Genomic DNA, 47191 nt, shown 5'->3' with positions numbered 1-47191 from the left:
CCCCCCCCCCCCCCCCCCCCCCCCCCCCCCCCCCCCCCCCCCCCCCCCCCCCCCCCCCCCCCCCCCCCCCCCCCGCCGGATCGATCGGCTGCTCTGTGCCGTTGACCTTGCGTTGTGGGATCTGAAAGGCAAGGCCGCCGGCCCGGCGGCTGCTGAGTGGCTACCGCTCGAAGTTCCTCGCCATTGGGTCGACCATGTGCGGTGACGATCTGGAAAACGGTCTGGCCACGCCCGCAGATTACGCCCTCTATGCCGACTGGCTGGTCAACGAGCGCGGCTACAAGGCGGTAAAACTGCACGGCTGGATGCCGCCGGTGCCGGGCGCGCCGGATGTGCGCAAGGACTATGCCGCTTGCGCCGCGGTGCGCGAGGCCGTGGGCCCCGACATGCCGCTGATGCTGGACCCGCATCACTTCTATTCGCGCACCGAATCCATGTGGCTGGCCGACAAGCTGGCCGAATTGGACTTCGCCTGGATCGAAGAGTGCATGGAGGAAGCTTCGATGTCCTCCTACCAGTGGCTGACCAAGGGCTCGAAACTGAATATCCTCGGCCTGGAATCCATGACCGGCGAGCACTGGACCCGCGCCGAATGGGTCCGGAACGGAGCCTGGGACCTGGTGCGCACCGGGGTCTGGGACGTCGTCGGCATCACCCCGTCGATGAAAATCTCCAACATGGCCGAAAGCTTCCACATGTCCTGCGAAGTCCATGGCCACGGCGCCGGCAATCTTGAAGTGTCGTTGGCGATTTCCAACAGGACCTGCGCCGAACGCGGCCTGCTGCGCCCCTTCCTGGATTACGAAAAGCCCAAGGAATACCAGAACCGGATCGACGACGAGATGGACAAGGACAGCTATGTTCACGCTCTCGATACGCTGGGCCTGCTGCCGCAACTGGAGGGTCTGATCCAGTATCTGAAAGTTCCCACCGTCGGGATCGAGGGCAACGCCCGGGTTGAGGCCGCGACCGAACTTTCGCTGGCTACCAACATGTATGTGATCCAGGCCTCGCATCTGCCGCCGAACTTGGCGCAGGATGCCTTCCGCGTGGTGCTGTCGGATCACCATTACTGGGGCGGCCTGAAAGCCAGCCGCGATCTGGCCCGGATCTGCGTGATCTGGGGCGTCGGCCTGTCGATGCATTCCAACTCGCACCTCGGCATCAGCTTGGCCGCCGCCACCCCGAACCTGACCTATGACTGCGCCACGCATTATCCCTGGCAGGTCGACGAGGTGATCAAAGGCGGACGCCTGCGGTTCGAACGTGGATCGCTGGCCGTGCCAGACGGGCCGGGCCTGGGCGTCACGCTGGACCGGGCGGCCCTGGCGCGTCTGTACCAAGCCTGGCTGGACACCGGCATCCGCAAACGCGATGACATTTTCGAAATGAAGAAACAACAGCCCGACTGGGAATTCGGACGCCCGAAATTCTGATGGCCTGCGCCGCAGCAGGGGACGCTCAATGTGCAAGCACCAGAGGCCGGGGAATGACGCCCCGGCCTTAACCTTCCGGCGGCCGTGTCTTCCTCAGGGGCATGTCGTCGTGCAGCGGCACGGTCTGCCGTTCGATCATCCGGTGCACGACGGGCTTGGGGCCGCGATGCAGGGCGCGCAGGCGGTCGGCCACCTCGGCATCGGCTTGGGTACGGCGTTCGTTGTGGCGCACGTACTCGCCCCAGGTGGGCACATGGTAGCTTTCACTCCAGTGATGGGGTTTTTCCAGATCGCGCAACATGGACCAGTTCTGGGCGCCGTCGCGGATGCGGATGCGGCGGCGGCGGCTCATCATCGTCAGGAACTCGGGCACATCGGCCTGGTCGATGATGTAGTCCACCATGACCATCACCGGCCCGCTGCGATAGTTCAGATCCAGTTGCAGGGCCGGTTCGCGAAAGCGGTTCAGCGGATCCAGGTTCAGCCCTTCGATGTTGGGCAGCGGCAGGCGGATGCCAACCAGCGCGCTGCACAACAACAGCACGGCGGCGGTGGTCAGCGCGCCGGACGGACCGGCCCGTTCGGCCACCTCGCCCCACAGCCAGCTTCCCCCTGCCATGCCGCCAAAAGCCCCGGTCTGGTACAGCGCCAGCGCCCGGCCCACGACCCAACGCGGGGTCGACAGCTGGATCGTCACATTGAACATCGACATGGCCAGCACCCAGCAGGCCCCGGCCAGCAGAAGCGCGGCCCCGCTGAGCAGGACCAGCGGGCTGAGACCAAGCACAAGACAACTGAGGCCGAAACCGGTGAAGGCCCCACGCGCCAGAAGCTCGTTGCGGAAGATCTCGCGCAGGCGCTTGTTCATCAGCGCACCGCCCACGGCGCCGATCCCGAAACAGCCCAGCATCACGCCGTAAAGAAACGCCGTGCCCTGCAACGTCTCGCGCACCACCACCGGCAACAGCGCCAGCAGGGCGACACCGGACAGGCCGAACAGAAACCCGCGCAGGATGACGCGCAGCAGGTTCGGCGACATCCCCACATAGCGCAGCCCGGCCAGAAAGGCGGTGCCCATCGGTTCCCGCGGGAGGCGGGTGTCGCGCACCGGGGACCGCCAGCGGCGAAGCGCCAGGATGATCGCGATATAGCTCAAGGCATTGACGGCAAAGGCCGCCGCCACCCCGGCCAGCGCGATGATCGCCCCGCCCGCCGCCGGTCCGACACTGCGCATCAGGTTGAAGCCCATGCTGTTCAGCGACACCGCCGAGGGCAATTCCTCGCGGCTGACGATATCGCCCATCGAGGCCTGCCACGACGGGTTGTGCAGCGCCGTGCCGCAGCCGATCAGGAAGGTGAAGGACAACAACAGCCACGGTGTGAGCATCCCCTGATAGGCCATCACCGTCAGCACGATCGACACCACGAACATGAAGCCTTGGGCGATCAGCATCACGCGGCGGCGGTCGAAATTGTCGGCAAACACCCCCGCCAGCAGCGAAAACACCATGATCGGCAGCGTGACCGAGGCCTGCACCAGCGCCACCATGCTCTCCGACGAGGTCAGCGAGGTCATCATCCACGCCGCCCCGACCGCTTGCACCAGCCCGCCGAAGTTCGACGCCAGCGCTGCGATCCAGAGCATCCGGAACGTCTGGTTGGAGAACAGTTGCAATGGCGATGACCGGTCCGCCATGACGCCCCTCCCCCTCGATACCGCGAAACCACGCAGGCGCCTTGCGCCGGTCAAAGCCACCGTCGTTGCGGGCGGGCTTTGGCGCGATGCTAGGGGTCCAGACCGGGAAAGACCAGTGGGCGGCGCATCTTCGGCGCTGACGGAAACGGCGGCCCGCCCGGAAAGGGCGGCCCGGTCCGCGTGTCAAAGTTCATTGGGGAGATTCTGGCGCACCTATCGACCGGCGCGCCCGTCGTTCCACGTTGCGATCACTCTGCTGGTTCTACGGCAAAGAAGGCTTTCGAATACCACTCGGCGGCGGCGCGGATGTCGTCGTCGCTCAACTCGGCGGCCACGGCGGACATGATGTCGTGCTGCCGCTTGCCGACGCGAAACGCCTTCAGTTGGGTGTCGATGTACATCACCGTTTCGCCGGCCAGGTTGGGCGCGTCTTCGATCTGCGCCAGTCCGTTGACTCCGTGACAGCCGACACAGGCTTCGGGCGCGCCCCCGGCATCGACCCCCTGCATCAGACCGGCACTGGCGGTGTGCCCGGCGTACCAGGCAGACACATCGGCAATCGACTGATCGTCCAGCCCCGAGGCCACCACCGACATCATCTCGTGATAGCGTTCGCCATCGCGAAAGGCGGTCAGCTGGCGCACCAGATATTCCTGGGACTCGCCGCCGATATTGGGCGCGATGGGCAGCTTGGCCACCCCGTCGATGCCGTGACAGGTCTTGCACTGACGCGCCACGGTCCGTCCGTTTTCCCGGTCGCCCGCGGTCTCGGCCAGGGCGACCTGGGCGGAGAAAACTCCGCCCAGGATCAAGAGTGTTGCGGTCTTCATTCGGACCCCTCGTAGGAGATGCGATACAGCGCACCGGCCAGGTCGTCCGACACCAGCAGCGAGCCGTCGCGCAGCATGGCCACATCCACCGGACGTCCGAGGTATTCCTCGTTCTCGTCGATCCAGCCTTCGGCGAAGGGTTGGATGGTGGCGTTGCCCTCGTCATCGATGAAGGTCACCATGACCCGCGCGCCGACCGGCGTGGTGCGGTTCCACGACCCGTGCTGCGCCGAGAAGATGGCGTTCTTGTACTTCTCGGGGAACATCTTGCCGGTGTAGAACATCATGCCCAGATCCGCGGCATGGGCCACGGTCTCGACGGCGGGATGCACAATCCCCTCGGGCGGCTCGACATCGGCATATTCATTGGTGCGCACGGTGCCACCGCCATACCAGGGCGCGCCAAAGTTCTGACCCGCTTCGGTCTGACGGTTGATCTCGCCCGGCGGGATGTCGTCGCCCATGCCGTCCACCTGGTTGTCGGTGAACCACAGTTCTCCGGTTTCCGGGTGGAAGTCATGCCCGACCGAATTGCGGATGCCGTAGGTGTAGACCTCGCGCTCGGACCCATCCAGGTTCATGCGGATCATGCCGCCGATGCCGTGCTTGGCATAGGTCTCCAGCTTCTCGGCCGGGGCCACGTTGAACGGCTGCCCCAGCGAGATGTAGATCTTGTTGTCGGGACCGATCTTGCAGACGCGCGCGGTGTGGTTGTAGCTTTCTTCCTCGACCGGGATCAGGTCGCCCTTGGCCACCAGGTTGAAGGCCGCCACGTCGGGGCTTTCATAGAAATACTCGGCCGCGGGGAACAGCAGCACGCGGTTCTGTTCGGCGATGTACAGGAAGCCGTCCTTCGACATGCACGGACCGTTGGGGATCGAGAAGGTCAGCGACGGGGCGAAATCCTTGACCTCGTCGGCGACGCGATCCTTGTTGCGGTCGGTCACCGACCAGACCTTGTCCTTGCGGGTGCCAACGAAGGTCACGATGCCCTGCGAGCCCACGGCGATGTGGCGCGCATCCGGCACCACGGCATAAAGCTCGATCTTGAAGCCATCGGGAAGCACGATGTTTTCAAGGGTCTTCTTGATGCCGTCCGCGAAGGGGCCGGTCTGATCGATGAAAGTGAACTCGGTGGTTCCGGTGGTCTTGAAGCCCGAAAGCTTTTCAAGATTGTCGGGCACCTCGGCGCCTTGCGCATAAGCCCCGCCGGCAAGCAGCGTGGTGGTGGCGAGAGTGGTGAGAAGTGTTTTCACGGTTTTCCTCCTGTTGACGTGAAGTCTTGGTCGAGACCGGCAACCGCAGGGCAGCCGGGATCGGGCGCCCGAAACGATGCTCGGGCGGTCGTGGGAATGGGTCAGGGGTCGAAAGCGTCAGCCGGGCGGTGGTCCGGTGATGCGGAAGGCAGGATCGCGGCGGGTCATTTCGCCGTGCCCGCGTGTTTGTAGACGGTGTTGCGCGACACGCCGAGACGGCGGGCCGCAAGGCTGACGTTGCCGTCGCATTCGCGCATGGTCTTGCGGATGCGGCGGCAGTTCGCTTCGCGGGTGGAATGGCCCTGGCAGGCCTCGCAGACCGGATCTTGTCCAGCCAGCCAGGGCAGCAATTCGCGTACGCGGTCGGCCCCGATCAGGCCATTGCTCTTGCGTCGGGAGAGTTGGAACAGCAACCGGCGCAAGGAATAGAAGGTCAGATGATCGCCCAACTGGCGCACTACCGGCAGGGCGTCATCGGCAAGCCGTGCGTCGGGGGCGAACTCAGACAGGATGGTTTGCGACACCGCGCCCAGATCCATGCGCTCGCTCAGCGGCGGAACACAGAAGCTGTGGCCCCAGAAATCGTCGAAAGCCACGGCGCTGCGGTCGTGCTGGCAGGCATCAGTGCCCGAACAGCGTTCGATCACCAGAAGGGTCCAGCTGCCGGGCGCCTGTTTGTCGCGCGAGACCTGATCCAGCTGGCACAGAAGCCGCTTGGTCACCGGCAGGGCCCGGTCGCCCAGAGCCTCGATCCCGTCCAGGATCAGGGTCACATTGCCCCGCGTTTCCAGCAGCGGCCCGAACGCCGGGCCATCGCCCCCCACGACCTGCCCGCGCAGCGAGAAATCCAGGTGGCTTTCCTTGGCGATGGCGCAATCGATCTCGATGCAGCGGTCCTTGCCGCGCAGATGCGCATGGACGGTCCGCGCGGTCTCGCTGAGCCCGTTGCCCGACCTTCCGCAAATCCGCACCGGCAGCCCGGCCTCGGCGGCTTCGGCGCACAGTTCGATCTGTTTCTTCATGTAATCATCGCCCGTGCCCCGCTTCGCGGCGGGTCCCGGGGCGTCCGACCGGTCGATCTGAAGCGCGGGCAGGCCCAACGTCAGTTGCGGCCCCGGTGCGCGCAAGCCCATGACGGGACCGCGCGTCAGCCGGATCCGGACAAAGACGCTGGAGCCGCGCCGATCCCGCAACTGCGCGTTATCACCGGATTGGATGCTGTCCAGAGTCCGGGCGTAGCCATCCTGAAAGACATCACTGAAATGAGGAGATCTGAGACCCGCAATATCGGGAAGAAGGTCGCGCGCCACCGCGGTGGCACCGGTCATACGCCCGTCACGATCGAAGGCCAGCAGGCCGGCGCTTTGGGTGGTCAGGTATTCCTCGCGCGGGTGGCAATACAGGATCAACTCGTTCCGGTGGTCTTCCACGAACAGTCGGTTCGTGATGTTCAGTGCCGCCAGCCCCACCAGTGTCGCCGTATGCCGCTCGCGATCCCCTATCGGAGAGGTGACATCCAGCACCCCCGCCAGGCTGCCATCGCTGCGGAACACCGGCGCGGCGATACAGGAAATGGCGGCGTTGGCGGCAAAGAAATGCTCTGGCCCCAACACGCTCAGGCGCCTGGCGTGCTTGGCCACCAGACCGAGCGCATTGGTGCCGCGCAGATCCTCGTTCCAGACCGAGCCGGGAATGATGCTGCGCGCCATGGGGGTGCCTTCGGCCTGGGTGTCGGTCAGCACGTCCAGCACCACGCCATCGGTGTCGCCGAAGGCGATCAGATAGTCATGACCGGCGATCTGGCTGGCCAGAAGCTCCATCTCGGGCCGGGCCAGCATCAGCGGCCGCTCGGAGCGTTGCTTGTGCAGCAGGAAATTTTCGAAGGTCAGCACGCAGTCGGTCGAGTCCGCGCACGGGTCGAGGCCCTGCTCAAGGCACCGCCGCCAGCTTGACGAGATCTCGGGCTGCAGCACGGAGTCCAGCACCACGCCCTGTTCGTCCAGCAATGGCCGTGCGCGATGCAGTCCTTGTGTCATGCAGAAATCTCCTCCTCTGCATGCAGATACTTGGACAATTCCTTAGTGCGCAACAATCACCTGACAACTGTTCATTTTTGAGCACAGGCGCGCCGGATTGGCCGACATCCGGCAAAGACATCCGCCGTCACCCGGCAATGGCCGGGGTCAAACGGGCGTCAGTGTCCGAATCCTCCCCCGACCGCCGGTTCGCGGCTCACAACACCGGACCGATGGTGGCAATGGCGTTGTTCCAGATCCGCATGTGCACCGGCCAGGCGCGGACCTTCTCCAGATGCACGGTTTCGGACTGGGCCACATAGCTGGCCTGACGGTCGCACACGGCCTGCGTGACCTCCGGATCCTGCAGCAGGATGTTGTTTTCATAGTTCAGATCGAAGCTGCGCAGATCCAGGTTCGACGACCCGATTAGCGTCACCAGCCCATCCATCGTCAGGGTCTTGGCGTGCAACAGCCCGCCCTCGTATTCGAAGATCCTGCAGCCCGCCGTCAAAAGCTTGCGATAGTAGCTGCGGCTGGCGGCGGCGACGATCCAGCTGTCATTGCGCCGGGGGAAGATCAGCGTCACCTTCACCCCGCGATGGGCGGCAGCGCATATCGCTTCCAGCACCGTGGCGTCGGGCACGAAATAGGGCGTGGACAGGGTCAGGCTGTCCTGGGCGCAGGCGATCAGGCTGGAAAACAACTGCGGGGTCGCGCCCCGGCGCTCGGTCGGGCCATCGCCGATGACCTGGGCCGGAAAGCCCTCCTGCCCGACGTTGGCTTTCAGCGGGAAACTGTCCAGCGCTTCGCCGGTGGTGGCAATCCAGTCGCTGAGAAACAGCAGTTCGTTCTGGGTCACGATCGGGCCTTCGAACCGCAGCATGATATCCACCCAGGGGGCGTATTTTGCCTTCACCAGAAACTCGGGATCGGCCGAGTTTCGGCTGCCGCAATAGGTGATCCGGCCATCGATCACGGTGATCTTGCGATGGTTGCGCAGATCGACCCGGCTGGTCAGCAGGGTGCGCGGGAGATTGTTCAGCGGCAGGGCCACGGCCATCTGGACGCCGGCCTCTTTCATGCGAGACCAAAGCTGCGACTTGATCATCGCGCGCGAGCCCAGTCCGTCAGCCATCGCCCGGCAGGTCACACCCCGGCCCGCGGCGCGGATCAGTGCTTCGGCGACCTCGGTGCCGGTCTTGTCGGTCAGCCAGATGTAATAGAGCACATGCACCTGCTCGGTCGCGGCGTCGATATCGGCGATCAGGCTGGCATTGGTGGCCGCCGCATCGGCCATCAGCGTGGCGCGATTGCCAGCGACCGGCTGGAAGCCGTTGATCGAGGCCGCGTAGCGGAACGCCGGGTGGTACAGCGGATCGATCAGGTCGTCGGCTGCTTCGGACGTTCCCATATAGGCCGCAGCCCGGGCCCGGATCTGGTCGAAGATTCGCTTGTGACGCTTGTCGGCCTCATGGCCGATGTCGATCTCGCCGAACAGGAAATAGATGATGCTGCCGAAATAGGGCACCAGGATCAGCACCACGAACCATGCAAGACGCGCCGGCGGGAACAGGTCGTCGCGCAGCAGAATCCGAACGGTAAAAGCGACAACAATGCAGAAGTGAAATATCAGCAGGATCGAAACCATGGGTGCTCCTTGCGGCCCGGGCGATACGGACCAAGACGATGCTCCACCTGTGGCGAAGACTCAGGCAATCGGCAACCCCGCACCATGGTCAATTGACCACCCGGCGGGCGATGGCCGCACCATCGGTGACCGCGGTCGAGGGATAGAGGATGACGAGATCCCCGGCCTCCAGCCCGGCCAGAACCTCGGCCTGAACACCGTTGTTACGGCCAATCTCGACAGGGGTCACGCGGGCGGTACCGTCCTGCGCCCGGAACACCGCCCAGTCGCCGCCACTGCGAAACAGCGCGCTTGCCGGCACGCGCAAGGCATCTTCCTGTTTCCAGACCACGATCCGCGCCACCACGCGATAGCCGTGCCCAAGCGCCTTGCGCTCGTCGGCCGGGCCGGACAATTCGACGGTCACCGGGACGCGCTGTTCCTCGACCCCCAATGCAGAAAACTTGGTGATGGCCAGAGGATCGATCCGGGAGACCGTGCCGTGCAGCGCGGTGGGGCCGCCCCAGTCCTCGATGATGACCTGATTGCCGACTTCGACCTGCACCGCGTCCGACGAGATCAGTTCCACCACCACTTCCAGCGCGCCCTCGATGTCGCCGATCTCCATGATTGGCGCGCCGGCCGGCAAGGTGGTTTCGCTTTGCTGCATGATGCGCAGGATGCGCCCATCTGTAGGGGCATAGAGCGGAATGTCGTCGCTGCGCGGATTGCCGATGGCCGTGGCCAGCCCCGGATCGTCAAACCCGATCAGCTGCGCCCGCGAATTGGCCAGATTGGCCTCCCGCATCGAGATCGCAGCCTCGGCGGTTTCGACCTGGGCTTCGGACACGCGGTACCCCTGCCGGGCGCGGTCCAGCGCCGCCGGGCTGGTGAACTGCCGGTCGGCCAGGGTTTCGGCGCGTTCCAGCTCGGCCTGGGCCAGATCGCGATTGGCCAGCGCGGCGTTCAGATCGGCGCGGGCGACCCGCAGGGCCGCCTCGGCAGCCTGCACCGCCGCCAGCGCCTGTTCGCGTGTGCGCACGTCCAGGGCCGCCGGGTTGGTGGGCAGCATATGCGCCACCACGGTTTCGCCCCGGATCACCGGGTCGCCGGGATCTACCTCCACCCGCTGCAACCGCCCGGCCACCGGCGTCGAGACGATATAGGCTTCGGCGACACGGGTGCGGCCCTCTTCGTCGATGGTCACCATCATCGGCCCGCGCGTCACCGCGTCGAGATCAACCATCACCGGTCGGGGCCAGAAGGCCGCCGCCAGCGCCCCGGCGATCAGCAGGCCGGTGATCAGCGTCAGCACCCACCGCGATCTCTTTCTTGCCCTCGCCATTGTCTACTCCCGTGTTTTCAGCGCCTGGATCAGATCGGCCCGGTCCAGATCGCGTTTCACCAGCCCGCCCGAGACCACGGCGGCCAGCAGCACCACGATCATCGCCTGACCATAGCTGGCGGGATCGAAGACCGCAGGAATCTGGTACAGATCATTGGAAAAGCCCCGTGCGATCCCGAAGGACAGGAAATATCCCATCACCGCCCCCAACGGCAGGGCCATCACGGTCACGACCGCCAGTTCGCCCAGCAGCACGAAAGCCGCCTCGCCCCGCGTGAAGCCAATCACCCGCAACGAGGCCAGATCGCGCGCACGCTCGGCCAGAGCAATGCGGGCGGCATTGTAGACGATGCCGAAGGTGATGACGAAGGCGATGGAGCCCATGACATAGCGGATGCTGCCCGCGCCGGTGTTCATCTGCGCCATCAGCGCGTCGCGGGCCTGCGACTTCAGGCTGACCCCGACCACGGTGGGCATGTCCTTCAGCGCGGCATAGATCGCGGTCTCGTGGGTCTCGTCGATGGCCAGATAGGCACCCGACACGCGGCCGGGTTCGCCAAGCGCCCGGTTCAGCGCATCCATGTTCATATAGGCCGGCGCGCCCAGCAGAGTCTCGGCCACGCCCGACACCGGCAGGTCCAGCAGCGGCTGGCGGCCCTCACGCACCTCGACCCGCAGGGTATCGCCGGGCACGATGTCCAGCACATCGGCCAGCGCACGGGACAGCACCACGCCATGGTCGGGCGGCTCGATCGGGGCCTGAGCCTTGTCCAGCGCGCGGTACAACTCGGTCGTGTCCGGCAGACCGGTCAGCCCACCGCGATAGGTGGTCAGCCCGTTGCGCAGTACAGCGCCGACATGGCGCAGCGGCTCCACTCGGTCGACACCGGGCAGGCGCGCCAGTTCCAGCAGCGTCTTGTCGCTGATCGGATGGGTGAATGTGACCGTCACATCGCTGCGGTCGGTGACCGAGAACGTCAGGTCGATGGTGCGATTGAACCCGGCCATGATGGTGATCATGGACACCGACAGCGCCATGCCCGCGGCGATGCCCAGCGTCGCGCCGGCCATGCGTCCAAACTGCCGGGTGATCCGGCGCAGCACCATGCGCGACGGCTGGTCCAGAATACGCCCCAACGCCCGACCTACCTGCCCGGCCCTGCTGAAATCCGGCGGCGCCGGGGGGCGCATCGCCTCGGCCGGGGTCAGGGCAAAGACCCGCCGCAGCACCATCAGCCCGCCGCCCGAGGCCGCAAGGATGCTGATCGCCACCCCGGTGACGAAGGCTGCCGGATCCAGTTGGAAGACAAGGAAGGGAAACTTGTAGTAAGCCGAATAGACCCCGATCATCGCGCGCCCCGCACCGATGCCCAACAGGCATCCGGCCAGCGCCCCGCCCGAGGCGATGGCAAGGATCAGCTTGAAATAGTGCAGCCCGACCTCGCCGTTGCCATAACCAAAGGCCTTCATCAGGCCGATCTGACCCCGTTCGGCCTGCACGATCCGGCTGACCACGATGTACAGCAGGAAGGCCGCCACCGCGAGAAAAATGGGCGGCACCGTGGTCGAGGAGGCCTCAAGCCCCGCGATCTCCTCGGTCACAAAGCGGTTCGAGGTCTGGTCGGCCAGCGGATAGGCGCCCAGCCCGCCATAGGGGTTCAACAGCCGGTCGGCGGCGGCAATCACCGCGTCCTTACTGGCCCCGCGCGCCAGCCCCAGAAGCGCCTCGTTGAAGGCGCCGTCCATGTCATAGGCCGCGGCCAGCCCGCGCCGCCCCATCCAGATCACGCCGAAGCGCGCGTCATCGGGCACCAGTTCCCCCGGTGCGGTGGTGTACAGAAATTCGGGGCTTTGCGCCAAACCGACGATGTCGAAACTGCGCCGCGCGCCGTTCATGGTGGCGCGCAGGTGATCGCCCGGGCGCAGGTCATGGGCCGCAGCGAAGCTTTGCAGCAGCACGATCTCGTCGGGCCGTCCCGGTGCCGGCAGCCGGCCATCGGTCAGATAGACATCGTTCAGCGCCGGCCGGCGATGTTCGGGCAGCGACACTGCCTGCGCCTGCACCGGCAGCACCCCGCCCGGCAGGTCGATCAGCGCCCGGCCCTGCACCCGGGTCTGCACCGCCGACACACCAGGGATCTCGGCCAGCCGGGCGCCCAGGTGTTCCGGCGCGCGGCTGACCGGCGCAAAGACATCGGCCAGCCGGTAACGTTCATAGTACGCGTTACGGGTTTCGGTCAGCGAGGCCGTCAGCCCGGTCATCATCACCAGCATCATCACGCCCATGGCAATCACCGCGCCGATCGCCGTCGCTTGCCCCTTGATGCGCCACAGGTCGCGCAGCAGCTTGTGATCCAGCGGGCTCACCAGACGATCTCAGACGGCGCCAGCTTGGCGGTGTTGCGCACCACCTCGCGAATGCTGCCGTCGGAAAAATGGATGACCCGGTCGGCCATGGCCGCGGTGCTGGCGTTATGCGTCACCATTAGCACCGTGGAGCCAAGCCGCGCGTTCACGTCGTGCAACACCTGCAACACCGCGCGGCCGGTTTCGCTGTCCAGCGCGCCGGTCGGCTCGTCACAGAACAGAACCTCGGGCTGTTTGGCGATGGCGCGGGCGATGGCCACGCGCTGCTGCTCACCCCCCGACAGTTGCGCCGGGAAATGATCGCTGCGCTTGTCCAGCCCGACCAGCCGCAGCGCCTCGTCCGGGTCCATCGGATCGGCGGCGATTTCGGTCACAAGCTCGACGTTTTCATGGGCCGTCAGGCTGGGCATCAGGTTGTAGAACTGGAACACGAAACCGACATGTTCACGGCGATAGCGGGTCAGCGCCGCATCGCTCATCTCGGACAGGTTCTGGTCACGGAAATACGCAGTTCCGTCTGTGGCCCGGTCCAGCCCGCCGATGATGTTCAGCAGCGTGGATTTTCCCGACCCCGACGGTCCCAGCAGCACCACGATCTCGCCCTGCGGAATTTCCAGATCGACCCCGCGCAGGGCATGCACCGCCGCGCGGCCTTCTCCATAGACCTTGGTCAGGCCGTGGGTCGCAAAGGCCAGCCCGGTCATGTCAGACGCCGTGGCCCAATGAGGAGCCCCCGACCCTCGATGGCCCGTTGTCGATCTCTGTCCGGTGCATCTGATCCCTTCCACAGGTGTCGCGCCAAGGTAAGCAGCAATTTCAGCGAAATACTAGGCGGCGACCGGAAGCGGATTAACTTGAGACTAATTCGCAATTGCATTGCCAGTTGCGAACGGCTTGCATATAGTGCGGCCATCACCCCCAACAAGAGGTTGCCCCCGTGAACCGTTTGCGTCTGATGTCCAAGGCTTTGGTGCTGTGTTGTCTGGCCGTGCCGCTGCAGGCCGATGACAAGTTCAAGGCGGTGACAACCTTCACCGTGCTGGCCGATATGGCCCAGAACGTCGCCGGGGATGCCGCCGAGGTGGTGTCGATCACCAAACCCGGCGCCGAGATTCATGGCTACGCCCCGACCCCGCGCGACATCGTGCGGGCGCAGGATGCCGACCTGATCCTGTGGAACGGGCTGAACCTGGAACTGTGGTTCGAGCAATTCCTGTCGAACCTCGGCGATGTGCCCTCGGCCACGCTGACCGATGGCATTGACCCGATCCCGATCGCCGAGGGCTCCTATGCCGGCAAGTCCAATCCCCATGCCTGGATGGGCGTCGACAACGCGCTGATATACATCGACAATATCGCGGCAGCCTTTGCGACCCACGACCCCGGCAACGCCGACACCTATGCCGCCAATGCGGAACGTTACAAGGCACAGATTACTGAAACGCTGGCGCCGCTGCGCGCCCGCGTCGCCGAGATCCCCGAGGACAAGCGCTGGCTGGTGACCTGCGAAGGCGCGTTCAGCTATCTGGCGCGGGACTTTGGCCTGAACGAGCTCTATCTCTGGCCCATGAACGCCGATCAGACAGGAACGCCGCAACAGGTGCGCAAGGTCATCGACGGGGTGCGCGACAACGCGATCCCGGCGGTGTTCTGCGAAAGCACCGTCTCGGATGCGCCCGCCAAGCAGGTGGCGCGGGAAACCGGCGCGGCCTATGGCGGGGTGCTGTATGTGGACAGCCTGTCGAAAGCCGATGGCCCGGTGCCGACCTATCTGGACCTGCTGCGCGTCACCTCTCAAACCGTGGTGAACGGGCTGACCGGGGGCGGCACATGAGCCTTGCGGAAACGCTCGCCCAGACGGAACCCGCACTGTCCAGCGGCATCTGCGCCCGCGACGTGACGGTGACCTATCGCAATGGCCACACCGCCCTGCGCAATGCCAGTTTCGAGATCCCCACCGGCACCATCGCCGCGCTTGTGGGCATCAACGGCGCGGGCAAATCCACCCTGTTCAAGGCGCTGATGGGCTTCGTGCCCGCCGCCGCCGGCACCATCGAGGTGCTGGGCATGAGCGTCCGGCAGGCGCTGCGCCGCAACCTTGTCGCCTATGTGCCGCAGGCCGAGGAGGTCGACTGGTCCTTCCCGGTGCTGGTCGAGGACGTGGTGATGATGGGCCGCTATGGCCACATGGGGTTTCTGCGGCGTCCGTCGAAGGCCGACCACGCGGCAGTGGATGCCGCCCTGGGCCGGGTCAACATGCGCGAATTCCGCCAGCGCCAGATCGGCGAGCTGTCGGGCGGCCAGCGCAAGCGCGTCTTCCTGGCCCGCGCGCTGGCGCAACAGGGGCAGGTGATCCTGCTGGACGAACCTTTCACCGGCGTCGATGTGAAGACCGAGGATCAGATCATCGCCCTGCTGCGCGAATTGCGCGCAGAAGGCCGGGTGATGCTGGTCTCGACCCACAACCTTGGCTCGGTGCCCGAGTTCTGCGACCGCACCATCCTCGTGAAGGGCACCGTGCTGGGCTATGGCCGCACCGAGGATGTGTTCACCCGCGAAAAGCTGGAACTGGCCTTTGGCGGCGTGCTGCGCCACTTCACGCTGGAGGGCGCCGACCTGCACGACGACGACGATCCGCGCCGCCTGAACGTCATCACCGACGATGAGCGCCCGCTGGTCTTCTATGACGACGACGACGGAGCCGGTCCGCGATGAGCCTGCTGTGGGAGCCCTTCAGCTATGGTTACATGACCAATGCCATGTGGGTCTCGGCGCTGGTGGGCGGGGTCTGCGCCTTCCTGTCGGCCTATCTGATGCTGAAGGGCTGGTCGCTGATCGGAGACGCGCTGAGCCATTCCATCGTGCCCGGCGTCGCGGGCGCCTATATGCTGGGCCTGCCCTTCGCCCTTGGGGCTTTCCTGTCGGGCGGGCTGGCGGCCGGGGCGATGCTGTTTCTGAACCAGCGCTCGGGCCTGAAAGAGGACGCGGTGATCGGGCTGATCTTCACCTCGTTCTTCGGGCTGGGGCTGTTCATGGTCTCGCTCTCGCCGATGTCGGTCAGCATCCAGACCATCACGCTGGGCAATATCCTGGCCATCACCCCCGGGGACACGCTGCAACTGGTTCTGATTGCCGGGGTTTCGCTGACCGTGCTGCTGGCCAAGTGGAAAGACCTGATGGTGGTGTTCTTCGATGAAAGCCACGCGCGGTCGATCGGGCTGCGGCCGGGGCTGCTGAAGGTGGTGTTTTTCACCCTGTTGTCGGCCTGCACTGTGGCGGCAATGCAGACGGTGGGCGCGTTTCTGGTCATCGCGCTGGTGGTCACGCCGGGCGCCACCGCCTATCTGCTGACTGACCGCTTTCCGCGGCTGATTGTATTGTCGGTGGCCATCGGGGCCTCCACCAGCTTTCTGGGCGCCTATGCCAGCTATTTTCTGGACGGCGCCACCGGCGGCATCATCGTGGTGCTGCAAACCCTGATCTTCCTGATCACGTTCTTCGTTGCGCCCAAGCACGGCATGCTGGCCGCGCGCCGCAAGGCCGCCGCCGCGCTGAAGCCGACCCCGGCCCCGCCGGCCGCCGCGCAACGGGTGGAGCCTGCGGAATGATCGACACCCTGCTGCAACCCTTCCAGTTTCCCTTCATGCAGAACGCGTTCTGGATCGCTGCGATCATCTCGATCCCGACGGCGCTGCTGTCCAATTTCCTGGTGCTCAAGGGCTGGTCACTGATGGGCGATGCGGTCAGCCACGCGGTGCTGCCGGGGGTGGTGCTGGCCTATGTCGCCGGCATTCCCCTGATCATCGGCGCCTTTGTCGCTGGCATGATCTGCGCCCTGCTGACCGGGTTTCTGGACACCAACAGCCGGATCAAGCAGGACACGGTGATGGGGGTGGTGTTCTCGGGCATGTTCGGGCTGGGGTTGATCCTGTTCACCAGCATCGAGACCGACCAGCACCTTGACCATATCCTGTTTGGCAACATGCTTGGGGTCGGCGCGCAGGATCTGTGGACCGCCGGGCTGATCTCGGCGTTTGTGGCGCTGATCCTGCTGGGCAAATGGAAGGATCTGCTGTTGCATGCCTTCGATCCGGCACAGGCGCAGGCCAGCGGTTTGCCGGTGAAATGGCTGCATTACGGGTTGCTGTCAATCCTGTCGCTGACCATCGTCGCGACCCTGTCCTCGGTGGGGATCATTCTGGCGATTGCGCTGCTGATCTCACCCGGTGCCATCGCCTTCCTGCTCACCAAGCGGTTCGGGCATATGCTGTGGATCTCGGTCGTGGTGACCCTGATCGCGGCCCTTGGTGGCACCTATGTGTCGTTCTTCCTCGACAGCGCACCGGCGCCGACCATCGTGCTGGGGCTGACGGTGATGTTCCTGCTGGCCTTTGCCCGCAGGCTGGTGCTGACGCACCTGTCGGAACAGCGGGTCTGAAGGCTCTCCGCGCCCGGCCGCAATGGCCGGGCGCGGAGATGGATCAGGCAGCGGCGGCCGCCCGCATGCCACGCACGTTCATGACCAGAAGCCCGATCACCGCCACGGCCCCGGCCATCTGGATCATCGTGGCACCCGGCCAGACGCAGGCCACGCCCGCCACCAAGAGCAGTCCGCGCACCACGGGGCCGACCTTCGCCTCCATGCAGCCCTGCATCCCGGCGGCCAGCGCATAGATGCCCAGCACCGCAAAGCCGAACACCCACAGTGCCGCCCCCCAATCCCCCGACAGAAGCGGGGTATAGGCGAACAGAACCGGCACGATGTAAAGCCCCTTGGCCAGTTTCCAGCTGGCCACGCCCGTGGCCATGGCCGGCGCCTTGGCAATCGCCGCCGCCGTGAAGGCGGCCAGCGCCACCGGCGGCGTGACGTTGCTGTCCTGACTGAGCCAGAAGATGATCATATGTGCCGACAGCAAGGCCGCCAGCGTCACCTCGGGCGGGACGGTCAGATCGCGCAGCGGACCGGCCACTTCCAGCGGCAGGTTGCCGACCAGTTCGCGGGCCGCCTCAAGCGACATCGGGGCGGCAAATTCGGCCATCCGCTCAGGCGCGGCCAGCATCAACACGGCTTGCGCCGCGGGATCCAGCGCCCCTTGCACCAGCGCGTCGATGACGGCCCGGTCGGCGATCATTCCGGCCAAGGCCGGGGCCGACAGGGTGGCCAGCACGATATAGGCCGCCGTCACCGGCAGCCCCATGCCCAGGATCAGGCTGGCCAGCGCCACCAGAAGGATCGCCACCAGAATGTGACCTCCGGCCCATTCGGCGATCATCAGGCTGAAGGTATTGCCGACACCCGCCGTGGCGATGACGTTGACCACAAGGCCCACGGAACACAGCAGCACCGCCGTCATCACCATGTTGCGCGTGCCCAGGGCCAGCGCCTCGATGATGGCGACGGGGCCCATGCGGTTCTGGGTGAACCAGCTGGACACGATTACCGCGACGATGCCGAAGACCGCCGCGTAGGTGGGGGTGAAGCCGCTGACCAGCATTCCGATCAGCAGGGCGATGGGAAAGACAAAGCTGGCGCCGCCCTTGCGGAAGGCCGATCCCAGAGTCTCGCCGTCCGAGGGGATCGGCGGCAGGTTGGTGCGCCGCGCTTCGATCCGCACGAAGAAGGCGACCGACAGGAAATACAGCAGCGCCGGAAGGGCGGCGACCGCCACGATCTTCTCGTAGGGGATCTGGGTGAAGCTTGCCATCACGAAGGCCCCCGCCCCCATGATCGGCGGCATCAGCTGCCCGCCGGTCGAGGCCGCGGCTTCGACCCCGCCCGCGAAGGTGGATTTGAAGCCCGCCCGTTGCATCAGCGGGATGGTAATGACCCCGGTCGAGGCGGTGTTGGCCACGGCCGAGCCCGAGATGGTGCCGGTCAGCCCGCTGGCGATCACCGCCACGATGCCGGGTCCGCCCACCCAGCGGCCCGCCACTGCGCGCGCCAGGGCAATCACGAAATCGCCCGCGCCTGAACGCAACAGGAAGGCCCCGAAGATGATGAAGAGAAAGACATAAGTTGACGAGATTCGTGCGATGGACCCGAACATCGCGTCGTCGCCATAGATCGAGCGGAAGATCACGGTCTCCCAGCTCAGCCCCGAGAAGCTGAACACGCCGCCGACCCAACTGCCCCAGACCGTCACATAGGTGATGGACAGGATGATCAGCGAGGGAATGATCCAGCCGGTCAACCGACGGGTCAGTTCGATCGCCCCAAGGATACAGATGCAAGCTGCGGCCCAGTCCACCGGCGCCAGCTTGACGCCCCGCGCGTAGATGGCGTTTTCCGCAAAGCTCAGGTGCACCGCGGCAATGGCCACGACGGCCCCGAACACCGCGTCGATGGCCTGGCCTGTCGGCGTGCGCCGGCTGCCCTTGGTCATCGGGGTCAGCAGCGCGGCAAGGAAGGCAAAGCAGGCGAAATGCCAGGCGTTCCGCTCAAGCTCCGACACGACGGGGAATACCGCGAGGTAAAGATGCGCCACCGCTACGGTGGCGCAAAAGGCGGTCAGCACATGCTGACCCAGGGTTTTCAAGTCCATCTTACTTGGCGATCAGGCGCTCGGGGATCTCGACCCCGGCTTCCTGATAGTACCGCGCGGCACCGGGGTGCAGCGGCAGCGGCAGACCCGAGATCGCCTTTTCGAGGGCCATCGCCTTGGTCGCCGGATGGATCGCCTGCAGGAACGCGAGGTTCTCGTAGATCGCCTTGGTGATCAGGTAGATGTTTTCTTCCGGAACATCGGCGTTGGTCGCCAGAAAGTTGGGCTGCGCGATGGTGGTCACATCCTCGGCCTGACCCGGATAGGTGCCGGCGGGGATCAGGTATTCGGTCCACAACTCACGCCCGGCATCGGCAGCGGCGCGTTGTTCGGGGGTGAAGTTCAGCAGCGTGACCTTGTCACCCGCCGAGGCCAGCAGCTTGCTGACCGCGCCCACCGGCACACCGGCGGGGGTGCTGATGCCCGAAACCTGGCCGTTCTGCAGTGCTTCGGCCGAGGGGCCATAGCCCGCATGAACCAGTTCGTAATCGGTGTAGATGTCCACCCCGAGCCCGGCCATCAGCGCCGCGTTGGACCCGATGGTGCCCGAGTTCTGGGTGCCAAGCGCCATCGAGTCGCCCTTCAGCGCCACCATATCGGCGACGGTTCCGGTCTCGGCCTTGTCGCTGGCCAGCACGAAGTGTTCCACGTTCTGCCACAGCATGGTGACGGAGCGCAGGTTTTCCTGCACGCCCGAGCTTTCCAGCGGACCGGTACCGGTGGCGGCATAATGGCCGTAGAGACCCTGAAGAATGCCGAACTGGGCCTCGTTTTCGCGCAGCAGGCGCACGTTCTCGCCCGAGCCGGCCGAGTTGATGGCCGACATGCCGATCCCTTCGGTCGGCTGCAGCTTTACCTTCACCAGCGTCGCCAGTGCCACGCCGACCGGATAATAGGTGCCGCCGGTCGAGGCGGTGGCAAGGATGTAGCTGCCTTCTTCGGCCTGCGCCACTGGAGCGGACAGACCGGTGGAAACGGCCAGAGTCAGCGCGGCCGCGGTCGCGCGTGTGAACATGTTCATTCAAGAATCTCCCGGTTGTTCAGCGGGCCGATCCCCGTCGGCCCTTGAGCGAAGACTACGGCGGGCAGGCGGGCAGGCCAACCCCCGAAGGCACTGGACGGTTCAATACGCGCGCCGTGTGTCCAGCAAACTCAGCGGTGTGCGCAAAAGAATGGCGAGGTCCAGCCAGAGCGACCAGTTCTCGATATAGAACAGGTCATGGGCAAACCGGTGGCGCAGGCTTTCGGGGTCATCGACCTCGCCGCGCCAGCCGTGGATCTGCGCCCAGCCGGTGATCCCCGGCGGCAGCCGGTGGCGCGCGGAATAGCCCTGCACGATCTGGGCAAAGCGTTCTTGCCGGCTGGAGCGGGCATCCACCGCATGCGGGCGCGGCCCGACCAGCGACAGCGATCCCTCCAGCACGTTGAACAGTTGCGGCAGCTCATCCAGCGAGGTCTTGCGCAGGATCCGGCCCACGCGCGTCACCCGCGGGTCGCCGCGGGTGACGATCCGGCTGCCACGCGCATCGCATTGATCGGCATACATGGTGCGGAATTTCCAGACCCGGATCAGGCTGTCGTTGAAGCCATGCCGCTGTTGCCGGAAGAAGATCGGGCCGCGACTGTCCAGTCGGATCGCCACCGCCACGGCCAGCATCACCGGCGCAAGGCACACCAGCATCGACGCCCCGAGGGTCAGGTCGAACACGCGCTTGGCCAGACGCCGCTCGGCCCGGAAGGTCGCTGGCAGCAGCGCGGTGCCATCGGGGGCATCGGCGAAGCTGAAATCCTGACTGAAGGCGCTCAGATGCACGGGCACCGGCAGCACCCGGAATTTTTCCAGCAATTGCGCGATCCGTTCTTCCGCCGTGGGCGGCAGGCACAGGATGATCAGGTCAATCTCGGCCATCCGGCAGAACTGCACCAGATCGTCGAAACTGCCGATCTTGGGCACATCCAGAACCACGTCCGGCGCGCGTTTGCCGGTCCGGTCATCGAAAATCCCGCAAATGCGCACTTCGTTGCCGGTTTTCTCGGACAGGCCGCGCACCAGCCGCTCGGCCTCGGGGCCGCCTCCCGCCAGCACCGCACGCCGCGCCGTCAGCCCGCTGGCCACGGCCCAGTCGGCCGCCAGAGACAGACAATACCGAAGCGGCACCAGCACCACCCCAAAAGCGGTCAGCCCGGCCCAGAACACCCCGCCGGGCAGGATATGGCCCAGCCCCGCCACACCCATCGCCACCAAGGCGAGCAGGTATCCCGGCAGGGTACGCGGCAGGCTGCGCCGCGCGTTGACCATCACCCGCAGGGCAAAGCCGCCAAAAGCCGCCGTCAGACCGAGTGCCAGCATCGCCATGCCGATCCCGGCCAGACCGGCCATGCCGGGATGGAACTGCGTCCCCGGGGTGGCAGCGTATTGCACGAACCAGAAGGTGACCGACAGCACCAGCCCTTCGACCCCGGCAGCAATGGCGGCCAGACGGATCGGCGCCAGCGAGGGACGGGCCAGCCCCCTGGCGACCTGCGCGGCAGCGGCACCAAGACCTTCAGAGGGCGGGGGAGCAATGGACAACTCAGGACGCGACATGACAGTTTCCCAGACGACACGGATGGCGCGCAGCCTAGGGGGCAGAGGTTAAACCTTTCTCAGCGCCGGTCGCGGCGGCGCAAACGCGGGCCGGAGAGTCCAATATCCCCGGCCCGACGCACTATTTGTCCAGCGACACCCAGGCCGCGTTGCGTTTGGAACTTTCGACGCAGGCAGCCACGAATTGCACGCCCTTCAACCCGTCCTGAATGGTGGGATAGGTCACCGCCGGATCGGGCCTGTCCCCGTCGCGATGGGCGATGATCGCCTCGGCGGCCTCGCTGTAGATATTCGCGAACCCTTCCAGGTAGCCTTCGGGGTGACCAGGCGGCACGCGGCTCATGCGACCGGCGGCCGCCCCGGCCCCGGCACCGTTGCGGGTGATCAGGCGCTTGGGTTCGCCGAAGGGGGTGAACCACAGGTTGTTGGGATTCTCCTGCTCCCATTCCAGGCCGCCCTTCTCGCCATAGACCCGCAGCTTCAGCGCGTTCTCGTTGCCCGGCGCCACCTGGGAACACCACAGCATCCCGCGCGCGCCGCCCGCATAGCGCAGCATCACATGAGCGTTGTCATCCACCTGTCGCCCCGGCACGAAGGCCTGGATGTCGGCGGCAAGGCTTTCGGCGGTCAGCCCGGTGACGAAACTGGCCAGGTTGAAGGCATGGGTGCCGATGTCACCGGTCGAGCCCCCGGCCCCGGTGCGCGACGGGTCGGTGCGCCATTCGGCCTGCTTGAAGGTCTCGTCCTGCGTCAGCCAGTCCTGCGCGTACTCCACCTGCACCACACGCAGCGCCCCCAGCTCGCCCGCATCGACCATCTCTTTCGCCTGCCGCACCATCGGATAGCCGGTGTAATTGTGGGTCAGGATGAACAGCGCGTCCGAGGCCTCGGCCGCCTTCACCAGCTTCTTGGCATCGGCCAGGGTCGAGGTCAGCGGCTTGTCGCAGATCACATGGATGCCGCGCTTCAGAAACTCGCGCGCGGCGGCATAGTGCACGTGGTTCGGGGTGACGATGGACACCGCCTCGATCCCGTTCTTCAGCCGCGCCTCGCGGATCGCCATCTGCTTGAAGTCGTCGTAGATGCGCGGCAGGCCAAGCGCCTCGCCGCTGGCCTGCGCCTTCTCGGGGGTGGCGGACAATGCGCCGGCCACCAGTTCGAACTTGTCGTCGATGCGCGACGCGATGCGATGCACCCCGCCGATAAAAGCATCATTGCCACCGCCGACCATGCCCAGACGGATCCGGCGGCCAATGTTTTCGTTGCGTCCCGTAACCATCAGTCGATCCCCAGCATCTTGCGGTTGGCCGCTTCGTCGGTGCCGCCGTCGGCGAAATCGTCAAAGGCTTTTTCGGTGACCCGGATGATGTGGTCGGTGACGAACTGCGCGCCCTCCCGCGCGCCATCCTCGGGATGCTTCAGCGCGCATTCCCATTCGACCACGGCCCAGCCGTCGAAATCATTGGCTGCCATCTTGGCGAAGATCGCCGCGAAATCCACCTGCCCGTCGCCCAGGCTGCGGAAGCGCCCGGCGCGGTCCACCCAGCTTTGGTAGCCCGAATAGACGCCCTGCCGCCCGGTCGGATTGAACTCGGCATCCTTGACGTGGAACATGCGAATGCGGTCGCGGTAGATGTCGATGTTGTCGAGGTAATCGAGGCACTGAAGCACATAGTGCGAGGGGTCGTACAGCATGCAGGCGCGCGCGTGATTGCCGGTGCGTTCCAGGAACATCTCGTAGGTCACGCCGTCGTGCAGATCCTCGCCCGGATGGATTTCATAGCAGACATCGACGCCGCACTCCTCGGCGTGATCCAGGATCGGGCGCCAGCGCCGGGCCAACTCGTCAAACGCGGTTTCGACCAACCCAGCGGGGCGCTGCGGCCACGGATAGATATAGGGCCAGGCCAGCGCACCCGAGAACGTCGCATGCGCCCCGATCCCCATGTGGCGCGAGGCGGTCAGCGCCTTCTTCACCTGATTCACCGCCCATTCCTGACGGGCGGCGGGGTTGCCCCTAACCTCGGGGGCCGCAAACCCGTCGAAAGCCGTGTCATAGGCCGGGTGCACGGCCACAAGCTGCCCCTGCAAATGGGTCGACAGTTCGGTCACCTCGATGCCGTTCGCCGCCGCCTGCCCCTTGAATTCGTCGCAGTAGTCCTTGCTGGCGGCGGCCTTGTCCAGATCGAACAGGCGGCCATCCCAACTGGGCACCTGCACCCCTTTGTAGCCGCAGTCCGCAGCCCATTTCGTGATCGCGTCCCACGAGTTGAACGGCGCCTCGTCTCCGGCGAATTGCGCCAGAAACAGGGCCGGGCCCTTGATGGTCTTCATGATGTCTCCTCCCCAATGCTCCGCCCTTCAGGGCGGTGTGTTTTCCTTCAGATGAATGTCGATGCGGATACGCTCCTGCGCGGCGTTGAACGGCACGTCATCGGCGGTGGCCCGCAACAGACGCACGGCCGAGCGTACCAGATGGCCTGCGTCCTGCGAAATCAGCGCGTCGAACAGGCCGCGATGCAAGGCGGCGCGCGACATGGGCGTCAATTCATGGGCGATCACCACCACGTCGCCGCCCAGATCGTTCTCGGACAGGAAGCGGATCAGCCCGGCGTTGCCCGCCGCCGAGGAATAGATGCCGCACAGGTCCGGATAGCTGGCAAAGACCTGTGGCAGCAGCGCCCCGATCAGGTCGGGATCGTCGCGCCCCTCGACCGAGGCGACCACATCCAGATGCGGAAAGTCCCGCGCCATCACCAGATCGAAGCCCTGACGCCGTTCCAGATGGTCGCGCGCCAGCCGCGAGCCGGTGATCACCAGCACCTTGCCCGTCCTCCGTGCGAACCGGCCCATCAACTGCGCCGCCGTCCGCCCGGCGGCGACATTGTCGATGCCGACAAAATGATCCCGGTCCGAGCTGGGCAGGTCCGACACCAGCGTCACCACGGCGATGCCCTTGGCCCGCGCCCGCCGCACCGCGTCGCGCACCGCCGGGGTTTCCGGCCCGAAGACCGCCACCCCGTCGGTCGAGGGACGCTCCAGCCGGTCAAGAATGCGCACGATGTCCTGCGGCTCGAAAGGGGCGGCCTGCCGGACCGAGATCCGGGTCCGTTCGTTGACCAGCTTGCCGGCCTGTTCGGTGATCTGGCTGCGCAGGGCCTGCACGAATTCATTGCGGTTGTCGGGCAGGACGAACAGCAGGTCATAAACCCGCTTGCGCGCCAGATTGGCCGCCGCCGTGTCGCGCACATAGCCCAGTTCGGTGATGGCGTTCTGCACCTTTTCGATGGTCACGCGCCGCACGCCCGGACGTTCGTTCAGAACCCGGTCCACGGTGGCCAGGCTGACCCCGGCCACACGCGCGATGTCGTTGACCGTGGGTTTCTGGGCGGTATGGACGTCCGGTTTCGTCACCCCGAACTCAGCTGCCCATTTCCGCGGCCAGCCCTTCGAACAGCAGCGCGACGGCCTCGGCCCCGGGATCGTTGTGCCCCTTCAGGTTCTCCTCGGGCACATAGGCCGCGCGACCCGCCTTGGCACGGTGGATCGCGGCGGTGCTGTCGGCCCCGGCCCGCGCCGCAGCGGCGGCGGCGGCGATGCCCTGTGGCAAGGCCTCCAGCGCCGGCGCCAGCGCATCGACCATGGTGCGGTCGCCGACCTGTGCGCCGCCCACCTGCGACACCCGCGTCAACCCATCAACCAGCGCCCGCGGCACCGGCGCGCCCTTGGCGCAGGCATCCCCGGCGGCGTTGAAATAGATCGCCAGGATCACCCCGGAGGAGCCGCCCATGGTCTGGCTCAACGCGTTGCCAAGCGCCGGGAACAGTTGCGTCAGATCGGCCAGCGGCATCCCCCCCAATCCCTGCTTCAGCGCCCGCGCCGCCGTCGCCAGGGTCGAACCGGTGTCGCCATCGCCGGATTTCGCGTCCAGCTCGTTCAGCTTGCCCTCGGCCCCGACCAGCAGATCGCAGACCCGTTCGATGATCGCCTGGGTGCGCGGATTGTCCGACGGGATCGGCTTGATCGGGGTCAGACCGTCGGGCAGCGGGGTGACCCGGATCGGCACCAGTTCGGCCATCCCCGGCCAGGCCGGCAGGCTGACCGGGGCGGCCAGCGCCTGCAGTTCGGCTTCGGTCGCATCCAGCACCGAGACCGAGAACCCGTGCATGTCGAGCGAGGTCATCAGCGGCGCCGGGCCGATCAGATGGCCCACCGCGCCGCTTTCGGTCAGCGCATGGGTCAACACCGACATTTCCAGCGGCGTGGTCGAGCCCAGATTGTTGACCAGCGCCACCTTGTTGGCGCCGCCCAGTCGCGGGCGCAGCTTGTCGATCACCGTGTCCATGGCGTGCATGGCGGTGGAGAATTCCACCTGCTCGACCCCCGGCTCGCCGTGGATGCCCAGCCCCAGTTCGGCCTTGCCCGGCGCGATCCGGTCTTCCTTGGGCGAGCCGGGCACCGTGCAGGTGTCCAGGCTCATGCCGATGCTGGCCACCCGGCCGATCACGTCGCGCGCGGCGGCTGCGACAGGGGCCAGATCGGCCCCGGCTTCGGCCATCGCCCCGGCGATCTTGTGCACGAACAGCGTGCCCGCCACGCCGCGCGGTTGCGGCAGATCCGGCAGCGCCACGTCATCATCGACCACGACCATCTCGACCTTGCGGCCAAGCGCCCGTGCCCGTTCCGCCGCCAACCCGAAATTCAGCCGGTCGCCGGTGTAGTTCTTGACGATCAGCAAACAGCCCGCCGCCCCCGTCACCGCTAGAATGCCCGCCAGTACCGCGTCCACCGAGGGCGAGGCAAAAACCTCGCCACAGACCGCCGCCGTCAGCATCCCCTTGCCCACAAACCCCGCATGGGCCGGTTCATGGCCCGAGCCACCGCCCGAGATCAGCGCCACCTTGGTGCGATCCCAGTCAGACCGGTACACCACCTTGATGTGCGGATAGCCATCCAGCCGCGACAACGCCCCGCCGGAGCCTGCCAGCAGGCCGTCGATGGCCTCGGTCACCAGATTTTCCTTGGCGTTCAGAAACTGTGCCATGTCTGTCCTCCCTCAGAAGATGCGGGCGCCATCGGCGCTGAAATACAGCGGCGCCTGCGGGCTGATCTTGATCGTGGTGTCGGCGGTATAGTCCTCATGCGCGTCGATCACCGTGGTGATCGCATGGCCGCGCAGCTCCAGATGCAGCCGGGTCTGGTCGCCCAGATGCTCGGACCGGATCACGCGGGCCTCGACGCCCTCGCTGCCCTCGCGGATGTTCTCCGGGCGCAGCCCGATCAGCGGCCCCTTGTGGCTTCCGGCAAACAGATCCGACGGCAGAACGTTGATCCGGGGCGAACCCAGACGGCTGGCCACATAGATGCTGGCGGGATTTTCATAGACCTCGCGCGGGGTGCCGTACTGCACCAGACGGCCCTCCTCCAGCACCCCGATATGGGTGGCCATGGTCATCGCCTCGATCTGGTCATGGGTCACATAGAGCAGGGTCGACCCCAGATCCGCATGGATGCGCTTCAGCTCCACCCGCAGGTCGGCGCGCAGCTTGGCATCCAGCGAGCTCAATGGCTCGTCCATCAGGTAGATCGACGGGTCGCGCACCAGCGCCCGGCCGATGGACACGCGCTGCATCTCGCCGCCCGACAGTTCGGTCGCCTTGTTGTCCAGCTTGTGCGGGATCTGCAGCACCTCGGCGATGCGCCGCACCTTTTCGGTCACCTCCGCCTCGGGCGTCTTCAGGATGGGCGAGCGCAGCGGGAACGCCAGATTGTCCCGCACCGTCATATGCGGGTAAAGCGAATACTGCTGGAACACCATCGCCACGTCGCGCTGCGCCGGGGTCTCGGTCCCGACATTGCGCCCGCCGATGGTGATCTGCCCCTTGTCGAGCTTTTCCAGCCCCGAAATCAGCCGCAGCGTGGTGGTCTTGCCCGCCCCTGTCGGCCCCAGCAACACCACGAAGGCGCCGTCGGCAATGGTCATGGTGATGTCGCTGACCGCCTGCGTCTTGCCGAACGCCTTGGAGATCCCTTCCAGCGTGACCTCAGCCATGGGACAGCACTCCTTCATTCAGGGACGAGCGCAACGCCCGCCCGCTGCCGCGATCGAACAGGGTGACGGCTTCGGATTTGAACTCCAGCCCAACATGGGTGTCGGGCTGCACGTTCGTCGCCGCACTGATCCGCGCCTTGATTTCGCCGTTGGCGGTTTCCAGCGTCAGGATCTGGGTGGTGCCCAGATATTCGGTGGCCAGCACGCGGGCGCGGTAATCGCTGGCGTCGGAGAGCCGCACATGTTCGGGGCGCACCCCGAAGACCAGATCACCCTCGGCCCCCTCGCGCAGCGCCGGCACCTGGGTGTCATGGCCGTTCAGCACCACATGGGTCGCCCCCGGCCCGACCTGGCCCTTGAAGTCGAGGAAGTTCATCGACGGCGAGCCGATGAAATTGGCCACGAACATGGTGGCGGGTTTGTCGTAGATCTCCTGCGGGGTGCCGAATTGCTCCACCACCGCGTTGTTCATGACCACGATCTTGTCGCCCATCTGCATCGCTTCAAGCTGATCGTGGGTGACATAGACCGTGGTCGCCCCCATGCGGTCGTGCAGGGCGCGCAATTCCTCGGCCATATGTTCGCGGAACTCGGCGTCCAGCGCGCCCAGCGGCTCATCCATCATGAACGCCTTGGGCTCGCGCACGATGGCCCGCCCCAGCGCCACGCGCTGACGGTCGCCGCCCGACAGCCCGCCCACCGGCTTGTCAAGGATATCCTCGATGCCGAGGATCTTGGACACTTCGGCCACCTTCTCGCGCACCTTGGCGCGCGACATGCCCTGCGAGACCAGCGGATAGCTCATGTTCTTGCGCACGTTCATATGCGGGTACAGGGCGAACATCTGAAACACGAAGGCGATGTCACGCTCGGACGGAGGCCGCTGGCTGATCTCCTCGCCGTCGAGGAAGATCTCGCCGGATGTGGGCAGCTCCAGCCCCGCGATCATGCGCAACGTCGTGGTCTTGCCGCAGCCCGACGGCCCCAGCAGCATGAAGAACTCACCGTCCTCGATGGTGAAGGAACTCTCCCGCACGGCGGTGAAATCGCCGAAATTCTTCTGGAGGTTCCGGATGACGATCTGGGCCATGGGTTACTCCGGGAAGTGGCTGACGACGATGAACATCACCGTGCCCACCAGCGTGACGATGAAGGAATAGGTGAAGGCCCACAGCACGAAGGGTTGCATCAACATGAAGACCCCCAGGGCAATCAGGATGGTGGCCAACATTTCCCAGGGACCGCGGCGCAGGCGCATCAGGCCGGTAAAGAACTGGATCATTTGCGAACCGCTCCGAAGGTGATCCCACGCAGCAGATGCTTGCGCAGCAGGATGGTGAAAATCATGACCGGCAGCAGGAAGATGGTCGCGCCAGCCGCCACCGCGGGCCAGTCCAGCCCGCCAATGCCGATGATTGTGGGGATGAAGGGGGGTGCTGTCTGCGCCGTGGCCGAGGTCAGCAGCACCGCGAAGGCATATTCGTTCCACGCGAAGATCAGGCAGAAGATCGCGGTCGAGGCGATGCCGGTGGCCGCCTGCGGCAGCACCACCTTGTAGAAGGCCTGGAACCGCGTGTAGCCGTCGATCAGCGCCGCTTCTTCGTATTCGCGCGGGATCTCGTCGATGAAGCCCTTCAGCAGCCAGACCGCCAGAGAGATGTTCACCGCCGTATAAAGCAGGATCATCCCCAGATGCGTGTCCGACAGCCCCAGCTTGCGATACATCAGGAAGATCGGGATCGCGACGGCGATGGGGGGCATCATCCTTGTACTGAGGATGAAGAACAGCAGATCGTCGGCCAGGGGGATCTTGAACCGACTGAAGGCATAGGCCGCCAGCGTGCCCAGGAAAATCGACAGGAAGGTCGAGCCGAAGCCGATGATGACCGAGTTCAGGAAGCGTTCGCCGAATTTCGACGGCCCGACGATGACCATGTCGTACTTGCGCACGATGTCGTCGGCCCAGTTCTGCGGCGGGTTCTCGGCCAGGAATTCCTGCGTCTGCCGGGTGCGGGTGGTGAACAGGTTCACATAGCCTTCCAGCGTCGGCTCGAAAATCGCCTTGGGCGGATAGCTGATCGAATCCGCCGGAGATTTGAACCCGGTCATCAGGATCCAGACCAGCGGCAGCATGGTGATCAGCGCGTAGGTGATGACCAGTGTGCCTGCCAGCCATTTCGACCGGTTCGACGGTGTGGTGACGGAAAAGCTGCTCATGACGAGGACACTTTCGATGCAGGAAGGCCGGGGCGGAACGCGGGGTTGGGGACGGACATGCTCACCGCTCCTTCACCTTGTTCAGCGCCTTGACATAGATCGAGGCCAGCCCGAACACGGTCACGAACAGGATGATCGCATAGGCCGAGGCATAGCCGGTGCGCCACTTCTCGAAGGCCTCGCGTTTCAGGTTGATCGAGGTCAGTTCCGTGGTGGAGCCGGGACCGCCGCCGGTCAGCTGCACCACAAGATCGAACATCTTGAAGTTCTCGATGCCCCGGAACAGCACCGCCAGCATCAGGAAAGGCAGCACCATGGGAATGGTGATGGTAAAGAACTGGCGCAGCTTGCTGGCCCGGTCGATCTCGGCGGCTTCATAGATATAGTCGGGGATCGACCGCAGCCCGGCCAGACAGATCAGCATCACGAAGGGCGTCCACATCCAGGTGTCGACGATGACGATGGACCAGGGCGCCAGATTGACCTGCCCCAGCATCTGGAAGCTGGACGGATCCTTGCCCGAGAAGAAGGCCACGATGTAATTGAACAGGCCGATCTGCGGCTGGTACAGGAATTTCCAGAAGTTCCCGACCACCGCCGGCGACAGCATCATCGGCAGCACGATGATCGTGGTCCACAGATCGTTGCCCTTGAATTTCTTGTTGATCAGCCACGCCAGCGTGAAGCCGATCAGCACCTGGAAGAAGATCGTCCAGAACAGGAAATGCGCCGTGGCCTGCATGTTCAGCCAGATGTCATTGTCGGTCAGGATACGCTCGTAGTTGCGCAGCCCGATGTTCTTGACCTCGCGCCCGATGCGGTTCGCCTTGAAATCGGTAAAGCTCAGCTGGATGGTCCAGATCAGCGGAAAGATGTTGATCGCCAGCAGCAGGAAAATCGTCGGCGCCACGAAGATCCAGGCGATGGCCCGGTCGGACAGACCCTTGATTTTGCGCGCAACTTTCGGGGGCGTTGCCGTGGCAACGCGGTCTATGGTCCGCTCGGACATGGGAAAACTTCCGATTTTTTATGAGGTTCGGCGCAAAGGGCCGAAGGTCGTGTCGGAAGCAGGCCGAAGCCTGCTTCCGGGGTCTGGTGTCAGAGCTTGCCTTCGTCCTCGAAGACCTCGGTCCAGTCTTCGATCAGCAGGTCAAGCGCCTCTTGCGCGGTGCCCTGATCGGCCACCACATAGTCGTGGATACGCTTCTGCATCGCCAGCAGCAGTTCGGCATAGGCCGGCTCCTGCCAGAAGTCCTGCACCGCGCCCATGGCTTCCAGGAAGTCGCCGGCAAACGGCTGGCTGTCCACGAAGCCCGGATCGTTCAGCACCGAGTTGTGCGCCGAATAGCCGCCCAGTTCCCACCACTTGGCCTGAACCTCGGGCTGCGCGAACCACTGGATGTATTCCAGCGCCGCATCCTGCTTGTCGGAATAGGACACCACCGAGATGCCCTGCCCGCCCAGCGTCGAGCCGGCCTGGTTCTGCGGCGGGTTGACGAAGAAGTCGATCTTGTCGCCGCCGGTGTTGGGATCGGCGTAGAGGCCGGGGAAGAAGGCGAACCAGTTCATCGCCATGGCGACCTGGCCCGATTTGAAGGCGTCCAGGCTCTCGCCCATGTACGAGTTGGTATAGCCCGGCGGCGTCGCGGTCTCGTAGAACTCCTTGTAGAATTCCAGTGCCTCGACAGCCTCGGGCGAGTTGACCGCCCCTTCCATGTCATAGGATCCCGGCGTGTTCTCGTATTTGAAGCCCCAGGGATACAGCGCCCCGGTGACGCCCATGGTGATCCCTTCCGAGCCGCGCTCGGTGAAGATCGCCGCGCCATAGACCTTCTTGCCGTCGATCTCGCGGCCCTGGAAGAATTGCGCGATCTCCAGCAGTTCCTTCTGGGACTGCGGCTCGCCCAACTCGCGGCCGGTAGCCTCCAGGAATGCGGCGCGGATGTCTTCGCGCGCGAACCAGTCCTTGCGATAGAACCAGCCGTTGGCATCGCCCATGGCGGGCAGTGCGTAATAGTTCGGCGTGCCCTTGGGCCAGGTCGAATAGGCGTAAACGGTGGCCGGCGCGAAATCGTCCATCGAAATGCCGTTGGCATCAAAGAAGTCGTTCAGCTTGACGTAGTGCCCGTTCTCGGCCCCGCCGCCGATCCACTGGCTGTCACCGATCAGAAGATCGCACAGCTTGCCACCCGAGTTAAGCTCGTTCAGCATCCGGTCCGCGAAATTCGGCCAGGGGACGAATTCGAAATTCATCGTGTGGCCGGACTCGGCCTCGAATTCCTTGGACAGTTCCACCAGCGCGTTGGCCGGATCCCAAGCGGCCCAGCACAAGGTCAGATCATCCGCTTGTGCAAGCGACGTGATCGAGGATGTGCACAGCGCAATCGCGCTGGCCGAAACCAGTTTCTTGTAAGACATCCATTCCTCCCCATTTTTATCTCGCCGGCGACCGTGGATGGCGAATCGCTGGATAGGTTCACGGTACGAGAGCCTGATCCAATCCGTAAAGAAAAATTTGAGGTTCGTACCTCAAAAAACAAACTTCCGTTGTTTTCATTGTATTTTTCATGCTTTCGGGCTGCCCGTGCAAAGCGCCGGCCCGGCCCCGCCTGGCTCCCGCGACCTGCGCGTTGCCGCTCCACAGGCGGGGTGAATCGCCCGGCCTTCCTCCCGAATCGAATCCCTCCCGGTCGTCGAAAATGCACACCAAGGCTGACTTGACCCGGATCAAGGACAGCGCTCTAGCAGCTACTAGGAATTCCCCATCTCTAGATACGAAGTTATTGCCATGCGTCTTTCCATTGTTCTTTGCGCCCTGTTTCTCGCCCCTCTTGCCAATGCCGACACCCCGGTGCCCATCACGAGGGCGGCGCTTGGCGAATTGCTGTTCTTCGATGAGAACCTGTCCCTGAAGCGCACCCAGTCCTGTTCCACCTGTCACGATCCGGACCACGGGTTTGCCGATCCGCGCGGCATGGCCTCGACCGGCGATGATGGCGTGTCGCTGGGCGACCGCAACGCGCCCACGGTGACCTATGCCGCACTGCGCCCTGGCTTTCACCGCAACGACGCGGGCGATTGGGTCGGCGGCCAATTCTGGGACGGCCGCGCCCCGGAACTGGAAGATCAGGCCGGCGGCCCGCCCCTGAACTCGGCCGAGATGGGCATGCCCGACACCGCCGCCGTGCTGACCCGCCTGCTGGAAAACCCGGTCTACACGCAGGCTTTCCCAGTCCTCTTCGGCCCCGGCACCCTGGACGATCCCGACACCGGCTATGCCGCCATGACGCAAGCCATCGCCGCCTTCGAACGCACGCCCGAAATCTCGCCCTTCGACAGCAAGTACGACCGCTTCCTGCGCGGCGAGGCGGACCTGACCGACATGGAGGAACTGGGCCGCGTCCTGTTCTTCTCGCCGCAATTCACCAATTGCGACCAGTGCCACAAGATCGGCCTCAGCGCAGCGGACCGGCAAGAGGTGTTCACCAACCACGAATACTTCAACATCGGCGTGCCGACGAACCTGGCCCTGCGTGCGATGAACGGTGTCGATCCGGCCAAGCTGGACATCGGGCTGGCCGGAAACCCGCTGGTCGCCGAGCCGCAGGCGATGGGCAAATACAAGGTGCCGACCCTGCGCAACGTGGCCGTCACCGGCCCCTATATGCACAACGGCATCTTCGACGATCTGCGCACCGTCGTTCTGTTCTACAACAGCTACAACACCATTTCGGACGCCCGAAAGATCAACCCCGAAACCGGCAAACCCTTCGGTCCGCCACCAGTGCCCGACACCCTGGCGCTGGAGAAGCTGACCCACGGCCCGGCCCTGAAGGACATGCGCATCGATGCGCTGGTCGCCTTCCTGAAGACCCTGACCGACGCGCGCTACGAACACCTGCTCGCGGATTAATCCGCGGGCAATGGCGGATCGCCCCACCCCGTGGCGGCGAATTCGCATGTATTGACGCTGCCTGTCATGATTAACTGTTTTGGCTCGACACCGGGCCAGTGCATTAAATCGTGAAAAGGGCCCCCCATGGTCGTCAAGAACACCTCGCTGGAATTCAGCACCGCGAACCAGTCGCTCTGGGCCCCCGGACAGGCGCGGGAATTCCGAATTTCCACCGGCGATCTGCTGATCTACACGGCGCCGGAACTGACCAAACCCTTTGATTTCGACATCTGGGTCGCCGGCGTTTCCGGCGAGGCCTACATGAATTTCATGGTCGGACTGGAAGCCTATGCCGAGCTTCTGGACGCGGGCCATTTCAACGCCCGCTACGACATCGACGTTGCAGTGAAATACACCCCCGGTATCGACGTCTCGAAGGCCCAGACCGCCACCGCCCCGGCACAGGTCAGCTTCGACCTGACCCAATGGACGGTGCGCAGCGCCCAGATCGACAGCAAGGGGTTCTCGGGCAGCCCCGGCGCCGGTCTTGACTTCGTGCTGGAAGTCGAACTGGGCTTTCGCGACATCCAGTGGTTCGCCTTCGGCGCCTCGGGCGAAGAAGACGATTTCAAGCTCATCGACATCCAGGAACGCGTGCCGATCATCGAGATCAAGCCCGAGTTCGAAATCGCGGGGCAGCTTTATCCGGGGATCGAGGTCTTTGCCCGCCTGCCCACCGGTGCCGACACCTTCGGCAACAGTTTCGGCAGCAGCCTTGTGGCCGGGTCGGGGTTTTCCGACACCAAGTTCCTGGAACTGAACGTCGATGTGGACGAGCTGTTTCTGGAACTGGCCGGGAAACTGCCGCCCCCCGTCGGCCCGATCATCAGCAAGGTCGGCGACTTTGTCTTTTTCGACGAAACCTTTGATTTGGCCGATTACGTGCCCTACATCCCGCGCGGCAAGTTCGAGCTTTCGGCGACGGTTCTGGACATCGACGCCAATGCCGGCACCGTGCTGACCGAGGATGTGGCGCTTGACATCGGCGGCGGCGATGCGACGCCGGATGTGCGCGTGGTGCTGCGCTCGGACGCGGGCACGCCGACGGATTTCAGCGATGATGTGGTCACCCAAACGACGCTGGGCAATGTCGCGCAGGTGGACATGCCGCGCTCCAACCGGCTGGGCGCTGATGGCACCGCGCTGGTCACCGTCACCGGATACTACGATCTGACGGATGTGCAGTATTCGCACTCGGTGGGCATGGGCATCGACGCGGCGCTGACCATCCGCGCCCTGCAGGCCGAATTCGGCGGCGCCTGGGTGTCCGACGATCTGGCCTTCAGCTTTGGCCCGCTGCTGGATCTGACCTTTCCCGAAGGCGGCTTTCAGGCCAAGCTGTTCGACTTCTACAGCGACGACTTCGCCCTGCCCACCGGGGCCTATGCCTCTGCGCCCGCAGCCGGCACCGACCCGGCCAGCTGGGGCTACAGCGCCGGCGCCTTCAACCGCGAAACCGACAGCTACGAGGTCTTCGTCACCAACGACTCGCCCACGGGATGGGATCCCGAAGCCCCCAATGCGGCGCAGCGGGTCTATGAATACAAGGCCGCCATTGCCCAGAACGTGGACAGCACCATCACCACCTTCGGGCACCTGTGGGGCAACAACCCCGCGCAGGACGAACAAGCCATTCTGTCGGGTTTCAACAACCCGCCGCCGAACGCCACCGACACCACCCGCATCTGGTTTGGCAACAATTCCGCGCAGGTCACGCTGTTCGGCGGGTCCAACAACTACACGGTGATCAATGTCGCGCCGGGCATCGCGCCGCAGGATGTGCTTGGCGCCACGGTGTCGGTCGATGACGGATCGCCGTCCTTTTCCGACGCGCTGCTGGACCTCGACCCCAACAGCACGACCGAGCCGACCTACGTCTACGCCAATACCTCCATCGACCTGAAGGTCGCGCTGCTGAACGGCATCGCCAATTCCACCTATGTGACCTATCAGTACACCCCCGGTAACGCCGACAACATCCTGAAATCGCAGCAGACCCCGCAGGTACAGGGCAGCGACAACGGCGATGTGATGGTGATGCGCAATGCCGAGGGCAAGTATTTCGACGGCGGCGGGGAAACCCGCGGCATCTTTGGCAATGTCGCCGTGGGCGATTACTTCATCGCCGATTTCAAGCACATCTTCCCCAACACCGCGATCAGCTTCGACAGCACCGAGGCGAATTTCGACAGCGGCATCATCGTCGCGGGCAGCGTCACCCTGCGCAACATCGAGGCCTTCGTGCTGCGCACCGGCGATCAGGACGATTTCCTCTCGGGCGGCCTCTATGAAGACTGGTTCGAAACCTCGGGCGGCGATGACTTCATCCAGCTCGCCCCCGACCTTGCGGCCGATTTCGTGGCCGCCGGCGCCGATGACGACGTGATCTACTACAGCTATGACGTGGTCGACACCAACAACGCGGCCCTTCCCGACACGGTCTTCGGCGGCACCGGCCATGACATCGGCGTGTTCAAGGCGACCGATGTCTACACCGGCCCCCAGCCCTCGCCCGAATCCTTCGCCGTGCCCATCGAGATTCTGGTTTCGGTCGACGACGGCGCCACGCAGGACTTCGGCACCGCGCACTCCGCTGTGACAAGCCTGTTCGCCCTGCTCGACACCCATGACGGCGGCCGCTTCGGCGACACCACCACCTTCGGCCAGTCCGGCAACGAGCTGACCCGCGATGTCTTCACCCAGGCCGAGGCCGACCGCGACTTCCTGCGCTATGGCAAGCTGGGCACCACCGTGGGCATCGACTTTTATGCAGACGTGGAAGCGGTGGACGTGCTGGGCTCGGACTTCACCGACGATCTGGTGCTCTACAACGGCGGGCTGCAATATTTCGGCGGCGACGGAACTTTCAGCGGCACCCTCGGCACCCAGCATCAGGACACGCTGCTGGCCGATTTCGGCGTCTACACCGGTCGCGCGGGCGTTGACACCGGGGTCTATCTGGTGGCCGCCAACCGCATTGGCCAGACAGGCGCCAACCAGATCCTCAGCTTCGGCGAAACCGTGTTCGACGGGTTCGAACGGCTGGTCGCGCGCGGCACCGATGCCGCCGACAATTTCCTGGGCGGACGCTTCGACGACGGCTTCGAGGGCGGCGGCGACAATGACCTGATCGACGGCGGGGAATTCGACCCCTTCCCCGGCATGGTCTTCGATCCGCGCGGCTTCCTGACCTCCGGCACCATCACCGAGGAACGCGACGCCCTGTCGGGCGGCGATGGCAACGACATCTTCTTCTGGTCCGACGATGGCGCCGACATCCTGCAGGGCGACGCCGGTCTGGACTGGCTGATCGTCGCGGCCGAGGCCGGATCGCAGGGGTTGGAATACGGGCTCTACACCCCCACCGCCATCACCACCGCGACCCCCACGCGCGAGGTGTTCGACGCCACCGCCTCGGCCGATGACATCGAACGGGCGATGGGGCTGCTGGCGGATTTCACCGTCCCCGTCGCGGGCCAGACCCTGACGCTGGGCCGGGGAATGCGCTTTGGCGACACGCTGGGCTTTGCCGGCGACGATCCCTTCCTCAACTACCATGGCATCGAGCATGTCAATGTCACCGGCAGCGACACCGCCTCGGACCTGATCTTTTACGAGGGCGGGGCCACCTATGACGCGGGCGGCGAAGGCAGCGGTCCGGGCGATGTGTTCGCCGCCGATTTCTCGGCCCAGCAGGTGGGCATCGACCTGACCTTCGGCGCCGAGAACGCCGCCGGGGTGACACTGGCCAACGGCGTCTTCCTGCGCGGCTTCGAACGCGGCATCGTCAAGGCCGGCAGCGGCAACGACCGCCTGAAGGGCGGCGCGCTTGAAGACCGCCTGTTCGGCGGCGACGGCGCCGACATCATCCAGGGCGGCGACGGCGACGACCGCATCTTTGGCGAGGCCGGCGACGACCTGCTGTTCTGGGACGGCAACGGCTCGGACTTCATCAGCGGCGGCGACGGGCTGGACCACCTGGTCATGGGCGGGCGCGGCGAAGGGCTGAAATGGTCGCTGTTCGACGCCGGCTTCAACCCGCTGGGCACCGGCAACCTGGGCGCCGGGGCAACCCGCGCCGAACTGGACGCGGCGCTCGACAACCTGCCGCTGGCCGGGCTGATGGTGGCCCGCTCGCACGGGGAATCCCTGCTCTATCAAGGGATCGAGGCGGTCAATGTGGCCGGCGCGCATGATCACGACGATCTGGTGCTCTATCAGAACGGGCTCATCAACTATGGCGGCGATCAGGTCGGGGACGCCGATCTGTTTGCCGCCGATCTCAGCGCCGAGACCGCCGACCTGACGCTTTTTGCCGACAGCGATCAGAACGCCGGGGATGCCGCCGCCGATGGGACCCAGGCCTTTGACGCGGATGGCAATTTCACCGGGTTCGCCGGGGTGCGCGACATCGGCAACGGCACCTTTGTGGGCGGGTTCGAACGGTTGCACGTGCGCACCGGCAGCGGCAATGACACGGTGTTCGGCGGCGCGCTGGCCGACAGCATCGACACCGGCGATGGCGACGATATCGTCGATCTGGGCACCGGCGGCACGCAAGCCACCCCCGACCGGGCCAACACCGGGCTGGGCGACGATGTGATCACCTATCGCGGCGGGGTCGCGGATGTGGACGGCGGCAGCGCCGGGGGCGACTATGACATCCTGAACTTCGAGGCCACCACCGGCGCGCTCAGCTTCGCCATCCTCGATCAGGCGGGCACCCGGATCGGCGCAACCCTGACCGGCGCCGCCACCAGCCGCGCCGATCTGACGGCCATGTTCGCCGCCGACCCCACCTTCGCGGCGGGGCTGACCCTCGGCGACGGCACCAACAGCCTGACCTATCGCAACATCGAGGAAATGCTGATCCAGGGCTCGGATCAGGACGATTTCCTGGTCGCCCCCCTGCGCAACGGCAACCTCTTCGGCAATGGCGGCGACGACGTTCTGGTCTCCAGCCTTGGCATCGACATCATGGTCGGCGGCGACGGGCTGGACACCTATGCCTTCCGCTCTGGCGATGGTGCCGATTTCATCGCCCGCGAGACCCATCAGGGCGCGCGCATCTACTTCGACAATGTCGCGCGTGGCGACATCACCTTCACACGCGCCGGCACCGACGATCTGGCGCTGACCGAAAACGGCGGCAGCATTCCGACGCTGGTCATCTATGACTATTTCGCCACCGGCGGGCGCGGGCTGGATTTCGAATACGATTTCACCGATTTCACCGGACGCATCGACCTGTCGCATCTGGGCGGCGCCGCCGTCACCCCGGCCGCGGCGGGCACCACCGCCATCGGCACTTCGGGCGATGACGACCTCAGCGCGCAGGGCTCGGCGCGGGCAGACAACCTGACCGGAGCGGCGGGTGACGACTTCTTCAACGGCAGCGCCGGGGCCGACCTGCTGAACGGCGGCGCCGGGGCGGATTCGGTCTCCTACAACGCCCTGGGCGGTGCCTCGGGCGTCACCGTGGACCTGATCTTTCGCGCCGGATCGCGCGGCATCGCGGATGGCGAGATCCTCGTCAGCATCGAGAACCTGTTCGGCACCGACAACGGCGACACCCTGCTGGGCGACCGCGCCGCCAACATCATCTTCGGGGCGGCGGGCAACGACACGCTGGCGGGCCGCGAGGGCGCCGACCTGCTGTCCGGGGACGAAGGCAACGACACGCTGTTCGGCGATCAGGGCCGCGACCAGCTGTTCGGGGACGACGGCAACGACATTCTGAACGGCGGCGACGACAACGACTTCCTGTCCGGCGGCGATGGCAACGACACCCTGCGCGGCGACGCGGGCGACGACACGCTGATCGGCGGCCGTGGCACCGACAGCGCCTTTGGCGGTGCGGGCGACGACACCTATGTGCACGGCGGCGAGGATGACCCCACCACCGCCGCAGCGGATGAAAACGGTCTCGACAGCTTCAACGGTGGCGCCGGGATCGACCTGGCCGATTTCTCTCCCTTCGAACATGCCATCCACGTGACCCAGGGCTTCGGCGCCGCCGACGGCATCCGCACCGACCGCGACACCGACATCACCGGGGCACTGGACGAAGAGATCCTGAACGTCATCAACACCGAGCAATTCGTCGGCACCGCCTTCGATGACCGGTTCGACGTGAAGGGCGATGGGCTGACCCTTGGCGGAGGTGATGGCGACGACCTGTTCATTCTCGGCGTGGGCAGTCAGACCATCCATGGCGGTGCCGGTCTTGATACGCTGGATCTGAATTTTTCCCCGGTGAACCCCCAAGGCGTCACGGTCGATCTGCTGACGGGCACGGTGATAGATCAGTTGGGCGCAACCGATACCGTGTCCGGTATCGAAAGATTTCTTGGCACCCACCAGAACGATGTGTTCACCGGCAACGAACAGGACAACATCTTTGAAGATGGGGGAGGTGCGGACAGAGTTGTGACCGGCGGTGGCAATGACGAAATCGTCGCCGGTCTGGATGGCAGCGACGACACTTATGACGGCGGTGACGGCTTTGACACCTTGAACTATGCCAAGGCCACCGGCGACCTGTTCATCGACCTGCTGTTCGACGTGGCCGAGGATGCCACCGGCGCCGAGGTCGGCATCGACACCATCAGCGGCATCGACGCCGTCCGCACCGGATCGGGCGATGACGAGGTCTATGGCCACACCGGGGTGAACCACATTTTCGGCGGCGACGGCAACGACCGCCTGCTGGGCGACTACGGCGACGACATCATCACCGGCGGCGGCGGCGACGACGACCTGTTCGGCGATCTGGAAAGCGCCGATCCGCAGGACGGGTTCGACATCGTCGACTATTCCACCGCAACGCAATCCATCACCGTTGCCCTTCTGGCCATCGGCGGCAACGCCACGGGCGCCGACATCGGCACCGACACCCTGACCGGGTTCGAGGCCGTGGTCAGCGGGCTGGCCTCCGACAACCTGACCGGCGACGGCGCCGACCAGACCTTCTTCATCGCGGGCGCTGCAGGTCAGGGCGGGTTTGACCGGGTCGACGGCGCAGGCGGCATCGACACCGCCGATTTCTCGCGTTTCGGCGCGGCGGTGGAACTGGACCTCGCCGCCGCGGTCGAGGTGCGCACCCGCGACGCCGCGACCCTTGACCCGACGCTCGGCCCGCTGCGCAACCTTGCCGATCTGACGGGTATCGAGATTGTCGTGCTGACCGATCACGCCGACGCCCTGCGCGGCACCACCGGCAACGACACGCTGGACGGCAGCGGCGGCGACGACTTCCTCACCGGGCGCGATGGCGCCGACATCCTGCGCGGCGGCGAAGGTCGCGACACCGCCGACTACAGCCTTGAGACCGGCACCGCCGGGGTCGAGGTGGATCTGTCCGGCGCGGCGGGTCTGGTGGCGGGGCAAACCGGCCCCCTGGCCCGCGACAGCCACGGCAAGATCGACCGGCTGGAGTCCATCGAATCCGCCATCGGCACCGACCAGGCCGACCGCCTGTTCGGCTCCACCGGCGACAATGTCTTTTTCGGCGGCGCCGGGGATGACGAGATCTACGGCATCGCCGGCACAAACCTTGTCTCCGGGGGCGACGGGGCCGACATGCTGTTCGGCGGCACCGAGACCGACGCGCTCAGCGGCGGCAATGACGACGACATGCTGTTCGGCGGCAAGGGCGACGACACGCTCAACGGCGGCGCCGGCAACGACCAGATCTTCGTCGACAGCGCGCGCGACGTGGTCGATGGCGGCAGCGGCACCGACCGCGTCCGCTTCGAGACAACCCTCGGGCTGGCCCTGAACCTCGCGCTCTGGACCTCGGTCGAGGAAGTTTCGGCCGAGGCCGGGGACGACACCCTCGACGGGGCCGGTGTGCTCACCGCCCTCACCCTCTTCGGGCGCGAGGGCAACGACACCCTCACGGGCGGCTTTGCCAACGACCTGCTGTTCGGCGGCTCGGGCAACGACACGATCACGGGCGGGGCCTCCACCGACCAGCTGTTCGGCGGCTCGGGCGCCGACCTGATGGATGGCGGCAACGAATCCGACTTCTACGTCATCGACGGGTTCGACACGATCACCGACAGCGGCACGCGCGGCTTCGACAAGGCGCAGATCAACAACGCCGGCGGCACCTCGGTCACCCTCACCGGCTGGAGCGGGGTCGAGCGCGTCAACGGCTTCACCGGCGACGACACCATCGACGGCTCCAGCCAGACCACCGGCCTGCTGCTGTTCGGCGACGATGGCGACGACACGCTGACCGGCGGGTCGGGCAATGACGTGCTGATCGGCGGCAATGGCAATGACACCCTGTCGGGCATGGGCGGCAACGACGTGCTGCTGGGCAATGCGGGCAATGACAGCTTCGACGGCGGCGCGGGCAACGACATCCTCTTTATCGGCGAGAACGGCGACGTGGTCTTCGACGGCGGCGCGGGCTTCGACAAGGCCGTGGTCTCCAACGCCGCGGGCCTGACGCTGTCGGTGGGCAGCTGGGCCGGGGTCGAGCGGATCAACGGGCTGACCGGCAATGACACCATCGACGCCACCGGGCTGGCCACCGGGGTTACCATCGCCTCGGGCGCCGGCGATGACGTGGTGACCGGCGGTTCGGCGGGCGACGTGATCTTCGCGGGCACCGGCAACGACACGCTGCTGGGCGCGGGCGGGGCCGATGCGCTGATCGGGGCGGCGGGCAACGACCGGCTCGACGGCGGCGCGGGCGGCGATTTCTACCTCGGCGGCGCCGGGGCCGACAGTTTCGCCTGGTCCGACGGCTTTGGGCGCGACGTGGTCAAGGATTACACCGATGGCCTCGACCGGCTGGATTTCACCGCCCACAGCGGCGTCACCAAACTGGCCGACCTGACCATCAGCCAATCGGGCGCCCATGTGATCCTGACCCTCAGCGCGGGCGGGGCCGACCAGATCACACTGGCCGATACCCTGGCCTCGGCACTGACCGCCTCGGACTTCGATTTCGTCTGAGGCCCCTGCCCGGCCGAACTTCCCCGCGCGGGCCCAACCGGGTCTGCCGGCCCCCCCTGCCCCGCGTCAGATCTCGGGCAGATCCGCGAAGATATCCGGCTCCAGTTCTTCCCAGAAGGCACAGATCGCGCGGGCGTTCAGGGCCGAGGCCCAGCCGTGCCGGGTGAAATCCTCGCGCTCCAGCGGGTCTTTCACCGCCGACAGGAACAACCGCTTGTCCGCGTCCCGCTGGGTCGGCCGCCGGGCTTCGGCGACCTCGCGCACGCGAGCCATCCGCACTGCCCGGGCCTTGCGTTCGCCCGCCACCGCCGCCTCCCGCGCCTCCTGCGCGGCGGCCCGGATTTCGGTCTCGATCTGCCGCTGGGCGGCGGCCTGCATCACCTCGGGGGCCACCGGCGCAGGCGCGGTCTCTGTCCCCTCGATGGCGCCGAACCCCTGCCGGATCGCCGCAGACAGATAGCGCACCGGGCTTTTCACCCCGGACTGCCGCCCGACATAGTCCAGCTTCTCGGCCACATAGGCCTCGCCATGCTCGCCGATCCACTGCCGCGCCAGACGGTCGCTGACCCCCAGTGCGCTCAACCGGTCGTAAACCCCGCTCTGACGCAGCCCGGCGCCATCGTCCATGTCCAGCATCGCCAGTTGCGGATTGTCCTTGATCCGGAACCGAATGGCCGAGACCGCCCGCCCCATCTTCCGGGTCTCCGGCTCCAGCAGGATGTTCGAGGTCCGGTTCACCTCCGCCACCGCCGGCTTGATGATCTTGGCGTTCAGATGCTTGAACACCTCGTAGTAATTCGACCCTTCCACGCCCATCAGCCGCCGGAACAGGTCCAGATCCCACCAGCCGGTGCTGCCGGTGCGCACGAAGCGATAGCAATTCTCGTACAGGGCCAGCGCATGGCCGCTGGTGAACCGCCGCTGGATGTTCAGGTTGATCAGGGCAAAGACCTTGGGATCATGCAGCTTGGCCGCCAGCGCCGGGGAATAGGCATATTCGCAAACCCCGCCCTTCAGCTTGGCATAGCTCAGCAGCGCCGAAACCCCCCATTCATGTTCGCCATCCTCGCCCAGCATGTCCCATTCCGCCACGGTCTCCGCCAGCCCCCGAAGCGAGGTCTTCAGCGTGTCCATATCGTTCGAGTTATAGCCGATCATCAGGCACAGGGTGCGCGCGTCGATCCTGTGGGTGGGCTGGCTGGCCAAGGCGTCATAGGCGTTCAGCAGCAGCACGTTGGACAGTTTGCGCTGCAACAGCGTCAGCTTGCCCGACACGTGGATCGCAGCCACGTTTTTCTTCACCGAGTCCCGCCGCAGCGGTCCGGTCAGCTTGTCGCGTGGGATCTCTCCCGCCATGGTCTCGTGGGACATGGTCGTGATCCTGCCTGGAATATGCCTCATCTGCGGTCTGTGCCGCTTGGTCGAAACCGTGGCACAGAAGGTGCCCGAACTCAAGAATTTCAAAGGTACCCTTCTACGGGAGAGGCGTCTCCGCGTCCCGCAAACGGGCACCTTCACCCCCCCTGCCCCGCCGTCCCGGCCCGCTGCGCGGCCCCCTGCCCACCTTCTGACCCTCCAATCCGGGCCAAAACCACCAATCCCGTGTGCAGCCCCCCTTTGCCCCGCAAACATATCCCCCTTGTCCCGAAGACAGGCCCCCCTGCCCCCGCATCACGGCACCCTTCATCCTGAATCTGGCGACCCAATGACCTTTAACGCATTGTTATTAAGTCTTTTTCTTGTCCCAAATACTCTAAAGACCTGAAAGATTCCTACAAGCTATAGGGAGGGTGGCTTGCGTTGATTTTTCTTTGAAAATAGGGGTTTCGCGGCGAAACCTGCGCCAGAATTCCCGATGTGCGGTCTCTCATCGGGAATTCACACAGCCCATGCGATGTGCGATAGTCACCGAAAATCACAATAATCCGAGCACATCTTCATACAGGCGCACCCATGTCGAAAAAATCAGAACTCCCGCCCCCACCCTATTTCAACCTCGATCCCCAGGCCGCGGCAGCCCGTCTCCCGCACCCCAGCGACACCGCCCGATTCGCCAAGGCCGCCGCTTTCGCCGCCCGCGGGCGCGAGGATCTGGCCAAACGCGGCTATGCTCCCGACGGCCGCAAACGCCTGCGCAAGTTCTCCACCTGGGAGATCTGCCGCTACCTGATCCCGGTGGCCCCGGCGCATCTGCGGCGGGTGTTGAAGCAGAACCCAGACCTGCCGCAGGGCGAAGGTGCCGGCGGCTCGAAATGGTTCACCCTGGAAGAAGTCATGACCCTGCGCGGCCATTTCGCCGAAGGCGGGATTTCCACCAAGGAATACAAGCCTTACCGCCCCGAAGGCCTGCCGGCCAAGATCGTCGCCGTGGCCAATTTCAAGGGTGGCGTCGGCAAGACCTCGACGGCGGCGCATCTGGCGATGTCGGCAGCCCTCGATGGCTACCGAGTGCTGGTGGTGGATCTGGACAGCCAGGGCTCGATGACCTCGATCATGGGCGGCCAGGTCGAGGATGAATGGAAAACCGTCTTTCCGCTGATCGCCAAGGATTATGCCCGTCAGGTCCAGGAGGAGAACCTCGTCCGCACCGCCTCGGGTCAGGACCCCCTGCCCCTGGACGAGACCCTGACAGCGGCGCTCGACACCCATGCCGCTGACATCGTGCAGCCGACCCATTGGCCCAACATCGACCTGATCGGGGCACAGCTGAACCTTTATTGGGCCGAGTTCCAGATCCCGGTTTGGCGCATGGCCCTGCGTCGCTGGGCGCTGTGGGATGCGCTGACGAACTTTCTGGAAGACGAGGATCTGCTGAACCAATACGACGTCATCCTTCTGGATACGCCGCCCGCCCTTGGCTATCTGACCATCAACGCGCTGGCGGCGGCCGATATCCTGCTGGTGCCGCTGGGGGCGTCCTTCCTTGAGTTCGACAGCACCGGACGTTTCTTTGACATGCTCTATTCCACTTTCGCCTCGATCGAGGACGGGGAAAACAACGTGCGGCGCGCTGCCGGTCTGGATGAGGTCAAGTTCGAATGGGACGTGGTGCGCACGCTGATCACCCGGTTCGACGCCAACCAGCAGACCGATCTGGCCAATGTCATCCAGGCCTATTTCGGCGATTTCATGAACGCCCACCGGCAGGAATTCACCGCTTTGGTCGGTCAGGCGGGCGAACAGGTCAACGGCATCTACGAGGCCGATTATCGCGAGTTCAACCGCGAGACCTATGTCCGGGGCCGCGAGGCGTTTGACCGGACATATGCCGAGTTGAAGGAAATCCTGATAGGATCGTGGTGGCGCGATGCGCAGATGGCGCAGTCGGAAGCGGCGGAGTAACCCATGGCCAAGCGCAGAAAACTGACCGCGCCATCCGCCGAGGAGTTGCACGCCATCGAGGAGGGTTTCGCCGCGAAACCCTCCGGGCTTTCGGTGGCCGGACCGTCGGGCATGATGCCACCCATTGCCCAGGTCGCCGCCGAGGCCGCGGCTCTGACACCGACGCCGACCATGACCGCCGAGATGCGGGCCGAGGCCGCCAAGGACAAGCGCGACGCAGAACGCCTGCGCCGGGCCGAGGCCGAGGGGCTGGTGCTGGTGGAGATCGCCACCGATGACATCGTTGCCGACGAGTTGACCCGCGACCGTCTGGTGATGGATGCGGAGGCCATGGGCGAGCTGAAAGCCTCGATCGCGCTGAGCGGGCTGCGGCTGCCCATCGAGGTCTTCGAGATTGCCGATCCGGGCGACGGGCCGGCCTATGGTCTGCTGTCGGGCTATCGTCGTCTGGCCGCGATCCGGGCGCTGGAATCCGAGACCGGAGCGGCGGGCTACCAAACCATCCGTGCCATCCTGCGCCAGCCGCAAAGCGTGGCCGGGGCCTATCTGGCGATGGTCGAGGAGAACGAGATCCGGGCCAGCCTGACGCCTTATGAGCGCGGCAGGGTGGCGGTTCTGGCGGTGCAGCAGGGCGCTTATGACACGGTCGAGGCCGCGGTGAACGGGCTGTTCCACGCCGCCAGCAAGGCCAAGCGGTCCAAGATCCGGTCCTTCGCGCTGGTCCATGAGGAGTTGGGCGACATGCTGGTCTTTCCCGAGCAACTGTCCGAGCGCGCCGGGCTGCGGCTGGCCAATGCCCTGAGGGGCGGGCTGGCGGGTGAGATCCGCGAGGCGCTGTCGAGCGGGCAAGGCACCGAGGCCGAGGCCGAATGGGCGCTGATGGAGCCGCTGGTGGAAAAGGCCGAGGCCGACACCCAGCCGGGCAAGAAGGGCGGGCGGCCGCGCAAGGCC

At 65.4% G+C, this 47191-nt stretch carries 31 protein-coding genes (1 of these 31 only partly in view); 9 read left to right on the top strand and 22 right to left on the bottom strand.

Annotation, left to right across the window (positions count from 1 at the left end; genetic code table 11):
* Positions 1 to 194: 194 nt before the first annotated feature.
* Entirely contained in the window at positions 195 to 1436 is a 1242-nt protein-coding gene (locus tag AB0T83_RS08825; protein WP_366192662.1) for an enolase C-terminal domain-like protein, read from the top strand.
* 67 nt (positions 1437 to 1503) lie between these two features.
* On the opposite strand, the gene AB0T83_RS08820 is transcribed toward AB0T83_RS08825, so the two are convergent.
* The 8 genes from AB0T83_RS08820 to AB0T83_RS08785 form a co-directional block, all read right to left on the bottom strand.
* Positions 1504 to 3132 carry an MFS transporter gene (locus tag AB0T83_RS08820; protein WP_366192661.1) on the bottom strand — a complete coding sequence of 543 codons (1629 nt, stop codon included), beginning with the start codon at positions 3130 to 3132 and terminating at the stop codon, positions 1504 to 1506.
* Between the two features lie 248 nt (positions 3133 to 3380).
* Positions 3381 to 3962, bottom strand: coding sequence for a c-type cytochrome (locus tag AB0T83_RS08815; RefSeq protein WP_366192660.1), 582 nt, complete (start codon positions 3960 to 3962; stop codon positions 3381 to 3383).
* The gene (locus tag AB0T83_RS08810) at positions 3959 to 5218 is read right to left on the bottom strand and encodes a PQQ-dependent sugar dehydrogenase (protein WP_366192659.1); all 1260 of its coding nucleotides are present in this window, start codon (positions 5216 to 5218) and stop codon (positions 3959 to 3961) included. The genes AB0T83_RS08815 and AB0T83_RS08810 overlap by 4 nt, the downstream gene beginning before the upstream one ends.
* Before the next feature lie 164 nt (positions 5219 to 5382).
* On the bottom strand, positions 5383 to 7254 hold the full coding sequence (locus AB0T83_RS08805) for a sigma-54-dependent Fis family transcriptional regulator (protein ID WP_366192658.1): 1872 nt from the start codon (positions 7252 to 7254) through the stop codon (positions 5383 to 5385).
* Between the two features lie 196 nt (positions 7255 to 7450).
* Entirely contained in the window at positions 7451 to 8884 is a 1434-nt protein-coding gene (gene cls / locus AB0T83_RS08800; RefSeq protein WP_366192657.1) for a cardiolipin synthase, read from the bottom strand.
* Positions 8885 to 8972: 88 nt separating this feature from the next.
* Entirely contained in the window at positions 8973 to 10178 is a 1206-nt protein-coding gene (locus AB0T83_RS08795) for an efflux RND transporter periplasmic adaptor subunit (RefSeq protein WP_366192656.1), read from the bottom strand.
* Between the two features lie 33 nt (positions 10179 to 10211).
* A complete protein-coding gene (locus AB0T83_RS08790) occupies positions 10212 to 12575 on the bottom strand; it encodes an ABC transporter permease (protein ID WP_366192655.1) in 2364 nt (787 codons plus the stop codon).
* Complete coding sequence (locus AB0T83_RS08785; protein ID WP_366192654.1) at positions 12572 to 13279, bottom strand: ABC transporter ATP-binding protein; 708 nt, start codon at positions 13277 to 13279, stop codon at positions 12572 to 12574. The genes AB0T83_RS08790 and AB0T83_RS08785 overlap by 4 nt, the downstream gene beginning before the upstream one ends.
* Positions 13280 to 13530: 251 nt before the next feature.
* On the opposite strand from AB0T83_RS08785, the gene AB0T83_RS08780 reads away from it, so the two are divergent.
* From AB0T83_RS08780 to AB0T83_RS08765, 4 genes are read left to right on the top strand one after another with little or no spacing between them, the layout of a single operon-like run.
* Positions 13531 to 14409 (top strand): metal ABC transporter substrate-binding protein, encoded by an 879-nt coding sequence (locus AB0T83_RS08780; protein ID WP_366192667.1) that lies wholly within the window; start codon positions 13531 to 13533, stop codon positions 14407 to 14409.
* Positions 14406 to 15290 carry a manganese/iron ABC transporter ATP-binding protein gene (locus AB0T83_RS08775; RefSeq protein ID WP_366192653.1) on the top strand — a complete coding sequence of 295 codons (885 nt, stop codon included), beginning with the start codon at positions 14406 to 14408 and terminating at the stop codon, positions 15288 to 15290. The genes AB0T83_RS08780 and AB0T83_RS08775 overlap by 4 nt, the downstream gene beginning before the upstream one ends.
* A complete protein-coding gene (locus AB0T83_RS08770) occupies positions 15287 to 16183 on the top strand; it encodes a metal ABC transporter permease (RefSeq protein WP_366192652.1) in 897 nt (298 codons plus the stop codon). The genes AB0T83_RS08775 and AB0T83_RS08770 overlap by 4 nt, the downstream gene beginning before the upstream one ends.
* Positions 16180 to 17013, top strand: a complete 834-nt coding sequence (locus AB0T83_RS08765; RefSeq protein ID WP_366192651.1) for a metal ABC transporter permease — start codon at positions 16180 to 16182, stop codon at positions 17011 to 17013. Before AB0T83_RS08770 ends, AB0T83_RS08765 begins: the two co-directional genes overlap by 4 nt.
* A gap of 43 nt (positions 17014 to 17056) precedes the next feature.
* Here the strand turns inward: AB0T83_RS08765 and AB0T83_RS08760 are convergent, their stop codons facing one another.
* The 13 genes from AB0T83_RS08760 to AB0T83_RS08700 all read right to left on the bottom strand — a co-directional run bounded on the left by AB0T83_RS08760 (position 17057) and on the right by AB0T83_RS08700 (position 32391).
* Positions 17057 to 19117 carry a TRAP transporter permease gene (locus AB0T83_RS08760; protein WP_366192650.1) on the bottom strand — a complete coding sequence of 687 codons (2061 nt, stop codon included), beginning with the start codon at positions 19115 to 19117 and terminating at the stop codon, positions 17057 to 17059.
* A gap of 1 nt (position 19118) precedes the next feature.
* Positions 19119 to 20138: a TAXI family TRAP transporter solute-binding subunit gene (locus AB0T83_RS08755; RefSeq protein WP_366192649.1), complete on the bottom strand. Its 1020-nt coding sequence runs from the start codon at positions 20136 to 20138 to the stop codon at positions 19119 to 19121.
* A gap of 102 nt (positions 20139 to 20240) precedes the next feature.
* Positions 20241 to 21704 carry an exopolysaccharide biosynthesis polyprenyl glycosylphosphotransferase gene (locus AB0T83_RS08750; RefSeq protein WP_366192648.1) on the bottom strand — a complete coding sequence of 488 codons (1464 nt, stop codon included), beginning with the start codon at positions 21702 to 21704 and terminating at the stop codon, positions 20241 to 20243.
* A gap of 121 nt (positions 21705 to 21825) precedes the next feature.
* Positions 21826 to 22983, bottom strand: coding sequence for a Gfo/Idh/MocA family protein (locus AB0T83_RS08745; protein WP_366192647.1), 1158 nt, complete (start codon positions 22981 to 22983; stop codon positions 21826 to 21828).
* Complete coding sequence (locus AB0T83_RS08740; protein ID WP_366192646.1) at positions 22983 to 24038, bottom strand: sugar phosphate isomerase/epimerase family protein; 1056 nt, start codon at positions 24036 to 24038, stop codon at positions 22983 to 22985. The genes AB0T83_RS08745 and AB0T83_RS08740 overlap by 1 nt, the downstream gene beginning before the upstream one ends.
* 27 nt (positions 24039 to 24065) lie before the next feature.
* The gene (locus tag AB0T83_RS08735) at positions 24066 to 25118 is read right to left on the bottom strand and encodes a LacI family DNA-binding transcriptional regulator (protein ID WP_366192645.1); all 1053 of its coding nucleotides are present in this window, start codon (positions 25116 to 25118) and stop codon (positions 24066 to 24068) included.
* Positions 25119 to 25125: 7 nt separating this feature from the next.
* Positions 25126 to 26748 carry a dihydroxyacetone kinase subunit DhaK gene (locus AB0T83_RS08730; protein ID WP_366192644.1) on the bottom strand — a complete coding sequence of 541 codons (1623 nt, stop codon included), beginning with the start codon at positions 26746 to 26748 and terminating at the stop codon, positions 25126 to 25128.
* 12 nt (positions 26749 to 26760) lie between these two features.
* The gene (locus AB0T83_RS08725) at positions 26761 to 27756 is read right to left on the bottom strand and encodes an ABC transporter ATP-binding protein (protein ID WP_366192643.1); all 996 of its coding nucleotides are present in this window, start codon (positions 27754 to 27756) and stop codon (positions 26761 to 26763) included.
* Positions 27749 to 28846, bottom strand: a complete 1098-nt coding sequence (locus AB0T83_RS08720) for an ABC transporter ATP-binding protein (protein ID WP_366192642.1) — start codon at positions 28844 to 28846, stop codon at positions 27749 to 27751. The genes AB0T83_RS08725 and AB0T83_RS08720 overlap by 8 nt, the downstream gene beginning before the upstream one ends.
* A gap of 3 nt (positions 28847 to 28849) precedes the next feature.
* The gene (locus AB0T83_RS08715) at positions 28850 to 29038 is read right to left on the bottom strand and encodes a hypothetical protein (RefSeq protein WP_366192641.1); all 189 of its coding nucleotides are present in this window, start codon (positions 29036 to 29038) and stop codon (positions 28850 to 28852) included.
* Positions 29035 to 29973, bottom strand: coding sequence for a carbohydrate ABC transporter permease (locus AB0T83_RS08710; RefSeq protein WP_366192640.1), 939 nt, complete (start codon positions 29971 to 29973; stop codon positions 29035 to 29037). The genes AB0T83_RS08715 and AB0T83_RS08710 overlap by 4 nt, the downstream gene beginning before the upstream one ends.
* 61 nt (positions 29974 to 30034) lie before the next feature.
* On the bottom strand, positions 30035 to 30982 hold the full coding sequence (locus AB0T83_RS08705) for a carbohydrate ABC transporter permease (RefSeq protein ID WP_366192639.1): 948 nt from the start codon (positions 30980 to 30982) through the stop codon (positions 30035 to 30037).
* 89 nt (positions 30983 to 31071) lie between these two features.
* On the bottom strand, positions 31072 to 32391 hold the full coding sequence (locus tag AB0T83_RS08700) for an ABC transporter substrate-binding protein (protein ID WP_366192638.1): 1320 nt from the start codon (positions 32389 to 32391) through the stop codon (positions 31072 to 31074).
* Between the two features lie 370 nt (positions 32392 to 32761).
* Here AB0T83_RS08700 and AB0T83_RS08695 point away from each other — a divergent pair, with 370 nt between their 5' ends.
* Complete coding sequence (locus AB0T83_RS08695; RefSeq protein WP_366192637.1) at positions 32762 to 33886, top strand: cytochrome-c peroxidase; 1125 nt, start codon at positions 32762 to 32764, stop codon at positions 33884 to 33886.
* A gap of 126 nt (positions 33887 to 34012) precedes the next feature.
* The gene (locus AB0T83_RS08690) at positions 34013 to 42898 is read left to right on the top strand and encodes a beta strand repeat-containing protein (RefSeq protein ID WP_366192636.1); all 8886 of its coding nucleotides are present in this window, start codon (positions 34013 to 34015) and stop codon (positions 42896 to 42898) included.
* A gap of 66 nt (positions 42899 to 42964) precedes the next feature.
* Here AB0T83_RS08690 and AB0T83_RS08685 read toward each other — a convergent pair whose 3' ends face one another.
* Positions 42965 to 44269 (bottom strand): replication initiation protein, encoded by a 1305-nt coding sequence (locus AB0T83_RS08685; protein ID WP_366192635.1) that lies wholly within the window; start codon positions 44267 to 44269, stop codon positions 42965 to 42967.
* Positions 44270 to 44851: 582 nt separating this feature from the next.
* Here AB0T83_RS08685 and AB0T83_RS08680 point away from each other — a divergent pair.
* The gene (locus tag AB0T83_RS08680) at positions 44852 to 46240 is read left to right on the top strand and encodes an AAA family ATPase (RefSeq protein ID WP_193141456.1); all 1389 of its coding nucleotides are present in this window, start codon (positions 44852 to 44854) and stop codon (positions 46238 to 46240) included.
* A 3-nt stretch (positions 46241 to 46243) separates the two neighbouring features.
* Positions 46244 to 47191 carry the 5' portion of a ParB/RepB/Spo0J family partition protein gene (locus tag AB0T83_RS08675; RefSeq protein ID WP_366192634.1) on the top strand. 171 nt of this gene lie beyond the right edge of the window, so 948 of the gene's 1119 nt are visible here — the first part of the coding sequence; the start codon lies at positions 46244 to 46246; the stop codon falls past the right edge of the window.

Origin of the sequence: Meridianimarinicoccus marinus, assembly GCF_040689105.1 — a bacterium.
Taxonomy (GTDB): Bacteria; Pseudomonadota; Alphaproteobacteria; order Rhodobacterales; family Rhodobacteraceae; genus Meridianimarinicoccus; species Meridianimarinicoccus marinus.
Note: the sequence above shows the minus strand (reverse complement) of the source record. Positions and strands in the feature narration are given on the sequence as shown.

What these genes read in the sequence shown, in the direction of transcription:
- AB0T83_RS08825 (WP_366192662.1), top strand. Translation starts at nt 195, where the DNA reads ATGTGCGGTGACGATCTGGAAAACGGTCTGGCCACGCCCGCAGATTAC.
- AB0T83_RS08820 (WP_366192661.1), bottom strand. Translation starts at nt 3,132, where the DNA reads ATGGCGGACCGGTCATCGCCATTGCAACTGTTCTCCAACCAGACGTTC.
- AB0T83_RS08815 (WP_366192660.1), bottom strand. Translation starts at nt 3,962, where the DNA reads ATGAAGACCGCAACACTCTTGATCCTGGGCGGAGTTTTCTCCGCCCAG.
- AB0T83_RS08805 (WP_366192658.1), bottom strand. Translation starts at nt 7,254, where the DNA reads ATGACACAAGGACTGCATCGCGCACGGCCATTGCTGGACGAACAGGGC.
- cls (WP_366192657.1), bottom strand. Translation starts at nt 8,884, where the DNA reads ATGGTTTCGATCCTGCTGATATTTCACTTCTGCATTGTTGTCGCTTTT.
- AB0T83_RS08785 (WP_366192654.1), bottom strand. Translation starts at nt 13,279, where the DNA reads ATGACCGGGCTGGCCTTTGCGACCCACGGCCTGACCAAGGTCTATGGA.
- AB0T83_RS08780 (WP_366192667.1), top strand. Translation starts at nt 13,531, where the DNA reads ATGTCCAAGGCTTTGGTGCTGTGTTGTCTGGCCGTGCCGCTGCAGGCC.
- AB0T83_RS08775 (WP_366192653.1), top strand. Translation starts at nt 14,406, where the DNA reads ATGAGCCTTGCGGAAACGCTCGCCCAGACGGAACCCGCACTGTCCAGC.
- AB0T83_RS08770 (WP_366192652.1), top strand. Translation starts at nt 15,287, where the DNA reads ATGAGCCTGCTGTGGGAGCCCTTCAGCTATGGTTACATGACCAATGCC.
- AB0T83_RS08765 (WP_366192651.1), top strand. Translation starts at nt 16,180, where the DNA reads ATGATCGACACCCTGCTGCAACCCTTCCAGTTTCCCTTCATGCAGAAC.
- AB0T83_RS08760 (WP_366192650.1), bottom strand. Translation starts at nt 19,117, where the DNA reads ATGGACTTGAAAACCCTGGGTCAGCATGTGCTGACCGCCTTTTGCGCC.
- AB0T83_RS08755 (WP_366192649.1), bottom strand. Translation starts at nt 20,138, where the DNA reads ATGAACATGTTCACACGCGCGACCGCGGCCGCGCTGACTCTGGCCGTT.
- AB0T83_RS08750 (WP_366192648.1), bottom strand. Translation starts at nt 21,704, where the DNA reads ATGTCGCGTCCTGAGTTGTCCATTGCTCCCCCGCCCTCTGAAGGTCTT.
- AB0T83_RS08745 (WP_366192647.1), bottom strand. Translation starts at nt 22,983, where the DNA reads ATGGTTACGGGACGCAACGAAAACATTGGCCGCCGGATCCGTCTGGGC.
- AB0T83_RS08740 (WP_366192646.1), bottom strand. Translation starts at nt 24,038, where the DNA reads ATGAAGACCATCAAGGGCCCGGCCCTGTTTCTGGCGCAATTCGCCGGA.
- AB0T83_RS08730 (WP_366192644.1), bottom strand. Translation starts at nt 26,748, where the DNA reads ATGGCACAGTTTCTGAACGCCAAGGAAAATCTGGTGACCGAGGCCATC.
- AB0T83_RS08725 (WP_366192643.1), bottom strand. Translation starts at nt 27,756, where the DNA reads ATGGCTGAGGTCACGCTGGAAGGGATCTCCAAGGCGTTCGGCAAGACG.
- AB0T83_RS08720 (WP_366192642.1), bottom strand. Translation starts at nt 28,846, where the DNA reads ATGGCCCAGATCGTCATCCGGAACCTCCAGAAGAATTTCGGCGATTTC.
- AB0T83_RS08715 (WP_366192641.1), bottom strand. Translation starts at nt 29,038, where the DNA reads ATGATCCAGTTCTTTACCGGCCTGATGCGCCTGCGCCGCGGTCCCTGG.
- AB0T83_RS08710 (WP_366192640.1), bottom strand. Translation starts at nt 29,973, where the DNA reads ATGAGCAGCTTTTCCGTCACCACACCGTCGAACCGGTCGAAATGGCTG.
- AB0T83_RS08705 (WP_366192639.1), bottom strand. Translation starts at nt 30,982, where the DNA reads ATGTCCGAGCGGACCATAGACCGCGTTGCCACGGCAACGCCCCCGAAA.
- AB0T83_RS08700 (WP_366192638.1), bottom strand. Translation starts at nt 32,391, where the DNA reads ATGTCTTACAAGAAACTGGTTTCGGCCAGCGCGATTGCGCTGTGCACA.
- AB0T83_RS08695 (WP_366192637.1), top strand. Translation starts at nt 32,762, where the DNA reads ATGCGTCTTTCCATTGTTCTTTGCGCCCTGTTTCTCGCCCCTCTTGCC.
- AB0T83_RS08690 (WP_366192636.1), top strand. Translation starts at nt 34,013, where the DNA reads ATGGTCGTCAAGAACACCTCGCTGGAATTCAGCACCGCGAACCAGTCG.
- AB0T83_RS08685 (WP_366192635.1), bottom strand. Translation starts at nt 44,269, where the DNA reads ATGTCCCACGAGACCATGGCGGGAGAGATCCCACGCGACAAGCTGACC.
- AB0T83_RS08680 (WP_193141456.1), top strand. Translation starts at nt 44,852, where the DNA reads ATGTCGAAAAAATCAGAACTCCCGCCCCCACCCTATTTCAACCTCGAT.